At 47.9% G+C, this 57,671-nt stretch carries 46 protein-coding genes, 1 rRNA gene and 1 riboswitch (1 of these 48 running past the window's edge); of the genes, 44 read left to right on the top strand and 3 right to left on the bottom strand.

Going from position 1 to position 57,671, the window contains the following annotated elements; all coding sequences use genetic code 11:
* Positions 1-385, top strand: the 3' portion of a protein-coding gene (locus tag RCO25_RS05910; RefSeq protein ID WP_308995364.1) for a response regulator. It extends 344 nt beyond the left edge of the window; only the last 385 of its 729 coding nucleotides appear in the window; the start codon falls outside the window, past its left edge; its stop codon occupies positions 383-385.
* Positions 386-540: 155 nt separating this feature from the next.
* Here the strand turns inward: RCO25_RS05910 and RCO25_RS05905 are convergent, their stop codons facing one another.
* Positions 541-1,587: an LPXTG cell wall anchor domain-containing protein gene (locus tag RCO25_RS05905; RefSeq protein ID WP_308995208.1), complete on the bottom strand. Its 1,047-nt coding sequence runs from the start codon at positions 1,585-1,587 to the stop codon at positions 541-543.
* A 28-nt stretch (positions 1,588-1,615) separates the two neighbouring features.
* Positions 1,616-1,699, bottom strand: a riboswitch (cyclic di-GMP riboswitch).
* Positions 1,700-1,944: 245 nt separating this feature from the next.
* Between RCO25_RS05905 and RCO25_RS05900 the strand changes: the two genes are divergently transcribed.
* The 28 genes from RCO25_RS05900 (at position 1,945) to argH (ending at position 30,261) form a co-directional block, all read left to right on the top strand.
* Positions 1,945-2,406, top strand: coding sequence for a hypothetical protein (locus RCO25_RS05900; protein WP_308995207.1), 462 nt, complete (start codon positions 1,945-1,947; stop codon positions 2,404-2,406).
* A gap of 357 nt (positions 2,407-2,763) precedes the next feature.
* On the top strand, positions 2,764-4,863 hold the full coding sequence (locus RCO25_RS05895; protein ID WP_308995206.1) for an ATP-dependent helicase ComFA: 2,100 nt from the start codon (positions 2,764-2,766) through the stop codon (positions 4,861-4,863).
* Positions 4,860-5,753 (top strand): ComFC family protein, encoded by an 894-nt coding sequence (locus tag RCO25_RS05890; RefSeq protein WP_308995205.1) that lies wholly within the window; start codon positions 4,860-4,862, stop codon positions 5,751-5,753. Before RCO25_RS05895 ends, RCO25_RS05890 begins: the two co-directional genes overlap by 4 nt.
* Before the next feature lie 113 nt (positions 5,754-5,866).
* Positions 5,867-6,283 carry a TIGR03826 family flagellar region protein gene (locus tag RCO25_RS05885; protein WP_308995204.1) on the top strand — a complete coding sequence of 139 codons (417 nt, stop codon included), beginning with the start codon at positions 5,867-5,869 and terminating at the stop codon, positions 6,281-6,283.
* A gap of 107 nt (positions 6,284-6,390) precedes the next feature.
* On the top strand, positions 6,391-6,657 hold the full coding sequence (gene flgM / locus RCO25_RS05880; RefSeq protein WP_308995203.1) for a flagellar biosynthesis anti-sigma factor FlgM: 267 nt from the start codon (positions 6,391-6,393) through the stop codon (positions 6,655-6,657).
* A gap of 8 nt (positions 6,658-6,665) precedes the next feature.
* Entirely contained in the window at positions 6,666-7,169 is a 504-nt protein-coding gene (locus RCO25_RS05875) for a flagellar protein FlgN (protein ID WP_308995202.1), read from the top strand.
* Between the two features lie 19 nt (positions 7,170-7,188).
* Positions 7,189-8,748, top strand: coding sequence for a flagellar hook-associated protein FlgK (flgK, locus tag RCO25_RS05870; protein ID WP_308995201.1), 1,560 nt, complete (start codon positions 7,189-7,191; stop codon positions 8,746-8,748).
* A 20-nt stretch (positions 8,749-8,768) separates the two neighbouring features.
* On the top strand, positions 8,769-9,740 hold the full coding sequence (gene flgL / locus RCO25_RS05865; protein ID WP_308995200.1) for a flagellar hook-associated protein FlgL: 972 nt from the start codon (positions 8,769-8,771) through the stop codon (positions 9,738-9,740).
* A 10-nt stretch (positions 9,741-9,750) separates the two neighbouring features.
* Positions 9,751-10,317, top strand: a complete 567-nt coding sequence (locus tag RCO25_RS05860; protein WP_308995199.1) for a DUF6470 family protein — start codon at positions 9,751-9,753, stop codon at positions 10,315-10,317.
* Between the two features lie 99 nt (positions 10,318-10,416).
* Positions 10,417-10,809 (top strand): flagellar assembly protein FliW, encoded by a 393-nt coding sequence (locus tag RCO25_RS05855; protein ID WP_308995198.1) that lies wholly within the window; start codon positions 10,417-10,419, stop codon positions 10,807-10,809.
* 14 nt (positions 10,810-10,823) lie between these two features.
* Entirely contained in the window at positions 10,824-11,048 is a 225-nt protein-coding gene (gene csrA / locus RCO25_RS05850) for a carbon storage regulator CsrA (RefSeq protein ID WP_308995197.1), read from the top strand.
* Between the two features lie 137 nt (positions 11,049-11,185).
* Positions 11,186-12,424, top strand: coding sequence for a flagellin N-terminal helical domain-containing protein (locus RCO25_RS05845; protein WP_308995196.1), 1,239 nt, complete (start codon positions 11,186-11,188; stop codon positions 12,422-12,424).
* Positions 12,425-12,767: 343 nt separating this feature from the next.
* A complete protein-coding gene (fliD, locus tag RCO25_RS05840; RefSeq protein WP_308995195.1) occupies positions 12,768-14,264 on the top strand; it encodes a flagellar filament capping protein FliD in 1,497 nt (498 codons plus the stop codon).
* 64 nt (positions 14,265-14,328) lie between these two features.
* Entirely contained in the window at positions 14,329-14,697 is a 369-nt protein-coding gene (fliT, locus tag RCO25_RS05835; RefSeq protein ID WP_308995194.1) for a flagellar protein FliT, read from the top strand.
* 153 nt (positions 14,698-14,850) lie between these two features.
* A complete protein-coding gene (locus tag RCO25_RS05830; RefSeq protein WP_308995193.1) occupies positions 14,851-15,264 on the top strand; it encodes a flagellar protein FlaG in 414 nt (137 codons plus the stop codon).
* A gap of 74 nt (positions 15,265-15,338) precedes the next feature.
* On the top strand, positions 15,339-15,764 hold the full coding sequence (fliS, locus tag RCO25_RS05825) for a flagellar export chaperone FliS (RefSeq protein WP_308995192.1): 426 nt from the start codon (positions 15,339-15,341) through the stop codon (positions 15,762-15,764).
* 268 nt (positions 15,765-16,032) lie between these two features.
* Positions 16,033-16,230 (top strand): cold-shock protein, encoded by a 198-nt coding sequence (locus RCO25_RS05820; RefSeq protein WP_028608231.1) that lies wholly within the window; start codon positions 16,033-16,035, stop codon positions 16,228-16,230.
* A gap of 255 nt (positions 16,231-16,485) precedes the next feature.
* On the top strand, positions 16,486-17,031 hold the full coding sequence (gene hpf, locus RCO25_RS05815) for a ribosome hibernation-promoting factor, HPF/YfiA family (protein WP_308995191.1): 546 nt from the start codon (positions 16,486-16,488) through the stop codon (positions 17,029-17,031).
* Positions 17,032-17,170: 139 nt separating this feature from the next.
* A complete protein-coding gene (gene secA, locus RCO25_RS05810) occupies positions 17,171-19,678 on the top strand; it encodes a preprotein translocase subunit SecA (RefSeq protein ID WP_308995190.1) in 2,508 nt (835 codons plus the stop codon).
* A gap of 67 nt (positions 19,679-19,745) precedes the next feature.
* Positions 19,746-20,853, top strand: a protein-coding gene (gene prfB, locus RCO25_RS05805) for a peptide chain release factor 2 (RefSeq protein WP_308995189.1) whose coding sequence is annotated in 2 segments (ribosomal slippage) — positions 19,746-19,817 and positions 19,819-20,853 — 1,107 coding nt in all. Because the reading frame shifts where the segments join, the coding sequence is not laid out codon by codon here.
* 87 nt (positions 20,854-20,940) lie between these two features.
* Positions 20,941-21,825 (top strand): YitT family protein, encoded by an 885-nt coding sequence (locus RCO25_RS05800; protein WP_374992067.1) that lies wholly within the window; start codon positions 20,941-20,943, stop codon positions 21,823-21,825.
* 302 nt (positions 21,826-22,127) lie between these two features.
* Positions 22,128-23,177 carry an N-acetyl-gamma-glutamyl-phosphate reductase gene (argC, locus tag RCO25_RS05795; RefSeq protein WP_308995188.1) on the top strand — a complete coding sequence of 350 codons (1,050 nt, stop codon included), beginning with the start codon at positions 22,128-22,130 and terminating at the stop codon, positions 23,175-23,177.
* A 64-nt stretch (positions 23,178-23,241) separates the two neighbouring features.
* Positions 23,242-24,483 carry a bifunctional ornithine acetyltransferase/N-acetylglutamate synthase gene (argJ, locus tag RCO25_RS05790; protein ID WP_308995187.1) on the top strand — a complete coding sequence of 414 codons (1,242 nt, stop codon included), beginning with the start codon at positions 23,242-23,244 and terminating at the stop codon, positions 24,481-24,483.
* Between the two features lie 51 nt (positions 24,484-24,534).
* Positions 24,535-25,320 carry an acetylglutamate kinase gene (gene argB / locus RCO25_RS05785; protein ID WP_308995362.1) on the top strand — a complete coding sequence of 262 codons (786 nt, stop codon included), beginning with the start codon at positions 24,535-24,537 and terminating at the stop codon, positions 25,318-25,320.
* Between the two features lie 5 nt (positions 25,321-25,325).
* Positions 25,326-26,528 carry an acetylornithine transaminase gene (locus tag RCO25_RS05780; RefSeq protein WP_308995186.1) on the top strand — a complete coding sequence of 401 codons (1,203 nt, stop codon included), beginning with the start codon at positions 25,326-25,328 and terminating at the stop codon, positions 26,526-26,528.
* Between the two features lie 45 nt (positions 26,529-26,573).
* Positions 26,574-27,539 carry an ornithine carbamoyltransferase gene (gene argF / locus RCO25_RS05775; RefSeq protein ID WP_308995185.1) on the top strand — a complete coding sequence of 322 codons (966 nt, stop codon included), beginning with the start codon at positions 26,574-26,576 and terminating at the stop codon, positions 27,537-27,539.
* A gap of 50 nt (positions 27,540-27,589) precedes the next feature.
* Positions 27,590-28,819 carry an argininosuccinate synthase gene (locus RCO25_RS05770; RefSeq protein WP_169084637.1) on the top strand — a complete coding sequence of 410 codons (1,230 nt, stop codon included), beginning with the start codon at positions 27,590-27,592 and terminating at the stop codon, positions 28,817-28,819.
* 26 nt (positions 28,820-28,845) lie between these two features.
* Entirely contained in the window at positions 28,846-30,261 is a 1,416-nt protein-coding gene (argH, locus tag RCO25_RS05765; RefSeq protein ID WP_308995184.1) for an argininosuccinate lyase, read from the top strand.
* 205 nt (positions 30,262-30,466) lie between these two features.
* Here argH and RCO25_RS05760 read toward each other — a convergent pair whose 3' ends face one another.
* Complete coding sequence (locus RCO25_RS05760; RefSeq protein WP_308995183.1) at positions 30,467-31,921, bottom strand: VanW family protein; 1,455 nt, start codon at positions 31,919-31,921, stop codon at positions 30,467-30,469.
* Between the two features lie 203 nt (positions 31,922-32,124).
* Between RCO25_RS05760 and ftsE the strand changes: the two genes are divergently transcribed.
* From ftsE to RCO25_RS05720, 8 genes are all read left to right on the top strand, one after another.
* Positions 32,125-32,811 (top strand): cell division ATP-binding protein FtsE, encoded by a 687-nt coding sequence (gene ftsE / locus RCO25_RS05755; RefSeq protein ID WP_308995182.1) that lies wholly within the window; start codon positions 32,125-32,127, stop codon positions 32,809-32,811.
* Entirely contained in the window at positions 32,801-33,718 is a 918-nt protein-coding gene (gene ftsX / locus RCO25_RS05750) for a permease-like cell division protein FtsX (RefSeq protein WP_308995181.1), read from the top strand. Before ftsE ends, ftsX begins: the two co-directional genes overlap by 11 nt.
* A gap of 12 nt (positions 33,719-33,730) precedes the next feature.
* Positions 33,731-34,990: a murein hydrolase activator EnvC family protein gene (locus RCO25_RS05745; protein ID WP_308995180.1), complete on the top strand. Its 1,260-nt coding sequence runs from the start codon at positions 33,731-33,733 to the stop codon at positions 34,988-34,990.
* A 181-nt stretch (positions 34,991-35,171) separates the two neighbouring features.
* Positions 35,172-36,629: a S41 family peptidase gene (locus RCO25_RS05740; protein ID WP_308995179.1), complete on the top strand. Its 1,458-nt coding sequence runs from the start codon at positions 35,172-35,174 to the stop codon at positions 36,627-36,629.
* Between the two features lie 195 nt (positions 36,630-36,824).
* Positions 36,825-38,138 carry a PDZ domain-containing protein gene (locus RCO25_RS05735; RefSeq protein WP_308995178.1) on the top strand — a complete coding sequence of 438 codons (1,314 nt, stop codon included), beginning with the start codon at positions 36,825-36,827 and terminating at the stop codon, positions 38,136-38,138.
* A 353-nt stretch (positions 38,139-38,491) separates the two neighbouring features.
* Positions 38,492-40,492, top strand: a complete 2,001-nt coding sequence (gene uvrB / locus RCO25_RS05730) for an excinuclease ABC subunit UvrB (RefSeq protein ID WP_308995177.1) — start codon at positions 38,492-38,494, stop codon at positions 40,490-40,492.
* A 16-nt stretch (positions 40,493-40,508) separates the two neighbouring features.
* On the top strand, positions 40,509-43,391 hold the full coding sequence (gene uvrA, locus RCO25_RS05725) for an excinuclease ABC subunit UvrA (protein ID WP_308995176.1): 2,883 nt from the start codon (positions 40,509-40,511) through the stop codon (positions 43,389-43,391).
* Positions 43,392-43,884: 493 nt separating this feature from the next.
* Positions 43,885-44,100 (top strand): hypothetical protein, encoded by a 216-nt coding sequence (locus RCO25_RS05720; RefSeq protein WP_308995175.1) that lies wholly within the window; start codon positions 43,885-43,887, stop codon positions 44,098-44,100.
* A 162-nt stretch (positions 44,101-44,262) separates the two neighbouring features.
* Here the strand turns inward: RCO25_RS05720 and RCO25_RS05715 are convergent, their stop codons facing one another.
* Positions 44,263-45,231, bottom strand: coding sequence for a sugar phosphate isomerase/epimerase family protein (locus RCO25_RS05715; RefSeq protein WP_308995174.1), 969 nt, complete (start codon positions 45,229-45,231; stop codon positions 44,263-44,265).
* Between the two features lie 312 nt (positions 45,232-45,543).
* Here RCO25_RS05715 and RCO25_RS05710 point away from each other — a divergent pair, with 312 nt between their 5' ends.
* From RCO25_RS05710 to RCO25_RS05680, 7 genes are all read left to right on the top strand, one after another.
* Positions 45,544-46,659, top strand: a complete 1,116-nt coding sequence (locus tag RCO25_RS05710; RefSeq protein WP_308995173.1) for a S1C family serine protease — start codon at positions 45,544-45,546, stop codon at positions 46,657-46,659.
* A 57-nt stretch (positions 46,660-46,716) separates the two neighbouring features.
* Positions 46,717-48,642, top strand: coding sequence for a stalk domain-containing protein (locus RCO25_RS05705; protein ID WP_308995172.1), 1,926 nt, complete (start codon positions 46,717-46,719; stop codon positions 48,640-48,642).
* Positions 48,643-48,842: 200 nt separating this feature from the next.
* Positions 48,843-51,359, top strand: a complete 2,517-nt coding sequence (locus RCO25_RS05700; protein ID WP_308995171.1) for a U32 family peptidase — start codon at positions 48,843-48,845, stop codon at positions 51,357-51,359.
* 185 nt (positions 51,360-51,544) lie between these two features.
* Positions 51,545-52,264 carry a heptaprenylglyceryl phosphate synthase gene (gene pcrB, locus RCO25_RS05695; RefSeq protein ID WP_308995170.1) on the top strand — a complete coding sequence of 240 codons (720 nt, stop codon included), beginning with the start codon at positions 51,545-51,547 and terminating at the stop codon, positions 52,262-52,264.
* A gap of 261 nt (positions 52,265-52,525) precedes the next feature.
* Entirely contained in the window at positions 52,526-54,901 is a 2,376-nt protein-coding gene (pcrA, locus tag RCO25_RS05690) for a DNA helicase PcrA (RefSeq protein WP_483874705.1), read from the top strand.
* A gap of 64 nt (positions 54,902-54,965) precedes the next feature.
* Positions 54,966-56,969 (top strand): NAD-dependent DNA ligase LigA, encoded by a 2,004-nt coding sequence (ligA, locus tag RCO25_RS05685; protein ID WP_308995361.1) that lies wholly within the window; start codon positions 54,966-54,968, stop codon positions 56,967-56,969.
* A 386-nt stretch (positions 56,970-57,355) separates the two neighbouring features.
* Positions 57,356-57,671: ribosomal RNA gene (locus RCO25_RS05680) — 16S ribosomal RNA — on the top strand; the annotation flags it as partial.

Raw genomic sequence — 57,671 nt, 5'->3', positions numbered from 1 at the left:
TATGGAGGCCGAATCGCTGATTAATGCTATTCGCTCCGTCGTTCAAGGCCATGCCTACATCCATCCTAAAGTAACGGGCAAGCTGATCAATCAGCTTCGCCGTATGACTTATTTAGACGAGATGGGAATCGTTTCAGGCGCAGCAGCCGCCCAAGAGCCGGGAGTGAAATTCGTTGCAGGCGATGAGAGCCCGTTAACGCGCCGTGAGGCGGAGGTTCTTAGATTAATGGCCGAGGGCAAAAGCAATAAGCTGATTGGGGAGTTTTTGTTTATCAGCGAAAAAACGGTAAAAAACCATGTGAGCAGCATTTTGCAAAAGATGGAAGTAGACGATCGTACTCAAGCCGTTATTCAGTCCATTAAATATGGCTGGGTGACCTTGTAATCATTATTAATTGCAGAGCAAAATCCCGTATCTTCCGATGCGGGATTTTTTGTATATAAGAATATAAGAAAATGACGCTCAACAAGAGTGAATGAGAAGAGAAAGCACTCCGAGGCTGCTTATAATGCTGCGCCGGAGCGCGAGGAAAAGAGAATTTATTTTCTTTGTCTTTGCTTACGAAGCGAGATAAAGCCGGCTGTAAGCGCAAAGGCACCGATTAAATAATAAGGAGTCGGGCTGGTATCGCCGGTTTTCGGCAGAGTAGCCAGCGGAACTTGATTATCCTGGGAATCGATAACGGTATCAACTTCGGAGTCGATCTCTCCGCCTATGCCGCCGATTGGGGGTTCCTCATCGTCAATTTCAATAAAGGTCGTTACTTCGGGCGATGGCGAGACGGTCGGCGATGAGGTTGCTGTTGTAGTAGGCGTCACAGTAGGCGTAGACTGTGGTGTGGTTTCAGGTGTAGATGAAGGCGTAGACGATGGTGTCGTTTCAGGTGTAGATGAAGGCGTAGACGATGGTGTGGTTTCAGGTGTAGATGAAGGCGTAGACGATGGTGTGGTTTCAGGTGTAGATGATGGTGTAGACGATGGTGTGGTTTCAGGTGTAGGTGAAGGCGTGGACGATGGTGTCGTTTCAGGTGTAGATGTAGGCGTAGACGTTGGTGTAGACGTCGGCTCCGTGCAAGTGTTTTGAAGCTTTAGTTTCCAGGTTTTAATTTTGTCGCCGTGGGCGCCAGTGCCTAACTGGGTAATCAGATCACCGCTGTAAATGTCCAGCTGATAAGGAAGACATATCGGAATGTCAATTGTGATGGAATAGCTGCCAGCCTTGGGATATACAATGGACTGCCCATCAAAATACACTTGTTTGAGATAAGGTATTGTCTTATCGTCCGGACCTGGAACCCAGTCAGCAGGGGCCGCATAGGATGAGAAGCTGACTCTCACGCAATCCTGTGTGGTCCTGAAGGACGCCGTCGCTGTGCCGTCGCCATGGTCTACGATATTGGACTGGTTTGTTATAATATGTTCCTGTTTAGATGAGTAGGTCTGACAGCTGTTCTCAATTATGGGATCGGTCAAGGCTGTGTCTCCATTGCTCTGACCTTCGGCCATAACAAGAGAACCAAGCGCTAAGGAAAAAATCAAGATCAGGGCCATGCTTAAAGAAAGCTGCTTTTTAAAATAACGCATCATTCACTCTCCTCTTAGATAGGTAGTGGGGTTCTAAGAGGGCCGGTTACACTATTAGCTCCATATAATCCAAGTGTCCATATGCAGATTATACTTCATCACTTCCCTAGCTGTTCTGAAAATGTGTAAGACGCCGCTTCCTTTCCATACGCGTGCATATCTTATATATGCAAGGATACGTAGTAAAATGATAACATATATTGTAAATTGCTCAAGGGTGTTTCTTTGTCGGAATTTGACTATTAATAATCGAGAGAAAAGACCTATTTTGATACAACATACATTTTTCGCCTTGTCCTCCCATTGCGGAACCAGTGGGCTCTTCCTAGCATATAGTGTCACAAAGAGGAGGTGGCCGCCATGTTTGAGCTTCTACTTTTGGTTATTGGCATTTATGCCGTGGCTGCATTGTCGGTGCATCTGGCTTATCGGATTCGGCGAGGAAGGCAGCAATCCAGCAAACATTACGTACTTGTTGCGGGCGTTCGGCAAAAAAATATGGAATGGTATGTGCGCTCGTTGTTTTCTTTTTCGCGGCGGATGGGCAAGGATGTTCGGTTGACGATTGTCGACCGCGGGGTAACGGATGAAACGCTCGCTATTGTTGAGCGCTTATCAAGAGACGGCAAGGAAGTCAGGGTGCATACCAAAGGGACGGCACCCATAACCGAAAACAAGGATAGTAAGCGCTCGCAAACGAAGGGTGTGGACGGCACCCAGCTGCTGTGGCTGCTTCAGGCAGAAGGAATCGTATCGAATGCAGACCACGCGGTGCTGGTTGATTTGCAAAACCCGTCGGATTTGTCGAAAATGCCATTTTAGTATATAATTTGCCGTAATTGAATATTCGGAGTGAAGCACACTCAATGACGCATTCTGCGTGGTTGGGTGTGCTTTTTTTAATATATAAGAATTTATAAGTTTTCACTTATAAATGTGCTTATATATCTCCGCGAAACGATAGCTTTTGCCACTGAGGACGGCGACAGCCGTTTACGCTTGTATATAAGACTTTATAAGTTTTTACTTATAAATCTGCTTATATATCTCCGCGAAACGAGCTTTTGCCGACAAAAGACGGCTACAGCCGTGTATTCTTGTGTTCATTTATAAGAATTTATACTTTTCGTTTATAAATGAAAAGCGCCGGATGATGAAAGGGATAGAGGGGGAAGGAAGATGAAGGCTCAGGTGTATGTTGTAAAGGTACGCGGATGCTGGCAGGCACGCGCGACGATTCAAGCAGCTCTGGATAAGCATTTCTGGATGAATGGCGATTTCGGTGAGGCGGGCTGTCTGAATGAGGAAACTGCGGATACAGGCTGGCTGCTGCTTGAAGCGCTGCCGCTTGGTGATGCTTGTCTTGTGGTGGAGCTTTGGGAAGCAGTGATGAAGCGAAAACGTGGGAAAACCGTGCATTTAGAGCAGTATATCATCGATGAGAGTAGGTCGGATATCGGATGTGATGCGTTGGAGCTGCTGATGGCTTGTGTGAAGGAGGCGAAGCGAAATGCGCAAAATGAAGAAAGGACAGCAGGTTCTGGCCAGTGGTGGCGGATTGGAAGCCGGACAAAGCGGCAAACGTGGCTGGGCATAGAGGGTTTGCTAGGTTTGGCTGAGCGGTGGGATCGGACAAAGGGGGAGACCGTAGGAGCGGCGGAGCTGGGAGAAACCACGGCAGGGGCTAAGCGTGCCGCGGAACTGGGAGAAATCGCGGCGGGGGCGAGCTGTGCCGCGGACATGCTGCAGGGACGTGCGCTGTTGCGAAGCGAGGCGCACGCCCTGCTCTCTGGCGCAGGCGGGCCAGGTGCCGCTGCAGGCTGGAGCGAAATGCTGCAGCTTGCAGCGCTGCTCGGGCGGGTGCGCCTGAGCGGATCGATCGCTGCCGGAGACGGCGGGCGGGCGGACGCCTTGGGGCGCCGGAGGCGCGAGCGCAGCTGCCTGCGCTGCGGGAGCGGTGAGGCGTTTATGCACCGCACGGCATGTGCCGCGTGCGGTCGGATCTGCGCCTATTGCACGGCGTGCATTGGGATGGGGCGGAGCCGGGAATGCGAGCTGCTGGTTACGGGGCAGCGTTGTGGGCCCGCAGGCGCAGAAGCGAGAGCGGGGGCGGCCAAGGAATTTATATTGCCGGCTAGTGAGCTGCGGCTTGAGCGTTGGAAGCTGAGTCCCGCTCAAACGGCCGCAGCGGCGAAAGCGCTACGATTCCTTGAGGAGCCGGAGCCGCACACCGGGCGTACCCGAATGACAAAGGGCAGAACCGCCGGGGCCAGAGAATTTCTCCTATGGGCGGTTACGGGAGCGGGCAAGACGGAAATGATTTTTCCGCTTGTGGAATCTGTCTTGCTGCGGGGCGGAAAGGCGCTAATCGCAACGCCGCGCCGCGATGTCGTCATTGAGCTTGACCCGCGAATCCGCAAAGCGTTTCCAGGCGCCTCTGTTGTCACGTTATACGGGGGCAGTGAGCAGCGCTGGGAAAACGGCGACATTACGCTGGCTACCACGCATCAACTGCTGCGCTTTTATCAAGGTTTTGATCTCGTTGTAGTCGATGAGCTTGATGCGTTCCCGTTTGCGGGCGATCCACTCCTTCATTTCGCGGCGGACAAAAGCTGTGCGCCGGGCGCAGCTCGCCTATTATTGTCGGCTACGCCGCCAAGCGATTTGCAGCGGGCAGCGAAACGCGGCAGGCTTCCGCATGCGAGGGTGCCCGTGCGCTATCACCGGCATCCGCTGCCTGTACCGAGGCTTATTCAAACGCCCGCAGTGAAACAAATGCTGCAGCAGCGAAAACTGCCGCCAAAGCTGCAGGCGGCCATGCAGGCCTCGCTTGTTCGCGGCGCCCAGCTGTTTGTGTTCGTGCAGCAGGTTGCTCAGACAGAACCCATGGCTGCTCTGCTGCGCATGGTTCTGTCGCACGCTGCTGTTGCTGCAACCTCCTCGCAGGACGCGGAACGATCGGACAAGGTACAGCGTTTTCGGGCGAGGGATATTCGGGTGCTTGTCACGACCACCATTTTGGAGAGAGGGGTCACGATCCCGAAAAGCGATGTTTACATCTTGGACGCGGATGGACGGCTCTTCGACGAGGCATCTCTGGTGCAGATGGCAGGACGGGCGGGCAGATCGGCGGAGGATCCGTTCGGTCAGGTCTATTTCTGCAGCCGGGAACGCAATCGGGCGCAGCTGCAAGCCGTACATCATATCCAAACCATGAACCGCATGGCCCGCAAGCAGGGCTATCTGCTCCCCGCAACCAAAGGAGGCTCGCCCAAATGACCGTCTCGCCCCAAGACTGGCTCCGGCGACTGCAATCCGCCTTCGCCGGAGCCGCGCAACTGCTCGCGCCGCGGACTGCCGCATGTCTCCTATGCGGCAAGCCGCAAACCGGCTCTCGCAGCGCGGACAGCAGTAGCCCCGCGAAGCTGACTCCCCAGCTTCGGCAATCCCTTTGCGGAGCGTGCCTCTCCGCAATACCTTGGCTTACCCGCATCGCCTGCACGAGATGCGGGCGCGGCATTCCCTGCGAGGACTGCATACGCAGTCCGCATGGCTCTTTTGTGTGCAACCGCAGTGCGGTTCACTATAATCAAACGATGCGAGCGATGCTCGCTCTATACAAATATCGGGGAAACGAGCAGCTTGCTCCATTGCTCGGCGACATGCTGTTGCCTGCTTTCGAGGCTTTGACAGCCGAAATTGTTCAGCGGACTAACGCACCCAATAGTAGAGATTCCAAATTGAAAATAAGGATGGCCGATCACTGGGATGCCGTAACCTATGTGCCTGTCAGCGCGGAACGAGAGGCCGATCGGGGCTTTAATCAGGCAGAGCAGCTGGCAGGTCGGGTTGCGCAGCGCTATCATTTGCCGCTTAAGCAGCTGCTCGTCCGTTCTCGTCATTCCGAGAAACAAAGCTTTAAAACACGCGCGGAGCGGTTTCGAGACACAAGATCTCTTTTTGACATAAACGCTGAGGAGTTTCAACTGCTACTTGCTCACGCTGTAAACGATAGCGGCAAAACACAGGCAAGCCGCAGGGGTATTCGTATTCTTTTGATCGATGATATCTATACGACTGGAAGCACGGCGGAAGCCTGCTCGCAAGTCTTGCTGCATCATGCGGAGCGTCCATTGGAGGTATACCTTTTGACCTGGGCACGCTCCTAACCTTTCGTCTGCTTGAAGGGATGAAAATAGATTCATAGTGAAAAAGTTAACGCTTTCGATTAGAATGAGAGAAATAGATGAATCGTTTGACAAAAAAAGGAGGGCTCAGTGCGATGAACTTGGATAATTGTCCTCGCTGCGGTAAGCTTTTTGCCAAAAACTTTAGAGACGTATGCCCGGCGTGCTTGCGTGATATTGATAAAGAATACGAACTTTGTGCAAACTATTTGCGTGAGTTCAGGGGCTCGATTATAACGGAGGTAGCGGAAGCTACCGGCGTATCGATCAAGCAAATTACGAAATTCATTCGCGAGGGCCGTATCTCCATAATGAATGCTCCTAATATGTCTTATCCTTGTGAATCCTGCGGCACGCTTATTCGGGAGCATCATCTTTGCGACATCTGCCGTCAACGAATAGAGAAGGACAAGAAGCAAATGTTTCAGGAGATAGCGAAGAAAGATGAACAGAAAAGGGCCTATAATCCTTCTGGAGTATACAAAGGGCTGGAACGATACAAAGAAAAATGAATTTTTACTAATATTTTCTTGACTATAAAATTTCACTTGACTGAAGCCGATAATACTTGTAAAGGTAATCGGCTTTTTTAGTTCCTGTAGATAATGAGGTGGATAAAATGAAAATAAACGAGACGAATCGAATTGGTGCGGTTAATCCCTATCAGAAGCAAAAGGATGCGCGAGTAGGCGGTGCAGAGAAAGCAAAGCAGAAGGACGAAGTCCAAATTTCTGCAGCTGCTAAGGAGCTGCTGACTAGCAGCAAGGCAAGCGGAGCGGACAGAACAAAGCACATTGAAGAGCTCAAAAACGCGGTAGCATCGGGCACATATCATGTGGAAGCCGGCAAGATTGCTGAGAAGCTGCTTCCATACCTAAAGGAGTAGTGCTCTAAATGAATGAGTATATCCAGCAAATTCTTGTGGTTTTGCAAGAGCTCTTAGACGAGCATCGGCAGCTAATAGAATACGGAAATGCGAAGACAACGGCTATTACAGCTAACAATGTGGAGTCGCTGTCCTATATTTCAAACAAAGAGAAGAAGAGTCTTCAGCGCATTTTGGAGCTGGAGCAGCAGCGGATCTTCTTGATCGGAAAATATATGCTGGATCAGAAGCTGACTGCTCACCGCTCGTTCAAAATGAAGAAGCTGATTCAAGCCGTTTATCATGCGAATGAAAAGCAGCAGCTTCAAGCCATGTGGCAGGAGCTGGCGGCAGCTCTTAAGAAGCTACAGGATATCAACGAATTCAATCAGCAGCTCGTCAGAATGAATCTGGAGCATTTGCATTTCACGCAGGATTTGCTGCTCGGACCGACTGAGGAAGAAGCGACCTACCACCGTGCTGTTCAAGGCATGGCCTACAATCGTAATGGCCGCTTTAATATGAAAACGTAAGAAGAGAGGACAATAGACGATGGCATCGACTTTTCATGGCTTAGAGACGGCAAGGCGGAGTTTGTTTACGACGCAATCGGCTTTAAATACGACCGGACATAACATTGCGAATGCCAACACGGTAGGCTACTCTCGCCAAATTGTGAATATGACAGCCTCCAGGCCGATAGACGCGGTAGGCTTTTCTAAATCAGCTGCAGCCGGTCAACTCGGAACGGGTGTAGAGGCTTCCTCGATTACACGTGTAAGAGAGAAATTCTTGGACAACCAATTTCGAAACGAAAATAAATCGAACGGCAATTTTACGGTACAACTAGATACATTGTCTAAACTAGAAGGAATCGTGAATGAACCGAGCGATACCGGCCTAAGGACGGTCATCTCAAATTTCTGGAACTCATGGTCGGATTTAAGTAAAAACCCGGAGAACGCGGATGGACGTAAAGTGGTTATGGAACAAACGATGGCGTTGGTTGATTCGTTTAATTACACAGCCAAACAACTGGGCGAATTGAAAGCGGATTTGACGGAAAACGCAGAGATTAATCTAAACACTGTCAACTCCATTACAACAAGCATTGCTCAGCTTAACGGCGAGATTAGACGTGTTGAAGGCCTCGGCGACAATGCCAACGATCTGCGCGACCAAAGGGATCTGATCACAGATCAGTTATCTGGTCTGGTAAACATTCGTGTTGAAGAACAAGCAAATGGTTACAGGATTACAATGGGCGGCACTGAGCTGGTTCAAGGGACAGCAAAAACTGATCTTAATATGTCCGCAATTGATACAGCGATTGCTTCAGGCGATTTGAATAGCGGAGCTATTTACGGAACGCTTTATTCAAGAGATCATTATGTTGATGGTTATATCGGAGAGCTCGATAAGCTCGTTCAAACGATGGCAAACGGAGAGTTTGAAGTTACTTTGCCAAAAGGTTCTGTCTTGCCTGAGGGTACAGTATTGAATAACGTTACATACACGGGCGCCAATCGCACATTAACGGAGGATACTACCGTTATGGTGAACGGATTGAATGGATTGCATCAACTTGGCTACTCATTAGCAGGCCAAGATGCAGGGTTGCCCTTCTTTACGGACAGCACGGGTGGAACAACTGGTTTGACAGCAGGCAATATTACGCTTAACCCGGCGATTGTAGCAAATTCCAATTTGATTGCTTCTTCCATGCGAGTCGTTACGAATGCAGATGGCTCGGAGTCAGTGATTAGCGGTAATAACTCGTTGGCAGTGCTTTTCTCGCAAATGCGGGATACACGATTTGATTTTGACGCAGAAACTGGCGATAACAAAAATACGGTCGATGCCTACTTTCGCTCCGTTGTCGGTCAGCTTGGTGTTCAAGCTGCTGAAGCTACTCGTATGCAAACCAACCAGCAAATTATAGTCGACCAGGTGGACTCTCGGAGACAATCCGTAAGTGGGGTTTCTCTCGATGAGGAAATGTCTAATATGATTAAATTCCAACATGCATATAATGCTGCCGCTAGAAATATGACGATGATTGATGAAGTATTGGATAAAGTAATAAATGGAATGGGTCGCGTAGGCTTATAAAATAACTGGTGGTGAATAATATGTCTTTCCGCGTAACGCAATCCATGATGAATACACAATTGCTTCGTAATATTTCTAATAACATGGGTCGTATGAACAACCTGCAAAACCAGCTATCGACGGGTATGAAGATTAATAAACCATCGGATGATCCAGTTGGGATAACGTTTGCACTTCGTTATCGCAGTGAGCTGGATTCAAACGAACAGTATGTTGAGAATGTAAGCTCTTCATTATCCATGTTAGAATACACGGACACAACGATTGGACAAGCTGGAGATATTATGCAGCGCACTCGTGAGTTGCTGGTCAGTGGAGCCAATGGAACGCTTGAGAAAACGAGTTTGGATGCGATAAAAGTCGAGATATCTCAGTTGTACAATCAAATGGTTGAAATTGGAAACAGTCAATTTAATGGCAAACAAGTATTCAACGGTGAATTGACAGGCGACAAGCCTTACCCGACAATGGGGGTAGACGGTACGGTTGATTTGTTAGCTGACCCGCCCTTGCTAAAAGCGTTTCAAGTGAGTTCGGATACCGAAGCAATTAGGTATGAACTTGCAGCAGGCATGAAGTTAGCTGTGAATATAATAGGTAATGAAGTTTTTGGCGAAGGCATAACTCCAACCGCAACTCAAGCTGAGATAGAAAGCAGTGACAATGTTTTCTCACTTCTTCAACGTGCTCATGATATGTTGACTTCTGGCGATCAAGACGGAATTTCAAAGTTAATTGCTCAGGTAGATACACGTATGAATACGATGCTTACGAAACGTGCTGAAGTTGGTGCGAAAGTGAATCGTGTCGAGCTTATTAAAAATCGACTTGATGATATTGGCATCAATTTAAAGACCGTACAAGCGAAAACGGAAGATGCGGATATGGCTGAGGTCATTACTAACATGAAAACAGAAGAAAATGTATATCAAGCTTCACTGTCTGTTGGCGCACAGCTTATACGTCCGAGTTTGGTTGACTTCCTGAGATAGGGAGGATTACATGCAAATTCCTCAAATTCAAATACGTACGCAGCCAGCATTGATTTCCATCGATGCTGATATTGGGAAGCAGCATCTTGAACAGCCTACCGCTACAGTGGACATGGAACAAATTAGGCCAAAACAACATTTTAGAACGACTAGTGGACGGCTTGATATTAATCAAGATAGAGTATGGGATGCATTAGCGCTAGGCAACAACTTGCAAACCATGAGCAAAATATATTCAATGGCTTCTGATATTGCCTTGCAAGGCCTTGCTCGTATTGTAGAGAAAGGCGATCAGATGGCAGCGATTCATTTAGGGGGCACTCCTATAGCTGACATGGCAAGGGATTGGAAACGAACCTTCCCTGAGTATGATTTTCGTGGCGAAGCAGCCTATGACAATATTGATATTCAATATACGCCTAGCGAGCTTTCGATTGAAACAACTCCAGGTCGAATTAACCTAAATGTACAGGTGAATAGGCCCGTGCACGAATATGAACGCGGCAAGCTGGAGATTTATATGAGTCAATATCCTAAAGTAGAGATTATTCCACCACAAATCGATCAACTCTTGTAGACATTACCGCTATTAACGACTATAGATCATTTGCGTATGACGCATGAGGTCTATAGTTTTTATTTTACTAACAAAGGAATCTTAATAGGAGGTTACAACGTGCTTACAGAGCAGCCAGTTTATCAATTTAAGCAAGGTATACCAGGTTTTGAACATTTGAATCAATTTTTTTTCGAAGAGGTAGGAAATGAACTGCCAATGAAGCTAATGAAAGCAATTGAAGATCAAACCATATCGTTGTTGGTTGCAAGCCCATTCTTGTTCTATTCTGATTATGAATGGGAGCTTCCGGATATAGTTAAACAAGAGCTAAACATTCATAACGAAGAAGATGTGGAAATTTGGTCAATTATTACGGTCCACTCAGATTGGGCGAATGCGACCATAAATTTGCTTGCCCCGATTGTGTTGAATAACAAAACAAAGTTCGGAAAACAGCTAATCCTTCATGATTATACATACAGCACTCGTGCTTCGCTCAATCGAATCTAGGAGGAAGATAAACTATGCTCGTTTTATCACGCAAAAGCAATGAGTCCATCATGATTGGCGGGAATGTTGAAATCATCGTATTGGGTGTAGAAGGCGACAATGTGAAGTTAGGCATACGAGCGCCGAAAGAAGTGGATATCTATCGCAAAGAAATATATATAGCTATACAAGCTGAAAACCTCGCAGCAGCAACTAGAACAGTATCGATCGAGGAAGTATCAAATTTCTTTAAAAAATAAATGATTTTTCGAAATAGCTATAAACAATTGAAGTGGGATTCCGATAAATATAGTAGCGCGATAATAGGACGGCCGAACTGTTATCGTAAGCTTCCGCAAGGATGCGGAAATACGAAAATTTCAAGGAGGAAATAACAATGATTATCAACCACAATATCGCAGCTTTGAACACACACCGTCAGTTGGGCGCTAACACTGCAGCAACTAGCAAAAACATCGAGAAACTGTCTTCTGGTCTTCGCATCAACCGTGCAGGTGACGATGCAGCAGGTCTAGCTATTTCTGAAAAGATGCGCGGTCAAATCCGTGGTCTAGATCAAGCTTCCCGTAACTCGCAAGATGGTATCTCTTTGATTCAAACAGCTGAAGGAGCGTTGAACGAGACTCACTCCATTCTTCAACGTATGCGTGAATTGGCTGTTCAATCAGGAAATGACACGAATACATCTCAAGACCGTACAAACCTACAAGATGAAATGACTCAATTGGGTACTGAAATCGAACGTATTGCTAATACTACTGAGTTCAACACCAAGAAGTTAATTAATGGTAGCATGGGTAGTGCTCAAACGGCAGCAACTGGTACTGTTGTGAACAGTGGTAATCTCGCTGCTGGTGTTGCAGGAGCAACAACTCTAGGCGCAGTAACTGATGCTAGCGGTAATAATCTTGGTATCGCAGTTGGTGATAAAATCACAGCAACGTGGTCCGTAAATGGAACACAACAAACAGCAACTTACACAGTTGCCGCAGCAGCAGATGATATGGACGATATCCTTACAGCGATTAATGCTAACGCTACTGTCGGCACTGCTACACTTGCTGCAGGTGTACTTACTGTCGACGGTGCGGCTGCTGGTACGGCTGCACAGATTAATGGTCTTTCTTTTGAAGTCACTACCAATGGCGTTCGTAAAGAAGCTGCTTCAAACGTTCTTTCAAACTTTGCTGAAGGTACTAAAGCGAAAGATGTTCGCTCCGATGGCTCTGCAGCTTTCCAAATTGGTTCAAACACTGGCCAAACTATGAATTTGTCTGTAGAAGACATGAGAGCGTCCACTTTGGGAGTAAATAACTTGCAAATTGGTACTCAATCTCAAGCTTCTACAGCAATTAAAGTAGTTGACCAAGCCATTCAAAAAGTATCTTCTGAACGTTCCAAACTCGGTGCAGTTCAAAACCGTTTGGAACACACTATCAACAACCTAAACACTTCTTCCGAGAACTTAACTGCTGCTGAATCACGTGTCCGTGATACGGATATGGCGAAAGAAATGATGGCGCAAACGAAGAACAACATCCTTGCACAAGCTGCACAAGCTATGTTGGCTCAAGCTAACCAACAGCCACAAGGCGTGCTTCAATTGCTTCGTTAATCTTAACGAATTACAAGGAGATCCTAGACTTTCTAGGGTCTCTTTTATTTTCTTACAAAATTCAAACGTACATATGAATATTAACCTAAATGCTTACTATTTAAAGTAACTAACGGAAAACTTTATATTTCTAAAATTCACTTTCTTACCTAAACTATACTGAAGTAAATTCCGATAATATTAGTAGTAAAGATAGTATACATATTTAAAAAGTAATTTTAGTGACATTCTTGTTGAATAATAATAGTGATAACATGTCAAAGCTTAAACAAGTGAACTTATTAGGGAATATGCATAAATGAATTTGAGACTATAAAAGATGAGAACACGTAGGAGGAATACTATGATAAATTCAATTCGTATGGGAGGCTTAGTCTCAGGTCTTGATACTGAAACCATCGTTAAAAATTTAATGAAAGCTGAGAGTGCTCCGCTTAATAAACTTCTTCAGAAAAAGCAAACAGAAGAATGGAGACGTGATCAATACAGAGAGATGAATGCTCTCTTATCAGACTTGAAAAACAAATCCTTTGATATGAAGTTGCAAGGTACTTATCAGAAAAAAGTTTTGACATCGGATAATGACATGATCGTTTCTACTAAACAAAAGGGTGTACCGAGTGCAACCTCATATCAAGTGGATGTGCAAACTCTATCTGTAGGAGCAAAACCGGCTTCGGTGAAATTCACTACGATCGGTTTGGCAGATGGATCTACCGCAATTGGGGGTGCTCCATTCAGTTTCGATATTGGAACAAATCCTATCAATGTAACAGCAACGGATACAATCAGTAGCGTAATCGCTAAAATAAATAATGTTTCTTCTACAACGGGTGTTACTGCCAGCTATTTAAAAGATGATAATTCTATAACCCTTACAACAACAGCTAGTGGCGCAAACGCGGCTATCTCGATAAATAATCTCAGCGACGCTGCTAACAAACTTGGATTATCTAATGGTACGGTTAATAACCTTGCATCATCATACACGACATCTCAGTTGTCGGCGGATGCTATAGCAGGTACAGTTGAAATTAACGGTATTCCGTATCAAGTCAAGAGTTCGACATTTACGTTTGATGGCGTAGAATTCAACATTAAAGGAACTGGCAAGACCCAAGTTAATCTAAAACCTGGCGAAGATGCCATTTTCAAATCCATTAAAGAATATGTAGATAAATATAATGAGATTATAGAAAAAGTTAATGTAAAGATAAGCGAGAGTACGTATAAGGATTATAAGCCTCTTTTACCTGAGGAAAAAGAAACTTTATCGGATAAACAAAATGAACAATGGGAAGCGAAAGCGAAGAGCGGCTTGTTGAGACAAGACACATTACTCTCAAATGCGCTATCGCAAATGCGTCAATCTTTGTCAACCAATGTAACGGGGGTAGGCATAGACACGAAATTCGATAGCCTTAGTGAGATCGGAATTACTACTGGCTCATATATTGAAAAAGGGAAGCTATATATTAGTGACACGAAACTGCGTGAAGCCATTTCCCAAAACGGAAATGCTGTAATGGAGCTGTTTACTAGGACGAGTGCCTCGACAGATTCTGCTACGAAATTTAGTGAGAGCGGGCTAGCAGAGCGTTTGCATAACAATCTTAACAGTGTAATGACAAAACTCACTGATAAAGCAGGGAGCAGCGCATCACTTGCTGATAACAGTACCATTGGTAAAGGTCTGAGTAGAATTAATACGGATATAAGCAAATGGGGAAGTCGACTAGAGGACATTGAACAACGCTATTGGAAAAAGTTCACTGCAATGGAGACAGCGATGAGCAGAGCGAACTCCCAGAGCAGTTGGTTATCACAGCAACAAGGTTGAGCTATATCATAAACATTGATCACATGTATTTGAAAATAAATGCTGAGGGAGAGGGATAAAAGACATGAGCACCTCTCTTGATTCCTTGTTAAATGATTTTTTAATAGGTACTCATAAGTTAGAGCAGAGTGTAATCGACGAAGATAGTGAACCAGAAGAATGGATAGAACTTCTGAATATAAGGCAAGAGGTTATAGATAGTATATCAGAGCTATTCGCGGTGGGGATTTCTCTAACAGAAATTCAGAAAAAAACCTATATTCATCCCGCTTATGAGGTTGATCAGCGGATTGTTCCTATCATGGACCGGAAGAAAAAGGACCTTGAAACCGATATGATGAATTTGAATAGAAGTAAAGCGGTCAATCAGCAGTATGGCGAGTTCGGAAATTCTTATTCGCCGTATGGTGCATTTTTTGATAAAAAAAAATAACAAACAATCGAGGGCTTCTCATTAGAGAGGCTCTTTTTCATTTATTAAATTAGCAAATAGAATCATTTTAAAACTCTAGTTTTCATCTAATACAAAAGAGAATAAGTGCCGATATACACATTAGGACTATTGATGCGGAAGGAATGATTGGCAATGAACACTAATGTGCCGACTACAGGGATGAGTAACTCGCTGAATCGAAGTACTGCTAACATTGACTTAGGCTATTCTGGAGTAGAGAAGGCTAGTTCCGATGGGGTAAAAGATTCTCAGCAAATTTCTAAATTGACTAGAACAACAGATTTGAAAAAGGCGGAGCTGCGTGGTGAGCATGTCGCAATTAGTGATGAGCAGCTCATTAAAGCAATCGATAGGGCTATTAAAGCTATGGAAGGAAAGAGTACAAACTTAGAGTTTTCTGTCCATAAGCAAACGAATATTATTTCAGTGAAAGTATTAGATAGTACATCGGGAGAAATTATTCGCGAAATCCCTCCAGAGAAAACGTTGGATTTTGTTGCCAAGCTGTGGGAAATGGCTGGTATACTTATAGATGAAAAAGGATAAAAAAGGGATCTTGCTAAGAGAGACTCGCGACACGCATGGTTATCACATTAGTCTAGTTCATAGGAGGATAAAAAATGCAACTTCAACAACGTAATAAGTATATTCAAAATACTATTCAAACGGCTACACCAGGACAATTACTTATTATGCTCTACGATGGTGCGATCCGTTTTTGCCGTCAAGGAATTGAAGCAATCAAAGAACAGCGTTATTCCGATGCAAATACAAATCTATTAAAAGTACAGGATATTATAAGCGAGTTCGTTATCACGATTGACCGATCGAATCCTGTGTCCGAGAACCTAATCAAATTATACGAATATTTCAATACTCGTCTTATTGAAGCAAACATGAAGAAAAGTATTGAGCCTGCAGAAGAGGTGCTCGGCTATCTGGTCGATTTGAAGGAAACCTGGATCCAAGCCTCCAAACAATATAATCAGTTGGCAGGACAAGTGAACGGGACTAGTTTCAAACAGACGCAATCCACGGTTATCTGATTGTTGATGCAAGCCGCCCATGGGCGGCTTTTTTTATCGCCCAATAACGGATAGCGCAAGAGTGACTTAAAGACTAATTTATTATGGAAAATGGAGATATCTGTTTCTTTTTCGACACGAATCGCCAACCGAAATCCCCCGTAAATCCTAAAATGAATTCGCTTACAATAAATTGTTTGACAATTCCGTGAAGTGGGTGTTATAGTCAAATTGTGGGTTATACAATGAGATGCCTCACAGTATTTGAAGATGAAGGGAATGTTTGCACATGCAAGGTAAAGTTAAATGGTTTAACGCAGAAAAAGGTTATGGATTTATCGAGACTGAGCAAGGCGGCGACGTATTTGTTCATTTCTCCGCTATCCAAACCGAAGGTTTCAAAACACTTGAAGAAGGCCAATCCGTCGAATTCGATATCGTTGAAGGCGCTCGTGGTCCACAAGCAGCTAACGTAGTTAAACTGTAATCATTCGGCTGATCCAGCCAACCTATATTTTGGATCATTAATCAAAAAAACCAACATAAGCTCCGGGAAACCGGGGCTTTTTTTTGTGCATGATAAGCTCATTGTCTGTACTGTATCGCAAGGCTTGGCTGAATTGATTTTAAATCTACTAGTCCTACAGCATCAATTATCTGAAAATTCTAAATAAAACAAAAACTATTTTGATTCGAGCACTTACATATGATATAATAAACCCATGTAAAGGAGGAGTTCCCCATGAACTACAACATTCGAGGTCAACACTTTCAAGTGACAGACGCATTGAGAGACTACGTCGAAAAAAAACTCAGCCGATTGGATAAATATTTTGAAGCACCAATCACCTCCGATATTAACGCAACATTATCCGTCACCAAAGGTAGACATGCAGTTGAGGTGACCATTCCGCTCACCGGTGTCATGCTAAGAGCCGAGGAGAAAAGCGAGGATATGTACGCATCCATTGATTTGGTCGCGGACAAACTCGAACGACAAATACGCAAACATAAAACGAAAGTAAATCGTAAGTTCCGCCAAGGCAGCGGCGTACGCGCCTTATTCAAGGAGGAAGGCTCAGCAGTGGGCGTTCTGGAGGAAGAAGACGATTTGGAACTCGTACGTACCAAACGTTTTGCGCTCAAGCCTATGGATGTGGAAGAAGCGATTTTGCAAATGAATATGGTAGGGCATAATTTCTTCGTTTTTTCGAATGTAGACAACAAAGAGATTAGCGTTGTTTACAAACGCAGCGACGGAAAATATGGATTAATTGAGCAAGGCTAACTGTCATTATACTTAAATCAAAGGGCCTTTTCTCCAATATGGAGAAAGGCTTTTTCTTTTAGATGCATCCTCGTTGCGGCGGTGTCGACAAACTGATACAATTTAATGCAAAGAGGCGTCATTACGAAAGGGGAATTCCATGCTCGGATTAGTGAAGAAGATATTTGGTGACCATAACGAGCGCGAGGTAAAACGGCTCCAGCGGACGGTAGATGAAATAAATGCGATAGAGTCAAAGTTTACGTCTTTATCCGATGAAGCGCTGCGCGCGAAGACTGAGGAATTCAGAGCGAGAATTGAAAAAGGCGAAACGCTAGACAAAATTTTGCCGGAAGCTTTTGCAACGGTGAGAGAGGCTTCCAAGCGTACGCTTGGCATGCGTCACTTTGATGTGCAGCTGCTCGGCGGTATGGTTCTGCACGAAGGCAAGATCGCGGAGATGAGAACAGGTGAAGGTAAGACGCTTGTTGCGACGCTCCCGGTTTATTTGAATGCTTTGCTGGGCAAAGGCGTTCACGTAATTACGGTCAATAACTACCTGGCTCAGCGTGATAGCGAGCTTATGGGTGAGCTGTATGGCTTTCTAGGCATGACAGTCGGCTGTAACCTGCACGGCTTGTCGCATGATGAGAAGCAAGAGGCTTATGCTTGTGACATAACTTACGGAACGAACAATGAATTTGGATTCGATTATTTGCGCGACAACATGGTTCTTTACAAGGAACAAATGGTTCAGCGCCCGCTTTATTTTGCCATTATCGATGAAGTGGATTCCATTTTAGTCGATGAAGCGCGGACGCCGCTTATTATTTCGGGACAAGCTGCGAAATCGACAGAGCTTTATTTTGCCGCAGACCGCTTTATTAGCCGTTTGAAACCTGAAGAGGACTTCACGATTGATATTAAGCTGCGCAGCGTTATGCTGACGGAATCAGGCGTTGAGAAAACAGAGAAGGCTTTCCAAATCGAGAACCTATTCGACCATGCGAACGTAACGCTGAACCACCACATTCAACAAGCGCTGAAAGCTAACTTTATTATGAAGCGCGATGTTGATTATGTCGTGGAAGAAGAAGAGGTTGTCATTGTCGATGAGTTCACGGGCCGTCTGATGTCTGGACGCCGTTACAGCGATGGCTTGCACCAAGCGATTGAAGCGAAAGAGCAGCTGAAGGTTCAGAACGAGAGCATGACGCTTGCGACGATTACCTTCCAGAACTATTTCCGTATGTATCGCAAGCTTGCAGGTATGACGGGTACGGCGAAAACAGAGGAAGAAGAGTTCAAGCGTATATATGGTCTTGACGTTATTCAAGTGCCTACAAACCGTTCTATGATCCGTAAAGATATTGCGGACGTTGTCTATAAATCCGAGAATGGCAAATTCAAAGCGGTCGTAGAAGAGATCGTCGAGCGTCACAGCAAAAACCAACCGGTACTGGTAGGTACGATTTCCATTGAGAACTCTGAGAAGCTGTCGGATATGCTGAAACGCCGAGGCGTGACGCATAAGGTGCTCAATGCGAAGTTCCATGCGGAGGAAGCGGAAATCATTTCACGCGCGGGACAAGCCGGCTCCGTTACGATTGCAACGAACATGGCTGGTCGTGGTACGGATATTTTGCTGGGCGAATCCGTTGCTGATCTTGGCGGCTTGCATATTATCGGTACAGAGCGTCATGAAAGCCGTCGTATCGATAATCAGCTGCGCGGTCGTGCGGGACGTCAAGGCGATCCGGGTTCTTCGCAGTTTTACTTGTCGCTTGAAGATGAACTGATGCGCCGCTTCGGTTCGGAGAATATTATGGGCATGATGGATAAGCTGGGACTCGATGAGGATCAGCCGATTGAAAGCCGCATGATTTCGAGAGCAATTGAGTCGGCACAGAAGCGTGTTGAGGGCAATAACTTCGACATCCGGAAGGTCGTCTTGCAATACGATGATGTAATGAACCAACAACGTGAGGTTATTTATAAGCAGCGCCGTGACATTCTTGGATCGGAGAACATCCGCCAGGAAGTAATGGATATGATCAAACCTGTTATCGACCGTATTGTTGAAGCACACTGCGCAGAAGATATTCCAGAGGATTGGGATCTTCAGGCCATTGTGGATTACGCGCACGCTACCTTCCTTCAGGAAGGATCTTTGTCGAAGGAAGAAATTTGGGGCAAAGAGAAAGAGGAGATTATCGACTATATTTATGAAGAGGTCGTTGCTTCTTACGATGAGCGCGAGGAAGAGCTTGGACCTGAAACGATGCGTGAATTCGAGAAAGTTGTCGTGCTGCGTGCAGTAGACAGCAAATGGATGGATCACATCGATGCGATGGACCAGCTTCGTCAAGGTATCCATTTGCGTGCATATGGCGGTACGGATCCGCTTCGCGAATATCAATTCGAAGGCTTCGAGATGTTCAAGGAAATGATCGAGAGCATTCAAGAGGAAGTCGCTAGATATATCATGAAGGCGCGTGTGGAAAGCAACCTTGAACGTCAAGAGGTAGCTCAAGGCCAAACGACGACGACTAGCGGCGGCGGGGAAGCGATCGAGAAACGTCCGGCTAAACGTGAGGAACGCGTAGGCCGCAATGATGTTTGTCCTTGCGGAAGCGGCAAGAAGTATAAGCTTTGTCACGGCAAGTAAGGAACAGCCATCGAGTGCCTGGCATAGAATAGAGAATGAACAATTATTTTGAGGTGAAGCGGAAGCTATGATAGACATAACGGTTAAACAAGACCTGCGTGAAATGGCCAAGCGTCTCCAAGAACTCAGGGGGTCTCTTTGACTTAGATCTTAAGCAGGAGATCATTGCCAATTTCGAAGAGAAAATGACGATGCCGGATTTCTGGGATGATAATGAAAAGGCGCAAAGCGTTATTTCCGAGATGAATGCGGTGAAGTCGGTCGTTGATCATTACGATGGGCTAAATAGCGAGCAGGAAGACCTTCAGATGATGTTGGAGCTGGCCGAAGAGGAAAGCGACGAGTCACTTGCAGCAGACGTTGTAAACGGCACCCAGAAGCTTATGCGCAAAGTGAGCGATTTTGAGCTTCAGCTGCTGCTCAATCAGCCTTACGATAAGCTCAATGCGATTCTTGAGCTGCATCCTGGAGCAGGCGGTACGGAGTCGCAGGACTGGGGACTCATGCTTTACAGGATGTATACGCGCTGGGCGGAGAAGAGCGGCTTCAAGGTAGAGCTTCTTGATTACTTGCCCGGCGATGAGGCTGGTATTAAAAGCGTTACGATTTTGGTAAAAGGCTTTAACGCTTATGGTTATCTAAAGGCCGAGAAGGGCGTACACAGGCTTGTCCGTATTTCTCCATTTGATTCCGCGGGCCGTCGTCATACGTCGTTTGCTTCTTGTGATGTCGTTCCCGAAATCGATGACAGCATCGAGATTGATATTCGTACTGAGGACCTGAAGGTGGACACGTACCGTGCAAGCGGTGCGGGCGGCCAGCACGTCAATAAGACTGAGTCGGCGATCCGGATCACGCATATTCCTTCAGGGATTGTGGTAGCCTGTCAACAGGAACGTTCACAAATTCAGAACCGGGAGCGAGCGATGAAGATGCTTCGTTCTAAGCTGTATGAACGGAAAATAGAAGAGCAAATCAAGCATCTCGCTGAAATTCGCGGCGAGCAGTCCGAGATTGCATGGGGCAGCCAAATTCGTTCTTATGTATTCCACCCGTACAGCATGGTGAAGGATCACCGTACTTCGGTGGAGACGGGAAATGTAGGCGCAGTTATGGATGGCGATATCGATGCTTTTATTGACGGTTATTTGCGTCATCAGATTCGTCATGATTAAATAAACAGCTTTGGGGAAGAGTTCCGACACGGTATGCGTGTGGAGCTCTTCTTTTTGCGAAAATCAGCTTGCGAGGAGATAAAAGGCATGAAAGAGAGCACGATGAAACGAAGAAAGGGAGGACGCAGCTTAAGTCCCAGAGCCCAGTCGGCGTGGAGCATTGTCCAGCTGCTGATTGGTTCGGTTATTGTGGCGATTAGCTTCAATATGTTTATGGTGCCAAATGGGATTGCTTCAGGCGGGGTTTCGGGGGTGTCTATTCTAGTGCAGAGAGTGGCTGGCATAACGCCTGCGCTTACGCAGTGGGCAATCAATATACCGTTGTTTATCGCAGGCATATGGTTGCTGGGCAAACGATTCGCGGCGAAAACGGCGCTTGGCTCCGTCATATTGCCGCTGTTCGTATTATTGACGGACGGTTTCAAATCTCCGACCGACAATCCCCTTCTTGCAGCAATTTACGGAGGCATTGGGGTCGGTCTAGGCCTTGGGCTTGTTTTTCGAGGGGGAGCTTCTACCGGAGGTTTGGATTTAGCTGCGCAAATTTTACATCGTTATACAGGGCTTCCGCTGAGCCTAGCCATCGTTTGCTTTGACGGATGTGTGATCGTGGCAGCCGGCTTTATCATTTCTCCGGAGGTTGCGCTTTACGCATTGATCGGGTTGTTCGTGACAAGCAAGACGATTGATTTTGTACAAAGCGGATTGCAGCTCTCTAAAGTGGCTTTTATTATTAGCGAACGTTCAGAGGAGGTCTCTGCGTCAATATTGAATGATTTGGACCGGGGCCTAACGCGGCTTGATGGACATGGGGGCTACACGGGAGCTGGGCGCACGGTCCTGATGGTTGTCGTGGGACAGAATGAAGTGCCGAAGCTGAAACAGATTGTGCGAACGATCGATCCGGGAGCTTTTGTTATTATTAGCAATACGGCTGAAGTGCTGGGGCAGGGATTTAAGTTGGAGAGCTAATTGGCCAATTGTATATCATTTTTAATGGTTGTATGATATTGTTAAAAGAGAACAAATGTTCTTGTTTTCAATTAAATAAAACTGTTAAACTGCCTAAATAGTTGATAATTGTTCGTTGTATTAATATTAATTCGAATGTATAATAATACAAAGCAATGTGCGTATTTCCATCAACTGCCGAATGTTGTACAATTATAAGTTGAGGAAGAAGACAACCTTTCCGCATGCGGAAAGAGCAATAGATACAGCTGCAGCACCGTTCATATTACGAATGCAGCATTTCGTTTCGGGGAGAGATTAACATGAGCACAAAGGTGAAAATAGCGATTATCGGATCAACCGGCTACGGCGGTGTAGAGCTCATTCGATTGCTCGCATCCCATCCGCTCGCAGAGGTTACATCGGTCATTTCTTCATCCAGCGCGGGGACGTCAATTACGGAAGGCTATCCGCATTTAACGGGCATTCGCGAGGAACTGCTTGATGATGTCGAGCCAGCAGCGATTAAAGCGAAAGCAGACGTCGTGTTTCTTGCTACACCTGCAGGGGTGGCAGCCAAGCTGGTTCCTTCATTACTTGAGGCTGGTTTGAAAATCATTGATTTGTCTGGGGATTTCCGATTGAAAGCACCTGGCCTATACGAGCAGTGGTATAAAAAACCTGCTGCAGATGAGGTATACTTGAAACAAGCGGTATTCGGTCTGGCAGAAATATACGGGAATCAGGTTCTGGATGCTCCCTTTATTTCGAATCCGGGCTGCTACCCGACTGCGACGCTGCTTGGGCTTATCCCTGCGGTCAAAGCGGGCTGGATTGATCCTTCTACTATTATTATTGATGCTAAATCCGGGGTTTCTGGTGCGGGCCGAGGCGCATCGCTGGGCACCCACTACTCCGAGCTGAATGAGAATTTAAGAGCTTATAAGTTAAATAAGCATCAACATATCCCGGAAATTGAAATGGTGTTATCCGATGCGGCTAATGAGCCCGTTGTGACCACCTTTACGACGCATCTCGTGCCGATGACACGCGGCATTATGACTACGATGTACGCTTCGGTTCAAGGTGAGCATAGCACGAATGATTTTATCGAGCTGTATCGCAACTACTATGAAGGCCGTAAGTTTGTTCGTATTCGCCCGGAAGGCCAGTGGCCTTCTACGAAGGAAGTATGGGGCTCCAACTATTGCGATATTGGCTTTGCTGTCGATGAGCGTACGGGACGTATAACCATTGTTTCGGTAATCGACAATCTGGTTAAAGGCGCTGCGGGTCAAGCGATCCAAAACTTGAACCTGATGATGGGCTGGGACGAGACGCTTGGTTTGCAGTTCGTTCCCGTATATCCTTAAAGCGAAATTATATCTTTTGATCTCATATCCATATTCATACAGGTGAAGGAGAAACGATTTTACGATGGGACAGGATAATACGACAGCTTTGTTCTCGGTCGTCGCGGACGGCTCGATAACAACGCCTCAAGGCTTTACGGTAGGCGGACTGCACTGCGGTCTGAAGAAAACGACGCGCCATGATCTTGGCGCAATTGTTTGCGAGGTGCCGGCTTCGGCAGCTGGTGTGTATACAACGAATGCGTTTCAAGCTGCTCCGCTGCAAGTCACTCGTGAGAGCATTGCCTCTGGCGGCGTGTTGCGCGCTGTGCTTGTCAACAGCGGAAATGCCAATGCTTGCACAGGCAAGCAAGGCGAAGCGGATGCGTACGAGATGCGGTCCCGATTCGCGGAATCTATCGGGGTGTCGGCGGATCATGTTGCGGTTGCTTCAACCGGCGTAATCGGTGAGCTGCTCAAAATGGACAAAGTGCGCAGCGGCATTGACGGTCTTCCGGCTAAGCTGGGTGGCGATCGCGCAGGCGCGGATGATTTTTGCCAAGCGATATTGACGACCGATCTGGTTCAGAAAATGGTATGCGTAGAGCTTGAGCTGGACGGCAATCGCGTTTACGTGGCAGGTGCGGCCAAAGGCTCGGGCATGATTCATCCGAATATGGCAACGATGCTTGGTTTTGTCACGACGGATGCGGCTATTGGCAGCGACGCGCTTCAGCAATTGCTGCGCCAATCGACTGATTTGACGTTCAATATGATAACGGTTGACGGCGATACCAGCACGAACGATATGCTCGTGGCTATGGCGAGCGGACTTGCAGGCAATAAGGAGCTAACGCCGGAACATGAGGGCTGGGCAGCATATGCGGCAGCGATTCGTTATGTGTGCGAGGTGCTGGCGAAAGCTATCGCACGCGACGGAGAAGGCGCAACCAAGCTCGTCGAGGTGCAGGTGAACGGAGCGATCAGCGACGATTCTGCCCAAGCGATTGCGAAGACGGTTATCGGATCGTCGCTCGTGAAGTCCGCCGTATTCGGCGCGGACGCGAACTGGGGCCGTATTATCGCGGCGGTAGGCCGGGCAGGCCAGCCGGTTAATCCAGAGACGGTGGACATCCGTCTGGGTGATATTTTAACGTTAGAGCAATCTCGTCCAGTTGGATTTGATGAAGAGATTGCCTTGGAATATTTAAAAGGCGATACGGTCGTCATTCGTGTAGACCTACATAATGGTGAAGGACAGGCAACCGCATGGGGCTGCGATTTAACCTATGATTATGTCCGGATCAATGCGGCATATCGGACATAAGCAAAGTAAACGCTTGGAGGGTATGATTCAGTGACGGAGCAACGATTTGTTATGAAATGCGGAGGCAGCACGCTTGCAGCGCTTCCGAATAGCTTTTTTGATGAGCTGCGCGAGCTGCAGCTTACAGGTATTCTTCCGGTCATCGTGCACGGCGGCGGTCCTGCTATATCGGAGACGCTCGGTAAGCTAGGCATCGAGACCGGATTCGTGAATGGCTTGCGTATTACGAATGATGCTGTTCTCGATGTAGTTGAGATGGTGCTTGCGGGACGTATCAATAAAGAAATCGTACGTAAGATCCAGATCAATGGCGCGAAGGCGCTCGGTTTATCAGGCGTTGACGGTATGCTCATTCTGGCTCAGCCGGTATCGAATGCGGCGGAGATCGGTTTCGTTGGCGACGTCACAGACGTGAACGCTGCGATTATAGAGGGCGTCATGGGAATGGGTTATATTCCAGTCATTGCCCCAATCGGGATTGACGATCAAGGCCAGCGCTACAATATCAATGCGGATACAGCGGCAGGCGCTGTCGCTTCTCATCTAGGGGTAGAGCGTATGATTGTCGTGACGGATGTTCCGGGTATTTTGAAAACGGTTGATGGAGAGAAGCAAGTGCTTCCCGTTGTTTCCGTGGCAGAAATCGAAGAGATGATAGTTAGCGGTGAAATCTACGGCGGCATGATTCCGAAAGTGCGCGCAGCGATACAGTGCATACAAGGTCGTGTGCGTGAGGTTGTCATTGTAAGCGGCGAGGTTCAGGGTGTGTTGACCAAGGCTGTCCGCGAGGGCGGCGTCGGTACTCGAATTGTTCAGACGAATGAAGGGCAGGTGTAAGGTCGATGAGTGAGACAAATACAGCTTCGGCTGTTGACCAATCATTATTTCCTACCTATGCAAGGTATCCGATCGCATTGGTGAAGGGCGACGGAAGCTGGCTATGGGATGACCAAGGAAATAAATACCTAGATTTCATGAGCGGTATTGCCGTTACGAATCTCGGGCATGCTCCTAAACAAATCAAAGCAGCTTTAATCAAGCAGCTTGATGAGCTGTGGCATGTATCTAATTTGTTTCATATTCCAAACCAGGCGGATGCAGGCAAGCTTATCACCGATAACAGTTGCGCGGATGCTGTTTTTTTCTGCAATTCGGGCGCCGAGGCGAACGAAGCCGCGATAAAGCTGGCTCGTCGTTATAATCAGAAGGTTTTGAATAACGGACGTTTTGAAATCATTACTTTCGAACAATCCTTTCATGGCCGGACCCTTGCAACGCTTACGGCAACGGGCCAAGCCAAGGTGAAGGAAGGTTTTGCACCGCTTCCTGAAGGTTTCAAAACCATCCCATTGAACGATCTGGCTGCGCTTGAAGCGGCTGTTTCGGACCAGACAGCAGCCATTATGCTGGAAATGGTTCAAGCGGAGGGCGGTATTTATCCGGTTGATCCTGTCTATTTGAAGGAGCTTGTCGCTTTATGCGAGAAGCAAGGCGTTCTGCTTATCGTGGATGAGATTCAGACCGGAATGGGGCGTACGGGCAAGCTGTTCGCGTATGAGCATTACGGCATTGAACCTGATATTTTCACCATGGCAAAAGGTCTAGGAAGCGGCTTCCCGGTCGGCGCTATGGCAGCGAAGGAGAAGCTTCGTGAAGGCTTCACCGCAGGCAGTCATGGATCGACGTTCGGAGGAACTCCAATCGCGACAGCCGTTGTGAAAGCGACGCTTGAGACGATTGTGGGAGAAGGTCTTTCTGAGCGTGCTGCGCAAAAGGGGAAGTATTTGATTTCTCAGCTTCGGGAGAAGCTGGCAGGGAATGCTTTCGTAAAAGAAGTGCGCGGTCTTGGTCTGCTCGTAGGCATCGAATGCGTGGAGCCGATTGCGGAAATATTGAACCAAGCGCAGAAGCGCGGACTGATCGTTATTTCGGCAGGACCGAATGTCATTCGCCTATTGCCTAATTTGTTAGTTACGGATGAAGAAATCGATTTGGCAGTTTCGCTTTTGGCAGAACTGCTGGAAGAGAAGCGGCCCGTCGTTTAATAAGATAGACATGCAGATTGTTTGAACCTGAGGGAGGGCTATACCATGCAAGGAACAGGAACTGTAAACGAGGAATTGGCGCAAAGCTTAAAGGGGCGCGACTTTCTAATGCTGGTTGATTTCAAGCCGGAGGAAATCCGATACTTGATCGATCTTGCCATTGACCTGAAACAAAAGCAAAAAGCAGGCGAAACCCACCATGTGCTCAAAGGAAAAACGCTCGGAATGATTTTTGAAAAATCCTCGACGCGTACGCGCGTTTCGTTTGAGGTCGGCATGTACCAGCTGGGCGGACAAGGGCTTTTCCTTAGCGGAAATGACCTGCAGATTGGACGCGGCGAGACAATCTGGGATACCGCCCAGACGCTGTCCCGCTACCTTGATGGGATTATGATTCGTACATTCGCGCACCGTAAAGTAGTTGAGCTTGCCCGCGGGGCGACGATTCCGGTTATCAACGGTTTGACGGATCTTTCGCATCCTTGCCAAGCCCTAGCGGATTACCAAACAATTCTTGAGCAAAAGGGCCGTCTGGAAGGCTTGAAAATCGCTTACATTGGCGATGGCAATAACATGACGCATTCCTTGCTGATGGGTGCTGCAAAGCTTGGTCTTCATATGTCGGTTGCGACGCCTGAAGGCTATGGGCCGGATGCGGATATCATTCAGCAAACGAAGGATCATGCCGCCGAGACGGGCTCGAAAATTCATATTTGCCGCGATCCGAAGGAAGCAATTGCTGATGCGGATATCGTATACACGGACGTGTGGGCGAGTATGGGGCAGGAAGCGGAGCAGAAGGAACGTGAGGTTGCTTTTGCCGCTTATCAGGTGAACGAGGCGTTAACGAAGTACGCGAAAAAGGATTACCTCTTTATGCACTGCTTGCCGGCTCATCGCGGCGAAGAAGTGAGCGAGGGCGTAATCGACGGCGACAGCTCCATTATTTTTGACCAGGCGGAAAACCGTCTCCATGCGCAAAAAGCGATCATGGCTGCAATTATGTCCTAGCTTAACCGCTTAACGATATGAATTCATTCGAAGGGAAGTAAAATACTACTATGGCAAAAGAAAAAATCGTGCTCGCCTATTCAGGCGGCCTGGATACATCGGTTATCCTCAAATGGCTGAAAGAAACATACGACGCTGAAATTATCGCATTCACGGCTGATATCGGCCAAAAGGACGAGCTTGACGGCTTGGAAGCCAAAGCACTCGCAACAGGCGCTTCCAAAGTATACATTGACGATCTTCGCGATGAGTTCGCAAAGGACTTTATCTATCCGATGTTTCAAGCAGGAACATTGTATGAAGGCCAATACCTGCTCGGCACATCGATTGCCCGCCCGCTTATCGCAAAGCGCATGGTTGATATCGCACGTGCGGAAGGCGCGGCTTATATCGCGCATGGCGCAACAGGCAAAGGCAACGACCAAGTTCGTTTCGAGCTGACTGCTGCCGCGCTTGCTCCGGAGATCGGCGTTATTGCTCCATGGAGACTTGAAGCATTCCGCGAGGAATTCCCGGGCCGTGCTGAAATGATCGCTTACGCGGAAAAACACAACATTCCGGTTACCGCATCCGCTGCGAAGCCGTATTCGACTGACCGCAACCTGCTGCATATTAGCTTTGAGAGCGGCATGCTCGAAGATCCTTGGTTTGATCCAAGCTCCGAAGAGAACGAGAGCATGTATGTACTGAGCGTCTCGCCAGAGAACGCGCCGGATAAAGCCGAATATGTCGAGCTTACTTTTGCAGAAGGCAATTGTACGGCAATTAACGGCAAGGAGCTTAGCCCGCTTGAGGTGATGGATACGCTCAACGAGCTTGGCGGCAAGCACGGCATTGGACGTGTTGACATGGTAGAAAACCGTTTCGTCGGCATGAAGAGCCGCGGCGTATATGAAACACCGGGCGGAACGATCTTGTTCACCGCTCATCGCAAAATGGAATCCTTGACCATGGACCGCGAGGTTATGCATCTTCGCGACTCCTTGATTGCAAAATACAGCCAGCTTGTTTATAACGGCTTCTGGTTTGCGCCAGAGCGTCTTGCTCTGCAAGCATTGGTAACTGAATCGCAAAAGAACGTGAGCGGCGTCGTTCGCTTGAAGCTTTACAAAGGAAACGTTATCGGAGCAGGCGTGCAAAGCCCGGTTAGCTTGTACAATCCTGACATTGCAACGATGGAAGCAGATCCGTCCAAAGCATACGATCAAGGCGACGCGACAGGCTTCATCCGTCTAAACGCATTGCGTTTGAAGGTATCCTCTGCTGTCAGCAATAAATAAGGTTTACAAGGGAGTGTAACGAACCAGTGAGTAAATTATGGGGCGGTCGTTTTACGAAAAAAACGGACCAATTGGTAGAGGAATACACAGCTTCGATTATGTTCGACAAAGAGCTGGCTGAAGAGGATATTCAAGGCAGTCTGGCTCATGTAACGATGCTGGGCAAGCAGGGTATACTTCCAGCCGATGACGTGGAGAAGATCAAGGACGGTTTGCACCGCGTTCTTCAACGCATTAAACGCGATGATATTGAATTCTCCATTGGCGATGAAGATATTCATATGAATATCGAGAAAACGCTGATTGACGATGTAGGCTCCGTAGGCGGCAAGCTGCATACGGGCCGCAGCCGGAATGACCAAGTGGCAACGGACATGCATTTGTGGCTTCGCAAACGCGTTGTTGAGTTCGTTGATATGCTCTATAAGCTGCAATTTGCGCTTATCGAGCAAGCTAAAGCGAATATCGACACGATTGTGCCGGGTTATACGCATTTGCAGCGCGCGCAGCCGATTCTATTCGCTCATCATTTGATGGCGTATGTATCGATGTTCGGACGTGATATTGAACGTCTGCAGGACAGCTACAAGCGCATCAACGTGCTTCCGCTTGGAGCGGGTGCGCTTGCTGGGACTACCTTCCCAATCGACCGCCATTTCGTAGCCAGCCAGCTGAAATTCGACCGTGTGTATGAGAACAGTCTAGACGCGGTCAGCGACCGTGACTTTATTGTTGAGTTTCTAGCGGACGCTTCGATCATCATGATGCATCTATCGCGTTTAAGCGAGGAACTCATTCTTTGGTCAAGCACGGAGTTTCATTTTGTTGAGCTGGACGATGCGTTCTGCACAGGAAGCAGCATTATGCCGCAAAAGAAAAATCCGGACGTTCCCGAGCTTGTTCGCGGCAAAACCGGACGGGTTTACGGTGATCTTGTTGGCTTGCTGACGGTGCTCAAATCACTGCCGCTTGCTTATAACAAGGATATGCAGGAAGACAAAGAAGGTATGTTCGACACCGTGAAGACGCTGCAAGGCGCGCTTCAGTTGTTCGCTCCGATGATCGCGACGATGAAGGTGAACAAGGAACGCATGCGTCAAGCGGTCAATCAGGATTTCTCGAACGCAACGGACATTGCCGACTTCCTCGTTGGCAAAGGCTTGCCTTTCCGCCAAGCGCATGAGGTGATCGGCAAAACGGTATTGTATTGCATCGAGCAAAACAAGTACCTTCTGGACCTTACGCTAGAGGAGTTCAAGCGGTTCTCGTCGCTGTTTGACGATCGTATCTACGCAGTGCTTCAGCCAGAGCAGGTCGTGAATGCGCGTAACGTCTACGGCGGTACGGCAAAAACGCAGGTTCAGGATGCCATTGGGCGCGCGGAGCTTGCTCTAGAGCAAACGGCGGCATGGGTAACCGAATATTTAGAGCGCAGCAGATAAGCAAAATCGCATTCATCAGCGATGTAATAGAAAAGCAGTTCGGCAAAGCCTTTGCAGGCTTAGGGCCGAACTGCCTTTTTTTTTTGAAATATAAGAAAGTATAAATTTTAACCTTATACGATGCTTAAATTTCACCGCGAAACGAGCTTTTACCGCTAAGGAGGGCGTCAGCCGTGTACCCTTGACCTAAAATTTAGGCAATAGCTTATTGAATGCCATCCTCCAGCAGCGGTTCAGGTGTACTAGGTGTAGGCGTCGGCGTTGCCGATGGACCGTTGCTGCCTTTAAGCGGACCCACTTCGATAACGGTAGGCTGCGCCTTGTAAGTATCACGTGATATGCGATCTCGCGATACTGTTTTGCCATCGCGGAGAAGAGTACGGTAAGTTTCGACAACAAAACCTTGTTTGCCTTGTTCTACGGTGACCTTTTGACCCGGTGATAATTTGGGATTGCTAATCTCCTGAACGATGGGATCTATCGTCTTCAGAGTAACGGAATCGATATCGTAACTCACATCCGCGTCCATCGTACCGAACAGCTTGACGGTGAGCGTGCGGTTCTCCACTGTCGTACGGATTATGAGATGTTTGCCCGTCGTATTTTTGAAACGAAAGTTAATTGCACCGCCCGCGTAGGTAGCATCCTGTCCAATAGGCAAATAAGCAACAGGCAGCGAGTGGTTGCGGCGTTCAACAATTTCTAAGCCAGCTCGAAGCGCCGCATTGTATAGGGTGCTCGATACCTGACAAATCCCGCCTCCAATGCCTGGAACTAGCTTTCCGTTCAAAATAACCGGAGCCTCGCGATAGTCGTACAGCTCCTCGGCTCTCTCGATCAGCTTGTTGTAGTCGAATATTTCATTGGGTGCGAGCTCCCAATCGTTAAGGGCTTCCGCAGTGACGGTTACGTTATGGGCACGTCCCTCCGCGCTCGTCTTGAAATCGGTGGAAAACTCAAGGATTTTTCGCTCGATCCCCTCATCCTTTAATAGATCAAGCGTGAGCTCAGGATGAATGGTGGTAACGGGCAATGCAGCTGTAAATGATTTCTCTACGGGAGCCCCGATTTGCTCCTTCTCCAGAACAACCCACTCATCGACCTTTTCAGTGAGCTCTCTAGTATCCAGGCGGTAGGCATCGGCATGAGGCTCATAGATGACCTTATCCTCATCCGTAATGGTTCGCGTTGCATTTTTGGTTTCGTTCTTTTCAATCCAGCTCCACTGCTTGCGGACAGCGGCATCGAAAGCCTCAGGTTTCCAGCTCTGCAAAAGCGCATACGATTTCTGGAATTGATACCGGTAGACAGCGCGATCCCATATATCTCCTTCGCCAAGCTTTTTTAAGGCTTTGCGGGCTTCATCGAATTTTGCCGTATAACCGAGCTCGGAGACGGACCATTGCTTGCTGTCGCTCGCCGCAGCAGTCGTATGAATCGTTATCGTACGCTCAAGCAGCGATTTCTCATATTGATCGAGCAGATCCAAGGCTTCCTGCACGGGCAGGCCGCCGATTTGTATACCGCCTGCATCCACCTGCTCAGGAACGGTTTTTTGAAGCGCGAAATTCCAGATAAAGCCCCAACCGACAGCTGCAATAAGCAGCAGCGATGCGATGACGATAATACCAATGTGTATACGTTTGACGATACGAATCACTCCTTTCTGCGCGTTTAAAACAAGGCAGTCTTACATGTATATGCTGCATACCTTGTAATTTTGTCTATAGCGCAGTCAGTGCCTGATTCGACAAATGACTTTTAGATGAGATTTGTGAAATATGAGGAAAGCAAGCTTCTTATGAAGGAATTCAGCACAAACTGTCGAAATAGTATTACTGACTATAAACAGGATGTGATAATGTGATTGAGATGCAAGACATATGGAAAACGTACACCGACGGAACGCATGCGTTAAGAGGCGTCTCTGTTCGTATAGATCGCAATGAGTTTGTTTATTTAGTAGGACCATCAGGAGCAGGTAAATCGACATTTATGAAATTGATTTATCGTGAGGAAGTACCGACAAAAGGCCAGCTTTCAGTTAACGGATTTAATATCGGTAAGCTGAAGCCGCGTAAAATTCCGTTTGTTCGACGAAATATAGGCGTTATTTTTCAGGATTTTAGACTATTACCCAAATTAACGGTGTTTGAAAACGTCGCTTTTGCTATGGAGGTTATCGAAGCGCCGACTCGTGTCATCAAGAAAAGGACGATGGAGGTGCTTGACCTCGTCGGTCTGAAGCATAAACATGCGAGCCTGCCCGCGCAATTATCTGGCGGCGAGCAGCAGCGGGTATCGATCGCGAGAGCGATTGTAAATAATCCCACCGTAATTGTGGCGGACGAGCCTACTGGAAACTTGGATCCAGAAACATCGCTCGGCATCATGAATCTGCTCGAAGAGATCAATTTTCGCGGTACGACGATCGTAATGGCTACTCATAACAAGGATATCGTTAACTCTATGCGCAAACGCGTCATTGCAATCGAGAACGGCAATATCGTACGTGACGAGGCTAGAGGGGAGTACGGCTATGAAACTTAGAACCGTAACCCGGCACCTGCGAGAAGGCGCCAAAAACATCATTCGAAACGGATGGATGTCTTTTGCCTCGATGAGCTCCATTTTTATATCGTTGTTCATTCTCGGCATCTTTTTATTGCTGGCATTGAACGTGAATCACATGGCTGCGCAAATCGAAAGCCAAGTACAAATTCGCGTGTTCCTTCAACTAAACGTCGATAAAGCGAAGATTACGGAGCTTCAGAATAAAATCGGTAATCTTACCGAAGTAAGAAAAGTAACGTTTGTGTCCAAAGCAGAGGGACTGGAGCTGCTGCGTAAAAACTTGGGTGAAGATAATAAAGATCTATTAGATGGTTATGAAAATGAAAAAAATCCGCTGCCGGATTCCTTCACGGTGGAGGTTTATGAACCGCAAACGATCGATGCTGCAGCGAAGCAGATCGAAGCGATCAATAAAGCAGATGAGCTAATACCTATTGCTAAAGTCAAATATGGGCAAGGCACAGTTGAGACATTATTTAAAATTACAAATGCCGTGCGTTACATAGGTATCGTCGTCGTCGTTGGTTTATCGGTAACAGCCATGTTCCTTATCTCAAACACGATTAAAATGACCATCATTGCTAGGAGACGGGAAATCGGCATCATGAAGCTGGTCGGAGCTACGAATTCATTTATTCGCTGGCCGTTTTTCATCGAAGGCGCCTTAATTGGAATCATAAGCTCGGTTATTACAACGATAGCCGTATTGCTCAGTTATTCGCAACTGGTAAAGATTACCCAAATGGAATTATCGCTCATGATGATTAAGCTGGTTACTTTACAAGAGTCGGGCCTGTTGACTGCTGCGCTGCTTATCGGTCTTGGAACAATTATTGGAGTTTGGGGCAGTACGATTTCGATACGAAAGTATTTGAAAGTGTAGGTGGATGCGCACGTGAAGAAGAGGAAATGGCTATTATTTATCGCTACGATGATGCTCACGGTATTTGTATTACAGCCAACAGGAGGAGAGGCAGCTTCTCTTAGTAATATCAAGAAACAAATTGCAGCCGCGAAAGCGGAAATGAGGGCAGCGGAGCAGCGTGCTGCCAAAGCGGAGCGGGAAGCAGCGAGCGTGCATCAGCAGGCGGCGTCGGCTAAGAACGAGAAGGTCGATATTGAAAGCAAGAAGACGGAAGCGGAAGCTTCCATTACGAATCTGATGGCAGAGATTGATAATGTCGTCATTAACAAAACAAAAACGCAAGCGCAAAGCGATGCAAAGGAAGAGGAACTGCTGCAAACCGGGCTTGAGCTGGAGCAGGCCGAAGAACGAGTTCAGACACGGGACGAGCTTTTGCAATCACGCATGCGCCTTATGTATACAAACGGATTTGTTTCCTATATGGACGTGCTGCTAAGCGCGACGAGCTTTACTGATTTTATTGATCGTTTTGATGCGCTCCAATCGATTCTTTCCCAGGATCGCGACATCTTAGCTGAGCAAAGAGCGGAAAAAGAGCTCGTTGCGCTTAAGAAAGTAGAAGTTGAGAAGCAGTTTGCTGAAGTAAAGGCAATCTATGAGAAACTGGAGCTTTATGAGGCGCATTTAGTAAAGAAGGAGCAAGAAAAAGAAATCATGATCGCCAGCTATAACAGTAATATCAAACAACTCAACAGCAAGCTTCAGCAGATCGACAGCACCCTGGAGGAGCTTGAAGGAATAAGCGAAGAGCAGGAAGCTTTGCTCATGGAGCTCGCTGCAAAAGTATCAAAGCTGAACGCTGAGAAAAATAGAATTTCAAATCCTTATTCCGGCGGCAAGCTGGGCATGCCGATAAAGGATAATTATCGGATAAGCTCGAACTTTGGCACAAGGGTTCATCCCATTACCGGTAAAAGGCATACGCATACGGGGATGGATTTTGCCGCTCCGCAAGGCACTGATATTTATGCAGCGGAGGATGGCGTCGTTCTGGTCGCGCAATCATGGAGCAGCTACGGCAACTGCGTCATTATCGATCATGGTAACGGCTTGTGGACGCTTTATGGGCATATTCGCAATGGCGGAATCAAGGTCGAGAAGGGCGAGACGGTTAAAAAAGGCCAGAAGATTGCCGAGGTGGGCAGTACGGGCAACTCGACAGGGCCGCATTTGCATTTTGAAGTGCGCAAAAACCAAACACCGGTTAACCCGAGCAGCTATCTAAAATAAGCAATCATTCATAATTTACATTCAGAGGCAGCCCATGTGGCTGCCTTGTTTGAAATCTAAGATCGTATAAACACGAAATGATCATCTTTACCGGTTGAGACAAATAATTGTAAGCGGGTTGTCATATACTAGGGTGGTCTTAAATCTAAGACCGTGGAAGATGAGAAGGTGGTGTAGACAGGTGCATTTCAAAGGACGCACAGTATTCGCGTTCGTTATGCTAACGATGATAGCGTCCGTTCTCGTTACGCTGACGATCGCGGATCAAATGATTAAGCCCGATAAGTACTCAGAGCCTGCTCTCTCAGCATCGGCAGCCGATGAGGGCGAGCGTTTCAGGCTGAAAGAGGACGAGATGAAGAAGCTTAACGCGGTGCTGGAATTAATCGAAACAAAATATTATCAAAAAGTCGATCGCCATGAACTGCTTGATGGTGCAGTGAGCGGAATGATGTCTTCGCTTGATGATCCTTACTCCGTCTATATGGAGAAAGACGTTGCGCAGCATTTTTCAGAATCGATTGAAGGCTCATTCACGGGCATCGGCGCTGAAGTTACACTCGAGAATGGACGGATCGTTGTCGTTTCTCCAATTAAGGGCTCACCGGCCGAACGCTCTGGTTTACTCGCAAAGGACGTGCTGCTATCGGTAAACGGAGCGAAGCTTGACGGCTTGAATTTGCAGGATGCTGTCGCCAAAATCCGTGGCCCCAAAGGAACAAAAGCAAAAATCCAGGTGCAGCGGGCAGGTTTCTCGGAGCCGATACAGCTCGTACTCATCCGCGATGATATCGATGTGGAAACCGTGTACGGCAGTCTGCGTCCCGACGGGACAGGCATTATTGAAATTAGGCAGTTTTCTTTGCATACGGCGGAACGCTTTAAGCAAGAGCTTGCTAAGTTAGAGGAGCAAGGGATGAAGGGCCTCGTTCTGGATGTGCGAAACAATCCGGGAGGTGTGCTGCCGGTTGTCGTGGAGATCGCCCAGACCTTCTTGCCGAAGGGTAAGACGGTGGTGCAGGTGGAGGACCGGGAAGGGAATCGGGAGAAGACGCTGTCTGAGGGACAAAGCAAAACGTACCCGATTGCGGTTCTCATGAATAATGGCAGCGCCAGCGCATCGGAGATCTTAGCGGGCGCTTTGCAGGAAAGCGCGGGAGCGAAGCTGGTCGGCGAAACTTCTTTTGGCAAAGGCACCGTGCAAGTGAGTTATAATAAAGCTCTCGGAGACGGCAGCTTATTGAAGATGACCATCGCTAAATGGTTAACGCCAAACGGCAATTGGATCCATGAAAATGGGATTAAGCCTGATATTGCCGTTCAGCCGCCTGATTTATATACGGTAGCCAGACTTGCTCTTGCTGAGACTCTGAAGCAGGATACACTGGGCGAACAAGTGCGCAGCGTACAAATTATGCTGCACGGGCTTGGGTACGAACCGAAGCGCGAGGACGGCTATTACGGAGCGGAAACGGCAGAAGCCGTGAAGAAATTCCAAACGGAGCACAGCTTGCCGGCTACGGGACAAGTCGATAAGCAAACCGGAGAGGCTCTCGAGAAAGCCGTTGTTAAATGGATACAGGATGAAAAGAACGACACGCAGCTGCATGAGGCAATTAAAGCGGTAAGCAGGAAATGATCAAGCGGTGTCGAATGAATAAGAGGTTGACTCTGTTTAACGGAGTCAGCCTTTTATTTATTTATAAGTATTAATCAGTTTCACAGTATAAGTGTGTTTATATCTCTCTGCGAAACGAGCTTATGCCGCCAGAGGACGGATACAGCCGTTTACGTTTATTTATGCTTAAAAGGGAAATGCGGAACGAGCGAAGGAGTGTTAGCTTTGGAAACGGCGATCGAGTTACTGGAAATGCTCGGGAAGGCGGCTGTCCAATTAGTTGCACAGCCATTTTATTATATTGCGGTGTTATTCATTATTTTACAATATATGAGGCAAATTCGGATGGAACGGCAAATGTTTGCGGTTAAGCTGCACAATTGGCCAAGCCTGGTTTTTAAAGCGATGTTGGCTGGTTTGCTGATTGGTTTAGCCGTGTCTTTAGCAGGAGCGTTCATCGGCGTAACATTAACTGGATCGGCAGTGATGTGGCTGTGGGCGGTTGCGGCCGTTCTCATGATTATACGGATTCGATACTTGTGTTTTGCGTATAGCGCGGGGATCATTACTCTTCTTCAATGGCTCCTTGGATGGACTTCGTTAGCCGAGAGGACTGATTGGCTAGGATCCTTAACTGCATCACTTGCAAATATTGATACAGCAGGGCTACTCGTTTTGGTAGCATTGCTTCATTTGGCAGAAGCTGTGCTTGTTCGCTGGCAAGGCGATCGACTGGCAACGCCATTATTTCTTGAAGGAAAAAGAGGCAAGCTGATCGGCGGTTATATGCTGCAAGGCTTTTGGCCAGTTCCGCTTCTCATGTTAGTGCCGGCTAATGGAGTCGGAGCATCAACTTCAGTATTGCCCTGGACGCCGTTATTTGGAGCTGATTGGTCACAGGGTTGGTCATTCGTAGCTTTGCCCATGATCGTTGGCTTTACGGAAATGACAAGATCATTATTGCCTCGCGAAAAAGCAAAACATGCAGCCAAAGGGCTGCTTCTGTACAGCGTATGCTTGGCGGGCGCAGCTATTTTAGCTTGGTGGCAGCCCCTGCTGCTGCCGCTAGCGGCATTGACGTCGCTGCTGATGCATGAAGCTATTATTTGGAGAAGCCGTTCCAGGGAAGCAGCGCAATCCCCATTGTATGTCAATGACTCGCGCGGCTTGCGGATACTGGGCATCGTACCTGGTTCGCCTGCCTCAGCAATGGGTCTCGTTACAGGCGAGATTTTGCATAAGGTGAACGGAATGCGAGTAAGAACAAAACAGGATCTTTATGAGGCGCTTGTTCAAAACTCCGCATTTTGCAAGCTTGAGGTTTTGAATCTGGAAGGCGAGCTAAAGTTCGCGCAGCGGGCGCGCTTTGCTGGCGAGCATCATCAACTGGGTGTCATTCTAGCTCCGGATGAACAGGCTAACTATTATGCTTCGGCTGGACCTGCTTCATTGCTGGAGCTGCTTCGCAGCTATCATGCCTCTAATCGGCGAGAGGCGCAAGCGGAGAAAGCAGAGCGCCTAAGTGAATAAGCTTCTTATAAGAGAAAACAGACTGTATACGGGCCAAGATCGGCCGTAAACAGTCTGTTTTTTTATGCCTTCTTGCGTTTGAAACGAAGTGCTGCACCTAGAATAAGCAAGCTTCGGACTAGAAGCTTCGTCGAACATAATATTGGCGGTTTGGAAGATGTTCTAACAAATCAAAACCGGATTCAGCTGCGCGTATTTTTTTTGAATTCAGAACATTGCGCCGCTTGACAGATAACGGTATAATATACGGGAACAAACATTCTTATTTTGTGAAAACATCTGAAATGAAATTACTATAATTGACTATACTGTTAAGATAATAACAATCGGAATGATGGGGGTGGAGATTAGGCGTGAGTGAGCTTACCAAGGAAACAAAGCTGTTTGAACTAAAGTCTGAATATACGCCGCAAGGAGATCAGCCGAAAGCGATTGTGCAGCTTTTGGAGGGAATAAAGGCCGGTAAGAGGCACCAGACACTGCTGGGTGCAACAGGTACAGGTAAGACATATACGATAGCAAACATGGTCGAGAAGCTAAATCGGCCAACGCTCGTGATTGCGCATAATAAGACGCTTGCTGCTCAGCTGTGCAGCGAGTTCAAAACTTTTTTTCCGGATAACGCAGTAGAATATTTCGTGAGCTATTATGATTACTATCAGCCTGAAGCTTACATCCCTTCAACCGATACCTTCATTGAGAAGGATTCAAGCATAAATGACGAGATAGATAAGCTGCGACATTCAGCAACGAGCTCTCTGTTTGAGCGGCGTGACGTCATTATTGTAGCCAGCGTGTCCTGTATCTACGGTCTAGGGTCGCCGACGGAATATGGAGGCCTTGTGTTTTCGCTCCGAGTAGGGATGGAAAAGCCGCGTGATGTCATTTTGCACAAATTGGTCGATATTCAGTATCAGCGCAATGATATTAGCTTTACGCGGGGAACTTTCCGCGTACGCGGCGATATCGTCGAGATATTTCCTGTATCCAATAATGAGCGGGCTATTCGGGTGGAGCTGTTCGGGGACGAAATCGAGCGAATATCAGAAATTGATGTGCTGACGGGTGAAATTATCGGAGAACGCGAACACATTGCGATCTTTCCGGCATCTCACTTCGTAACCAAAGAGGAAACCATGAAGGTAGCGCTCGTTAACATTGAGAGAGAGCTTGAGGAACGTCTAGCCGAGCTGCGCGAGGCAGGTAAGCTGCTGGAAGCGCAGCGGCTGGAGCAGCGGACGCGGTACGATTTGGAAATGATGGCGGAAATGGGCTTTTGCTCGGGCATCGAGAACTATTCCGGACCGCTCACGTTTAGGGAGCGGGGAGCGACGCCTTATACGCTGCTGGATTATTTCCCGGATGACATGGTTATCGTCATCGATGAATCGCATGTATCCTTGCCGCAAATCCGCGCCATGTACAACGGTGACCGCGCCCGTAAGGAGATGCTTGTTAACCACGGCTTTAGGCTTCCTTCGGCGATGGATAACCGACCTCTCCGTTTCGAAGAATTTGAGGCGAAGGCGAAGCAGCTGGTTTATGTATCTGCAACGCCGGGCCCTTACGAGATTGAGCATACGGATAAAATGATCGAGCAAATCATACGGCCTACAGGTCTGATTGATCCGATCATTGACGTTCGCCCGACAAAAGGGCAAATCGATGACCTCCTGAACGAAATCCGTGATCGGATTGCGAAGGATGAACGGGTGCTTGTCACGACGCTGACCAAGAAGATGTCAGAGGATTTAACTGATTATATGAAGGAGATAGGCATTAAGGTTAGATATCTCCATTCCGATATAAAGACGCTGGAGCGACTGGCTATTTTGCGGGATCTCAGACTTGGCGTATTCCATGTGCTCATTGGAATCAACTTGCTCCGCGAAGGCTTGGATTTGCCGGAGGTATCACTGGTTACGATTCTCGACGCGGACAAGGAAGGTTTTCTCCGGTCCGACCGTGCACTTATTCAAACGATTGGACGCGCGGCGAGGAACAGCGAGGGCCGTGTAATCATGTATGGGGACAAAATAACCGATTCTATGGATCGCGCGATAAAAGAAACGGAACGCCGCCGCACGATACAGCTTGCCTACAACGAGAAGCATGGCGTTACGCCGCAAACGATACGCAAGAAAGTGCATGACGTAATTGAAGCGACGAAGGTAGCGGAACAGAAGGCCGATTACTTGACCGGAGCCGGTGCGGGCAAGATGAACAAGAAGGAACGTCTGGCGCTTCTTCAAAGGCTGGAAGCGGAAATGAAGGACGCAGCGAAAAATCTGCAGTTCGAACGTGCAGCAGAGCTGCGGGATGCGCTGCTTGAGCTGCGCGCCGAGATGGGCTAAGTAGGAGGAGAAACGATTGGCTAGCGATAAAATAGTTATTAAGGGCGCTCGTGCCCACAATCTCAAAAATATTGACGTCACTATACCGCGCGATAAGTTTGTGGTGCTGACGGGATTAAGCGGCTCGGGTAAATCCTCGCTCGCATTTGATACGATCTATGCGGAAGGACAGCGCCGCTACGTGGAATCCTTATCCGCCTATGCGCGTCAATTTCTCGGGCAAATGGAAAAACCGGATGTCGATTCGATCGACGGACTATCGCCGGCTATTTCCATTGATCAGAAGACGACGAGCCGGAATCCGCGTTCCACAGTCGGAACGGTAACAGAAATTTACGACTATTTGCGGCTGTTGTTTGCCCGTATCGGCAAACCGCATTGTCCGGAGCATGGCATTGAAATTACTTCGCAGACCGTTGAACAAATGGTCGATCGGATTATGGAGTATCCCGAGAAGACAAAGCTTCAAATTCTGGCGCCTCTTATTTCCGGGCGCAAGGGTGAACATACGAAGCTGCTGGCTGATATTCAGAAGCAGGGTTTCGTTCGGGTACGCGTGAATGGCGAGCTGCGTGAGCTTAGCGAGAAGATTGAACTCGAGAAAAACAAGAAACACAGCATCGAAGTCGTTGTTGACCGCATTGTTGTGAAATCCGATATCCAGACCAGGCTCGCTGATTCTTTGGAAACGGCTCTTAAACTATCCGAGGGCCGCGTACTCGTTGACATTATTGATCAAGAGGAGCTGCTCTTCAGCTCCAACCTTGCTTGTCCGGAGTGCGGTTTTAGTATTGATGAGCTGGAGCCGCGCATGTTCTCCTTTAACAGTCCATACGGCGCATGCCCGGATTGCGACGGATTAGGCGTCAAAATGATCGTGGATCCAGACTTGCTTGTCCCCGACACTAGCAAATCGATCGAGGATGCGGCATTCCTGGCATGGGCAGGCAGCACATCGAACTATTATCCTCAGTTTCTGAGCGCGGTTTGCGTACACTATGGTATACGGCAAGATGTACCGGTATCTGAGCTGGAGCCTGAGCAAATAAAGAAGCTCCTATATGGAACTGGCGGAGAACGTGTTCGCTTCCTGTATGAAAATGATTTTGGCCATCGGAAAGAAGCATATGTGCCATTCGAGGGTATCGTTCATAATTTGGAGCGTCGATACAGAGATACAGCATCTGATATGATGCGCGAGCATATTGAGAACTACATGAGTGCCAAGCCATGTGCGGGCTGCAAGGGACAGCGGCTGCGCAAGGAGAGCTTGGCAGTTACCATCCATACTCAAAACATATCCCAAGTTACCTCCTTCTCGATTGGCGATGCGCAGCGTTATTTCGAGTCGCTTAAGCTTTCGCAGAAGGAGCTGGCGATTGCGAGTCTTATTTTGAAGGAAATCAACAGCCGTTTAGGTTTCCTGGTTAATGTCGGGCTTGAATATTTGTCGTTAAGCCGTGCGGCGGGAACATTGTCTGGCGGTGAAGCGCAGCGGATTCGCTTAGCAACACAGATCGGCTCCAGCTTGATGGGCGTCCTCTATATATTGGACGAGCCGAGTATCGGCTTGCATCAGCGTGACAATGACCGATTGATCGAGACGCTTGAGCATATGCGAAATTTAGGCAATACGCTGATTGTCGTCGAGCATGATGAGGATACGATGCTCGCTGCCGATTATATCATCGATATCGGTCCAGGAGCAGGCATACATGGCGGGATGGTCATTGCAGAAGGTACGCCGGAGGAAGTTATGGCGAATGAAAATTCGCTAACGGGCCAGTACTTGAGCGGTCGCAAGTTCATCGAGGTGCCTGCAGAGCGTCGGAAAACGAATGAAAAATGGTTAGAGGTTCGCGGAGCAAAGGAAAATAACCTTAGAAACGTCAACGTGAAAATTCCGCTCGGCGTATTCTCAGCCGTAACAGGCGTTTCCGGATCAGGCAAATCGACCTTCGTAAACGAAATTCTTTATAAGACTCTAGCTCGGGACCTCAACAAAGCGAAGACACGCCCTGGTCAATACAAAGAGCTGCGCGGCATAGAGCATCTGGAAAAGGTTATCGATATTGACCAATCACCGATCGGTAGAACGCCAAGATCAAACCCGGCTACTTATACAGGCGTGTTTGATGACATTCGTGATCTATACGCGAGTACGACGGAATCTAAGGTTCGCGGATACAAGAAAGGAAGATTCAGCTTTAACGTTAAGGGCGGACGTTGTGAGGCATGCCGCGGAGACGGAATCATTAAGATCGAGATGCATTTCCTTCCTGATGTTTATGTCCCTTGTGAAATTTGCAAAGGCAAACGCTACAACCGCGAGACGCTTGAGGTGAAATACAAAGGCAAAAACATTGCAGAAGTTCTGGATATGACGATCGAGGATGGCTGTGCCTTCTTCGAGAACATACCTCGTATTCACCGTAAGGTACAGACCTTGCTCGATGTTGGTCTTGGTTATATGAAGCTTGGCCAGCCGGCAACGACGTTATCCGGCGGCGAGGCGCAGCGGGTAAAATTAGCGGCTGAGCTCTATCGTCGTTCGACAGGCAAGACGCTCTACATTTTGGATGAGCCGACTACAGGATTGCATGTGCATGACATCGACAGATTACTGACTGTGCTGCACCGTTTGGTTGATTCAGGCGAATCTGTGCTTGTCATTGAACATAACCTGGATGTCATCAAGACAGCGGACTACTTAATTGACCTAGGGCCGGAGGGCGGCAGCGGTGGCGGTATGATCGTTGCAACGGGGACACCGGAGCAGGTAATTAAAGTAGAGCAATCATATACCGGTAAGTATTTGAAGCCAATTCTAGAGCGCGACCGTGCACGCACGGCAGCTCAGCATAAAGAGAAGCAGAAAGTAGCGGCTTCGGCAGAATAATAATGAAGCAGCAGGCTGGAATCCCCAGTCTGCTGTTCTTTTTATTTTCATATCTGAATGCACCATGAAAGGAAATGGGGCATCAGGTTGTAAATAAATAAAAAATGATAAATGAAATAAGCGGAAAATGCTATATATAAAGGAATAAAGGGAAATGCATTGTGGGTATATAGTTAAATGTACTGAACGAAGACATCTTATTTAGATCTATATGCACACTCGGATGCATACAGTATTTGGATATACAGTTGGAATAGAAACGGGTTGATTGTCATCCGGTTGTATTTCTGAAGAAGCATAGTTATAGATCATGGAAGAGATGGACAATTTATTACTGCAGGATAACTTGGAGAAGCCAGGATTTGAGAAAAAGAAAATTTTTTATGAATTCGTGACAAAGTTGTTACGAATCCCGTTTCAGACTTGCATCGGAAGCCACAAAAAGCTAACATATAGTAATATAGGTTACGTGCGAAAAAAAGGAGGTCCCTTCATGTTTTTAGCAGAAGAAGCAGCTCAAACTGCAAGTAAAATTGGAACTTTCGATTGGTTTATGCTTGCATTTACCGTATTGATCGCAATCGGTTTTGTTCGTCTTTTGAACGCTCGTCCAAAGAAGAACATTTTCGCGATTGGATTTACGGCCGTATCACTCGGATTGTTCTTGTTGATCGACTATATTATGATCACCAAAGTTTGGTTAGCGTAGCATTTTGCATAGAAAAAGGTCTGCCGGACAAGTCCGGCAGACCTTTTTTTTATATATAAGAATTTATAAGTTTTCATTTATAAATGAGCTTATATATATCCGCGAAACGACAGCTTTTGTCACATAGGACGGCGCCGCCGTTTACGCTTGTGTCTATGAAGATTAAACCCACCACATCTCGCCAAGCGGCTCGCGGATAAGGATTTGTTGCAGATTTTGAACAGCTTTCGTGAAGCCTTCGTCAACCGACATCAGGCCGTCCTCATGCTCGATGCTGACAACATAGTCATAGCCGACCAGACGGAGTGCGCTAAGGATGTCTGCCCATGTTTTTAAGTCATGGCCATAACCGACAGTACGGAACTGCCAAGCGCGATCCAGCATTAGAGCGTATGATTGCATATCCGTTACGCCATGGTGGTTGACGTTGATCGGGTCAATCGTTGTGTCCTTCGCGTGGAAGTGATGAATAGCTCCAGCTCGTCCGAGGATATGTACGGCTTGTACCGGATCAATGCCTTGCCACCACATGTGGCTCGGATCAAGGTTAGCGCCAATTGCATTGCCAGCCGCTTCGCGAAGACGAAGAAGAGTAGCTGGACTGTGTACGGAGAAGCCGCCATGAAGCTCTAGACCGATTTTTACGCCGCTCGCTGCAGCAAGCTTTCCGATCTCAGACCAATAAGGAATAACTTTTGCTTCCCATTGCCATTTCAAAATATCTTGGAAATCATTCGGCCAAGGAGCAACCGGCCAGTTTGGATATTTAGCATCCTCATGATCGCCAGGGCAACCGGAGAAAGTATTTACAACGGATACTTCAAGGCGGTTAGCAAGCTCGATGGTTTTACGAATAACTTCATCATGCTCCGTCGAAATTGCCTTTTGGGGATGCAGCGGATTGGCATGGCAGCTTAGTGCGCTAATCATCAATCCACGCGATTCTATCGCATGCTTAAACGCTTTCAGCTTTCCTTCGTCAGCAAGCAATCCATCAAGATCGCAATGTGCATCTCCCGGGTAACCACCTGTTCCGATCTCGATGGCGTCTAGCCCTTTAGAGGCGATATAGTCGAGTGCTTCCTCGAATGGCTTTTGTGCAAAAAGAACGCTAAATACTCCTAATTTCATTTATTCATTTACCTCCCGAATCCATCAAATGGATTGATTTAGTAGTCCCACATAGTATACCACTTCTGTAATCAGAACACATAACCGAAACCACATTTGACAAAATAGCATAATAACTAAACAAAACTAGCATATTGCGGGACTTGAGATCCATTTGCTTATTGCTATTGAACTAATGGAAGTTCTGATTTTCATTGTTGTTATTGGGAAAATATGCTATATTACAGTCTGATTACTATATTTGGAATGCTGACAATTTACTAGAAATAGTCTGAATTCAAAAGAGAGAGAAGGATAGAGGAGAGTGAATTCATGAAGAGCAAAATGCTCCGCATATGCAGCGTCATCATGCTGGGAGCAATGGTCACCGCCGGAACAGCCTGGGCAGCCAGTTCCGGCAATGTATCTACGCATGCATTGAACGCAAAAAAAATTAATGGCGAGGTTTATGTCAAGGCAAGCTCACTAACGAGCGTGCTTGGCGGAACCGGGACCTTTGATTCAAAGTCTAACACTTACGTATATACACCAACCGATATTCCATCGGTCGTAAAGAAAGTTTCGCCGTCGGTCGTCGCTATTATAGGAAAACCAACGGATATCGGGTCTGCGGATCCGAGATACGCGCTGGCACATGGAACGGGTGTCATTATACGGGCGGATGGCTGGATTGTGACAAATGCTCATGTCGTGGAGGATATGACCAATTTGGTTGTCGTAACGGCAGACGGCAAGAAATACGATGCAGTAAGAACGCATCACGATGAGGCGAGCGACTTGGCATTGGTGAAAATCAAAGCAACAAAGCTTCCTATTGCAAAGCTGGCTGCATCTCCGCTTAAAGTACAGGTTGGGGAAACGGTTGTTGCGATCGGCACACCGGTATCGTTCTCGCTTCGCAATACGGCTACAAGCGGAATTTTGAGCGGTATGAACCGCAACGTGTCGTCCGCATACAATCTCCTTCAGACGGATGCGGCAATTAATCCAGGAAACAGCGGCGGTCCGCTTGTTAACATGAAAGGCGAAGTCATCGGCATTAATTCTCTGAAATTTGTAGAGGTGGGCGTTGATAATCTCGGATTTTCCATCCCGGCAGATACGGTTCAATATGTGACCAATCATTTCTTCAAATACGGGCATGTCAAACGCGCAGCGCTGGGGCTGGAGCTTGAGGAAAGCTGGTCTGCGCTCATCGGCATTCCAACCTCTGATCCATTGACCGTCAAAACCGTAACTTCGGCGGCGGCCAAAAAAGCAGGCATTCAAAACGGTGATTTGCTCTATAAGGTTGCAGGCAAACAAGTATCGACAATTGTAGAGTTGAATGAGCTTTTAAAAGGCTATTTGCCTGGCCAGCAGGTTGAAGTCATGCTGCAAATCGATGGCGATCTCGTCATTCGAAAGCTGTCTTTAGTTCAGGGTTAAAAGCAACAAGCAAAATCAAGTAAACCGCACTTTTATGATGAGGGGAAGAAATTAAAGATGAAATTAAATGTTATCAAGAGAATGATCATGCTGCTATTGCCTGCATTGCTTGTCCTATCGCTGCTTCCGGCAGCGGCGTTCGGAGCAGATACGGGCACTCAAGTTGAGGTTCGATTGAAGGCGGGCAGTAAAACGGTCAAAATAAACGGTTCAGCCTCTACGGTAGAAGCGCCTTTTGTAAGCAGCGGTACAACGATGGTTCCATTGAAAGTGATAACGAATGCATTCGGCGCGGGGCTTAAATTAGAAAACGGCAATGTTATTACCCTTACATACAACGATCGCAAGGTCATTCTAACTTTTGGAAGCAAAACAGTTAAAGTAAACGGCGCAGCCAAAGCCGTCGCTGTAGCTCCAGTCGTAGTAAAAGGCTCCACAATGGTACCGCTTCGCGTTATTGTTGAAGCCTTCGGCGCAAAAATCACGGCGGACAGCGCAACAAAAGAAACCGTCATTATTGGCGTGCGAGCGCAATCAGCTGGAACGGGCGGCACGTCCATCGATTCCGATTACGGCAAAACAAAAGTCGGTGACAGTTACTATGGCTGGTCTTTGAACTACCCGGCCGGTTTAGTGCAGGTTTTGCAAAGCGATAACGGCGATTACGTAAAATGGGCGGATACCGCGGATGAATCTAAGGTAGCTGCTCAAGTTAACGTGATTACGGAGCATGTCGGAAATGATACGCTGACAAGCGAAGAGCAGCGTGATGTTCTTTATAATTATTATGATGAAGATGAAATTACGGTAGACAAGCGGACGACCACCGTTAATGGTCTGGTCTTTGAAAAACAAATCACCTATACAAAAGAAACAAAAATGTACTATGAGTACCGCGGGATTCAAAAAGACGATCTCTATTTTATCGTTATTGTTGGTTTGAAAGGCACGGACAAATCGGTGTTGAACAGCTATGCCGCTTTGCTTAACAGCTTCACGCCTTCATATAATCAAGCGGATAAGGCGATCAAAAATATTACGAAGGTTAAGGATGGCTTTATTACCTTCAAGGATGCTGATTACGGATTTACCGTTAAGCTGCCTGCAGATTGGTACAGCGATAGAGAAAGCACCACTCCGGCGTATACCAACGATACTGACGTTTTGGCGTTTAACCTATCTTCGCTGGTAGCAGGCGATACGCTTGAAAACTGGGCAACCCGGAGAGAAGCGCGCATACGTGAGGACTTCATCAGCTCGAATGTACGCAACTTCGTTACGGCGCCTTTAGATCTTAAAGACGGCAAGGCTTTATCGTTGAGCTACGAATATACCTATGGAAGCAATGTATGGTTTACTTATAATGAGGTATTGCTCATATCGGGGAATTACCGCTATTCGCTGGATTACGGTTACCTTTCCTTGAACAGTGCGAAGAGCAGCGATTCGTTCAAGCAAGTGATCGCTTCCGTTGACATTGACACGGCTTTCATCGAGAAAAATTTCGGTTTGGTCGAGGATGATTACGATCTTGTGGATCGTAGCAAAAGAGTAACGAAGCGCAGTACAGAATATGGCTATTCGATGGATATTCCGGCGTATTGGTATGGCGTACAAAATAATTTCAACAAGGATGAAGTGCTGTATACATCTGGTGCGGGGGAAATGGGCGTATTCGAATCGGATCAAAACGCTTCTACCTTTGCTTCCGGCATTTTACAATATGCGAACACGCCAGAAAACATCGCTCAAGGGGTGACTGTAAGGGAGTCCACGACCGTAACGATTAACGGGAAAACGGCGCAGAAAGTGGTTTTGTATGTTGCAAAGCCGGAAGAAGACCTGCCTCACACGCAAACTTTTTATCTATTCGATACAAAAAATGGCTCAATGGTGTTTCTCTTTGCCATTTATGATGTGCACGCAACAGAAAGCAACCTGAAGATTATCAACGATACAGCTCAATCGATTCGCTTTAATTAATAGAAATTACACTGGAAAGACTGGTCTCCCTGAGGGGATGGCCGGTCTCTTTTTGATGCATGCTGCTTCGAGCGGGTTGGATAAGACACTGAGGACGCTTATCCATGCGCTTGTGCCAGTATTGTGTAGTGGTATAGATGTCCGCGGTTTGTTAAGATAGTAATAGCAGGTGTTAAGGATGAGAGGAATGGACCGTTAAAATGACAGATACAATAGTAAGAACGGATATAGAGCTGTTGGCTCCGGCCGGCGATTGGGATTGCATGAGGGCGGCTGTCGCCAATGGCGCGGATGCGATATTTTTTGGCGTGGAGAAGTTCAATGCGCGCGCTCGCGCGAATAACTTCCGCAGCGAGGAACTGCCGGAAATTATGGCGTTTCTTCATACGTATGGGGTAAAAGGCTTTCTGACGTTTAACATACTTGTGTTTGAGGATGAGCTGAGAGATGCGCAGAAGCTGATTGAAATGTGTATCGCTGCGGGCGTGGATGCCGTTATCGTACAAGACTTAGGACTTGTGAAGCTGATTCGGGAGCTCTCGCCGGATTTCCCGATTCACGGCTCCACGCAAATGACGATTACCTCGCCCGAGGCGGTCGAGTTTACGAAACCTTTCGGTATTGAGCGGGTTGTGCTTGGACGTGAGAATAACCTGAAGCAGATTCGCACGATCGGCGAGCAAGCGAAGCTTCCGATGGAAGTATTCGTGCATGGCGCGTTATGCGTATCGTATTCGGGGCAGTGCCTGACGTCCGAGATGTGGGGAGGACGTTCGGCCAATCGCGGCGAATGCGCGCAGGCTTGCCGGCTGCCGTATGACTTGATGGTCGATGGCGAGGTGCAGCCGATGGGAGACATCGCGTATTTGCTGTCGCCGAAGGATTTGGCGGCAATCGATATTGTGCCGGAGCTCATCCAAGCAGGCGTAAAGTCATTTAAAATAGAAGGACGTCTCAAAAGTCCGGAATATGTCGCGAATGTCGTGAGCAAGTATCGGCGCGCGATCGATAAATATTTCGACGGCGATTTGTCAAAGCCGTCGGTGGAGGATGTGCGTGAGCTGCAGCAAAGCTTCTCGCGCGGCTTCACGCATGGTTTCTTGTCGGGAACGAACAACAAGATGCTTGTTGAGGGCACGTTCCCGAAAAGCCGCGGCGTCTACCTCGGCCGAGTGGAGCGCATTATGCGCGATGCGGTTACGCTGAGGATCGATGCGCCTTTGAAGCGCGGCGATGGCATTGTGTTTGACGCAGGCGACCCGACGAAGAAGGAAGAGGGCGGCCGCGTTTATGATATTCGCCGGCAGGGCGTGAAAATTGAAGGCGAAGCGCAGGAAGGCACGATGATTGAATTGGTATCGGGCCGTAACGACGTGGATCTGCGTAAAGTGCATGTCGGCGACCGCGTATGGAAGACCAATGACCCAGCGCTGGACAAGCGTCTGAGAGCTTCTTTCGAAACCGAAAAGCCTTACCGCGTTTTTCCGCTTCATATAAGAGTCACTGGCGCGCTGGGTCAGCCGATGCGGACCTGGTGGACGGATGTTCAAAAAGGAACAACCATCGAGGTGGTTACGGAGCTGGAGCTGGAGCAAGCGCAGAAGCGTCCAATGGATGCGGCGCTACTTGAGGATCAATTGGGCCGTCTTGGAGGAACCGTATATCAGCTGGAGAAGCTTGAAGTTGAACTGCAGGGTGATTTGATCGTACCGATCCGCGAGCTGAACCGATTGCGCCGCGAAGCGGTTGAACTGCTCTCAGGCGAGCGGCCAAAGCCGCCGGTCTACGTGAAAAATCCGGTTGATGCGCGTGCGGACGTGCCGAAGAAGGATGTTCTGGCTCCGCAAAGCGGGAAAGATGCGAATTTGATCGCGCTTTGCCGTACCTTGGAGCAGGTGCAGGCGGCCGTCAAAACTGATGTCGCATATGTATATGCCGATTTTGAATTTATTAAGCAGTTTCCGGCAGCGATCGCTGCTGCGCGCGATGCCGGCAAACCGATCGCGCTTGCAACGCCGCGCATTCATATGCCGGGCGAGAACGGCTACCATGCAAATATTTTGAAGCTGCAGCCTGACGCCGTGCTCGTGCGTAACACCGGAGCGCTTTATTACTACCTTCGTGCGCGTGCAGCTAATCCGGATAAGCCTTTCCCTAAGCTGATTGGCGATTTCTCGCTAAATGTAGCAAACCATAAAGCGGTGAACCTGTTCACTGAAGTCGGGCTTGATCTCATCACCCCGTCCTATGATTTGAACATTCAACAGATGGTCGATCTGCTTGAAAGCTCGGATACATCGATGCTGGAAATGGTCATCCATCAGCATTTGCCGATGTTCCACACGGAGCACTGCGTGTATTGCACCTTTATGAGCGAAGGGACCGACTTCACCAACTGTGGCCGTCCATGCGAGGAGAAGCGTGCATCCTTGCAAGACCGTATCGGAATGGCGCATCCTGTTCGAGTTGACGAGGGCTGCCGCAATACCGTTTACAATGCGATCGAGCAATCGGGCGCCGAATATATCCGCAATTTCGTAAGCATGGGCGTATCCAACTTCCGCGTTGAGTTTTTGGAAGAAACGCCGGAGAAGGTGCTTGAGGTGCTCGGACTTTATCGCGATGCCCTTGATGGCCGCATTAGCGGAACGCAAGTGTGGCGGAGCCTCAAGGCGATCAATCAGCTTGGCGTTACGCGCGGACAGCTGGTTAAATAACAAACGCGATTCATTGTATATAAGGCAAAACCGTCTTCTCTTTTCTCGAGAGGGCGGTTTTTTATTTCTAGTTGCAGCGAGGATAAGCGTAATGATTTGACACAGTATTCGACCTGACATAGCATAGTAGAATAACGCAATTATGAGGCATTAGATTTTTGTGAAAAAGCGAGGCGTGATCATCTATGAATGGTGCTTGGTTTTCCGGCTGGAGACATGTGTTTAAGCTCGACCCGGATCGAGAAATATCCGATGAAACGCTGGATGCCATCTGTACATCAGGTACCGATGCGGTAATCGTCGGCGGCTCCAGCGGCGTTACATTTGAGAATATAGTCGATCTTATGGCGCGTATCCGCAGATATGAGGTAGACTGCGCTCTTGAGGTATCTACTTTGGATGGCGCGGTTCCCGGATTTGACGGATACTTTATACCGCTTGTTCTCAACTCGAGCAAGGCGGAATGGATAACGGGCTGGCAAACTGAGGGGCTGAAGGAATACGGCAATTTTGTTCCTTGGGAAGAAACGGCGGCGCAGGGATACATTATTTTGAATGAGGAAGCTACCGCGGCAAAGCTGACAGAAGCGAAGACGGACCTGGATGAAGCGGAGCTGATTGCGCATGTTCGCATGGCCGACCGTTTAATGAGGCTGCCGGTTATTTATTTGGAGTATAGCGGAAAGTTTGGCGACATGCAGCTGGTGAAGCGGGCAAGAATGGCAGCGGTTCAAGCGCAAATTTTTTACGGCGGCGGCATTGATAACCCGGAAAGCGCGCGTCAAGCCGCGGAGGTCGCTCATACCGTTGTTGTTGGAAATGTGATATATAGCGATCTAACGGCCGCTTTGTCCACGGTGGATGCCGTACGAGAGGCCGTTAGCAGCAGTCTGCAGGCGAAGTAGCTTTTCAGAACAACAAGATCGACATTCAGCGTGATGAAAATGGTGCTGCACGGCATAAGAAGAAACGGTCTTCTTATGAAGTTCGGCGCTATTTTTCTGTATAAGTGTATCAATAGAAAAGACGGACGAGGTGCACTCGTTTTTTGGCCTCTGATGACGGAAATTGGACGGTGTTTTTTTGGGTTTGCAAATTGACACAGAGATGGTCGTTGTCTACACTGAGAAGAGGCGAACATATGCGAACAAAGGAGTCGGAGCATGTTGAATTATATTAGCATCGAGCAAGCGGTACAGAAGCTGAATCCGCCGCAGCGTGAGGCTGTTCAAGCGACTGACGGGCCGCTGTTGATTATGGCCGGAGCGGGCAGCGGCAAGACGCGCGTACTGACGCATCGAATTGCTTACTTAATAGAAAAGAAGCGTGTAGCGCCATGGAGTATTCTCGCTATCACCTTTACGAATAAAGCATCACGGGAAATGCAGGATCGGGTAAGTGTGCTCGTTGGACCATCGGGACGGGATATATGGGTATCTACCTTTCACTCGATGTGCGTGCGCATTCTGCGCAGAGATATCGATCGGATTGGCTTTACATCCAGCTTTTCTATACTGGATTCCTCGGACCAGCTGTCGGTAATCCGCGGCTGTATGAAGGACATGAATATCGATACGAAGAAATTTGAGCCAAAGGCGGTTCAGGCCGCAATCAGCAGCTCAAAAAACGAACTGATTTCGCCTGAGCAATTCGAGCAGAAGGTCGGCGATTATTTTGACGGCATCGTGGCCCAGGTGTTCACGAAATACCAGAAGAAGCTGAGAGCCAATAACTCTCTAGACTTTGACGATCTCATCATGATGACGATTCAATTGTTCAAAGATGTGCCTGAGGTGCTTGAGTTTTACCAGAACAAGTTCCGCTACATTCACGTCGATGAGTATCAGGATACGAATAGGGCGCAATATATGTTGACGCGGATGCTTGCGGATAAGCATCACAACATTTGCGTAGTCGGCGACAGCGATCAGTCCATTTATCGTTGGCGGGGCGCAGATATTACGAACATTTTGAATTTTGAGGGCGATTATCCCGAAGCCCGGACGATCATGTTGGAGCAGAATTACCGCTCGACAGCCAATATCCTGGATGCCGCGAATGCGGTCATAAAGCTGAATACCGGCCGGAAGCCGAAGAAGTTGTGGACGGATCAAGGAGCCGGCGACCTAATCGCTCTTTATCAAGCGGATACAGAGCATGATGAAGGTTACTTCGTAACGGGCGAAATTCGCAAAAACATAAATAAAGGCCATAAATTTGCCGATCATGCAATTTTGTATCGTACGAATGCGCAGTCGCGGGTTATAGAGGAAATACTCATAAAATCGGATATTCCTTACCAGATCGTCGGGGGCATCAAGTTCTACGACCGCAAAGAGATCAAAGACATTCTTGGTTACTTGAAGCTTGTTTCTAATCCGGATGATGATATCAGCTTAGTGCGTATCATTAACGTGCCGAAGCGGGGGATCGGTGATACCACAGTCGGCAAGCTCGCGGATGAAGCGGCGCGGAGAGGCACCTCGATCTATCGCGTATTGAATGATTTGGGCGAGGTTGAGGTCAACGGCCGAACACGGACATTGCTGCGCGAGTTTTATGAGATTATCGACAATCTCACCCGTATGGTTGATTACTTATCGGTGACGGAACTGACAGAGAAGGTGCTTGAGCTGTCGCAGTACCGCCTTGAGCTCCATCAGGAAAATACACTGGAGTCGAAAGCGCGCCTCGAAAATATCGATGAGTTCCTATCCGTGACTATGGATTTCGAGAAGCGGAACGAAGACAGGACACTCGTTGCCTTTCTGACGGATTTGGCACTCATTGCCGATATTGATTCCTTGAACAAGGACGAAGAGGAAGCGGAGAAGAACAAGGATGCCATCACATTGATGACGATGCACAGCGCCAAGGGACTTGAGTTTCCTGTCGTGTTCATTATCGGGATGGAGGAAAGCGTGTTTCCGCATAGCCGTGCGCTCGCTGACAACGAAGAGCTGGAGGAGGAGCGCAGACTTGCTTATGTAGGTATTACCCGCGCGGAGAAACGGTTGTATCTGACCTGCGCGCGCATGCGGACCTTGTTCGGCCGAACGAGCAGCAACCTGCCTTCCCGGTTTTTGCAGGAAATACCGGAGAGCGTCAGAGAAGGCGCATCAAGCGGCAGCGGGGGCTACTCGCGAGCAGGTACTCGCAGCAACGTAAGCGTAACAGGCGGTACAGGCGCGGCGGCACCAGGCAGCCGGGGAGTTCCGGGTCGTGCGCCGGCTAGCAGTGCTGGCGGCCGTTCCTCAGGTATTGGAGGAGCTAGTCCGGCATCGGCGGGCGGCAGAGGCGGCGTGCGAGTAAGCACGCCGCTGCAGGATGCTGCTCGGACAGCGCAGGGAGGCGGCGCGGCAGGTGGTTCAGCGCCTGGAGAATTTGCGTCAGGCGAGAGAGTGTCGCATGGCAAATGGGGCATAGGCGTCATCGTTTCCGTCAAAGGGACTGGCAAGGATATGGAGCTCAATATAGCCTTTCCGGCACCGATCGGCATCAAGCGTTTGCTTGCCGGCTTCGCGCCAATAACGAAAGTGTAAAATTGCTTAGTACATTTTGTACGATTAGAAGGAGGAGCCTTCCGTGAATGCTCAATTAGAGAGGATGCAGCAGCTTGTTGCGAGTATTACAGAGCATAACTATCTTTACTACACGCTAGATCAGCCGACGATTAACGATGCTGATTATGACAAGCTTTACGACGAGCTCGTTGCGCTCGAAGCCGGACTCGGCATGGTATTGCCAGAATCGCCGACCCAGCGTGTTGGCGGGGATTTGCTCAAAGGCTTCGAGCCTTACAAGCACCGCGCTCGGTTGTGGAGTCTAGACAAGGCGCAGAATGTCGAAGATCTGCTCACATGGAATACGAGATTGCTCAAAGCGGTCGCCGACTATAATGCGAAGCATCCGGAAGAAGAGCCGCTTCCGCAGCCGACCTATGTGGTTGAGCTGAAGTTTGACGGATTGACCCTAAATCTGACTTATGAGGACGGACAGCTGGTTCAAGCGGCGACTCGAGGGAACGGTACGGTCGGGGAAGGCATTTTGCAGCAGGTTCGCACCATTCGTTCAGTTCCGCTTACGATTCCGTTTAACGACGGCATCGTAGAGGTTCAGGGTGAAGGCATCATGCAGCTTTCGGTGCTGGCGAAGTACAATGAGACTGCGGCTGAGCCGCTCAAAAATGCCCGCAACGCAGCGGCAGGCGCTCTGCGCAATCTTAATCCGAGAGTTACGGCCGAGCGGAAGCTGAACGCCTTCTTCTATAATGTCGGTTTTGCTGACGGCGTTGCTTTTGCGGATCATCGTGAAATGCAGCAGTTTCTAAAAGAAAACCGCTTTAAAGTGAATCCGTATGTAACCTATTTGAATACGATCGAAGAGGTACAGGAAGAGCTGGTTCGCGTAACGGAGCAGCGGGAGCAGTTGGACTTCCTGATTGACGGTGCGGTTATTAAAGTTGTGGATATGCGGACGCGTGAGGTGCTTGGCTATACAGACAAGTTTCCCCGCTGGGCGGTTGCATTTAAATTTGAAGCGGAAGAAGCGGCAACGGTGCTTGAAGCTGTTTCCTGGGAGGTAGGACGCACGGGCAAAATAACCCCGGTTGCCCGCGTCGAGGCTGTAGAACTCGCTGGTGTAACGGTTCAAAACTGTACGCTTAATAATATTGGCGACATTGAGCGTAAAAACCTAAAGCATGCCTTAGGCACGCTCGTTACGATTCGCCGCTCGAATGATGTCATTCCCGAAATATTAGGCAAAGCGGATGATGAGTCTGGTATGGAGATTGTGTTCCCGACGGTATGCCCTTCCTGCGGCACGCAGCTCGAGCAACGTGGTGCTCATCTGTTTTGTAATAATAAGCTTGGCTGTCAGCCGCAAATTATCGGCCGAATTACGCATTTTGCCTCTCGGGATGCGATGGATATCGATACGTTCAGCGTGATGACGGCAGACCAGCTTTACAAAGATTGCGAAGTGCGCGATCCTGCTGATCTATATGCACTTACTTACGATGATCTTATTAAGCTTGAACGCTTCGGTGAGAAGAAGGCACTTAAGCTGCTTGCTGCCTTCGAGAAGTCCAAGGATCGCGAGCTGGCGTCTTTCTTATTCGCTTTGGGTATTCCGAATACCGGAAAAGCTACGACAAAAATGCTCGCTGAGCATTACGGAAACTTAGATGCCATTATGCAAGCGGATGCCGCGGAGCTGATTACTCTTCCGGATGTCGGCGGGATCGTGGCAGACAGCATCGTGAGCTTTTTCCAAGACCCGATTATTATGGCCAGCATTACAAGAATGCGCGAGCTAGGCGTGAAGGCTGAAACCGAGCAGCAGCTGGTTGCAAGGAACGATAGTGTATTCAGCGGAAAAACCGTCGTCTTAACCGGCACGCTGCCAACGATGTCTAGAGATGAGGCGGCAAAGCTTCTTGAAGCATGCGGCGCTAAGATTTCAGGAAGCGTATCGAAAAAAACTGATTTCGTAGTGGCGGGTGAAAGTGCCGGAAGCAAGCTGACGAAAGCGCGCGAACTAGGCATTACCGTTATTGAAGAAGAGGCAGAGCTGCTTCGTCTGTTGGGGGAAACGGTCATCCAGTAATGTTCCTTCATTAAGAATCGATATGAAAGAGGTTAATCAAAGGTTATTGACCTTTGATTAGCCTCTTCTTTTTATATAATGAAACTGATGAAGTAATTCAATGCTGAGGGTCAAAATTAAACTTACATTTGTAAAATTTTTCAACTTGTAATCCGTTTGCGTAAGTGATATATTATTTCTTGTCGCTTCTGAGGCACACGGAAACAACCGAATGGAACACAAACATTTGTGAAACAAACTGTTGACAATGTCGAATGAAGATGATAATATGATTTCTTGTCACGACAAAATGTGACAAACAAGTTCTTTGAAAACTGAACAAATGGATCACGTCGATCCGATAATGTTTTAAAATAGCTAGTTAAGTATTGAGCAAGTCAAACACCAATTTGGAGAGTTTGATCCTGGCTCAGGACGAACGCTGGCGGCGTGCCTAATACATGCAAGTCGAGCGGATCTTGTCCTTCGGGACAAGGTTAGCGGCGGACGGGTGAGTAACACGTGGGTAACCTGCCTGTAAGACTGGGATAACATTCGGAAACGAATGCTAATACCGGATACGCAGCTTGGTCGCATGACCGGGCTGGGAAAGATGGAGCAATCTATCACTTATAGATGGACCCGCGGCGCATTAGCTAGTTGGTGAGGTAACGGCTCACCAAGGCGACGATGCGTAGCCGACCTGAGAGGGTGATCGGCCAC

Origin of the sequence: Paenibacillus sp. LHD-38, from assembly GCF_031157315.1 — a bacterium.
GTDB lineage: Bacteria > Bacillota > Bacilli > Paenibacillales > Paenibacillaceae > Pristimantibacillus.
Note: the sequence above shows the minus strand (reverse complement) of the source record. Positions and strands in the feature narration are given on the sequence as shown.

Excerpts from the sequence above, each read along its gene's own strand:
- RCO25_RS05700 (WP_308995171.1), top strand. The coding sequence starts at position 48,843 with ATGACAGATACAATAGTAAGAACGGATATAGAGCTGTTGGCTCCGGCC.
- RCO25_RS05710 (WP_308995173.1), top strand. The coding sequence starts at position 45,544 with ATGAAGAGCAAAATGCTCCGCATATGCAGCGTCATCATGCTGGGAGCA.
- RCO25_RS05875 (WP_308995202.1), top strand. The coding sequence starts at position 6,666 with ATGAATGAGTATATCCAGCAAATTCTTGTGGTTTTGCAAGAGCTCTTA.
- flgM (WP_308995203.1), top strand. The coding sequence starts at position 6,391 with ATGAAAATAAACGAGACGAATCGAATTGGTGCGGTTAATCCCTATCAG.
- RCO25_RS05905 (WP_308995208.1), bottom strand. The coding sequence starts at position 1,587 with ATGATGCGTTATTTTAAAAAGCAGCTTTCTTTAAGCATGGCCCTGATC.
- argJ (WP_308995187.1), top strand. The coding sequence starts at position 23,242 with ATGGGACAGGATAATACGACAGCTTTGTTCTCGGTCGTCGCGGACGGC.
- flgL (WP_308995200.1), top strand. The coding sequence starts at position 8,769 with ATGTCTTTCCGCGTAACGCAATCCATGATGAATACACAATTGCTTCGT.
- RCO25_RS05845 (WP_308995196.1), top strand. The coding sequence starts at position 11,186 with ATGATTATCAACCACAATATCGCAGCTTTGAACACACACCGTCAGTTG.
- RCO25_RS05780 (WP_308995186.1), top strand. The coding sequence starts at position 25,326 with ATGAGTGAGACAAATACAGCTTCGGCTGTTGACCAATCATTATTTCCT.
- RCO25_RS05720 (WP_308995175.1), top strand. The coding sequence starts at position 43,885 with ATGTTTTTAGCAGAAGAAGCAGCTCAAACTGCAAGTAAAATTGGAACT.
- RCO25_RS05770 (WP_169084637.1), top strand. The coding sequence starts at position 27,590 with ATGGCAAAAGAAAAAATCGTGCTCGCCTATTCAGGCGGCCTGGATACA.
- secA (WP_308995190.1), top strand. The coding sequence starts at position 17,171 with ATGCTCGGATTAGTGAAGAAGATATTTGGTGACCATAACGAGCGCGAG.
- fliS (WP_308995192.1), top strand. The coding sequence starts at position 15,339 with ATGCAACTTCAACAACGTAATAAGTATATTCAAAATACTATTCAAACG.
- RCO25_RS05820 (WP_028608231.1), top strand. The coding sequence starts at position 16,033 with ATGCAAGGTAAAGTTAAATGGTTTAACGCAGAAAAAGGTTATGGATTT.
- argF (WP_308995185.1), top strand. The coding sequence starts at position 26,574 with ATGCAAGGAACAGGAACTGTAAACGAGGAATTGGCGCAAAGCTTAAAG.
- RCO25_RS05890 (WP_308995205.1), top strand. The coding sequence starts at position 4,860 with ATGACCGTCTCGCCCCAAGACTGGCTCCGGCGACTGCAATCCGCCTTC.
- ligA (WP_308995361.1), top strand. The coding sequence starts at position 54,966 with ATGCAGCAGCTTGTTGCGAGTATTACAGAGCATAACTATCTTTACTAC.
- RCO25_RS05900 (WP_308995207.1), top strand. The coding sequence starts at position 1,945 with ATGTTTGAGCTTCTACTTTTGGTTATTGGCATTTATGCCGTGGCTGCA.
- RCO25_RS05800 (WP_374992067.1), top strand. The coding sequence starts at position 20,941 with ATGAAAGAGAGCACGATGAAACGAAGAAAGGGAGGACGCAGCTTAAGT.
- RCO25_RS05885 (WP_308995204.1), top strand. The coding sequence starts at position 5,867 with ATGAACTTGGATAATTGTCCTCGCTGCGGTAAGCTTTTTGCCAAAAAC.
- RCO25_RS05860 (WP_308995199.1), top strand. The coding sequence starts at position 9,751 with ATGCAAATTCCTCAAATTCAAATACGTACGCAGCCAGCATTGATTTCC.
- RCO25_RS05895 (WP_308995206.1), top strand. The coding sequence starts at position 2,764 with ATGAAGGCTCAGGTGTATGTTGTAAAGGTACGCGGATGCTGGCAGGCA.
- pcrB (WP_308995170.1), top strand. The coding sequence starts at position 51,545 with ATGAATGGTGCTTGGTTTTCCGGCTGGAGACATGTGTTTAAGCTCGAC.
- RCO25_RS05715 (WP_308995174.1), bottom strand. The coding sequence starts at position 45,231 with ATGAAATTAGGAGTATTTAGCGTTCTTTTTGCACAAAAGCCATTCGAG.
- argC (WP_308995188.1), top strand. The coding sequence starts at position 22,128 with ATGAGCACAAAGGTGAAAATAGCGATTATCGGATCAACCGGCTACGGC.
- RCO25_RS05830 (WP_308995193.1), top strand. The coding sequence starts at position 14,851 with ATGAACACTAATGTGCCGACTACAGGGATGAGTAACTCGCTGAATCGA.
- flgK (WP_308995201.1), top strand. The coding sequence starts at position 7,189 with ATGGCATCGACTTTTCATGGCTTAGAGACGGCAAGGCGGAGTTTGTTT.
- fliT (WP_308995194.1), top strand. The coding sequence starts at position 14,329 with ATGAGCACCTCTCTTGATTCCTTGTTAAATGATTTTTTAATAGGTACT.
- RCO25_RS05705 (WP_308995172.1), top strand. The coding sequence starts at position 46,717 with ATGAAATTAAATGTTATCAAGAGAATGATCATGCTGCTATTGCCTGCA.
- ftsX (WP_308995181.1), top strand. The coding sequence starts at position 32,801 with ATGAAACTTAGAACCGTAACCCGGCACCTGCGAGAAGGCGCCAAAAAC.
- hpf (WP_308995191.1), top strand. The coding sequence starts at position 16,486 with ATGAACTACAACATTCGAGGTCAACACTTTCAAGTGACAGACGCATTG.
- argB (WP_308995362.1), top strand. The coding sequence starts at position 24,535 with ATGAAATGCGGAGGCAGCACGCTTGCAGCGCTTCCGAATAGCTTTTTT.
- csrA (WP_308995197.1), top strand. The coding sequence starts at position 10,824 with ATGCTCGTTTTATCACGCAAAAGCAATGAGTCCATCATGATTGGCGGG.
- fliD (WP_308995195.1), top strand. The coding sequence starts at position 12,768 with ATGATAAATTCAATTCGTATGGGAGGCTTAGTCTCAGGTCTTGATACT.